Origin of the sequence: Ottowia sp., assembly GCF_046348305.1 — a bacterium.
Classification (GTDB): domain Bacteria; phylum Pseudomonadota; class Gammaproteobacteria; order Burkholderiales; family Burkholderiaceae_C; genus Ottowia.
Genome location: NZ_JAXMEM010000005.1, coordinates 226,364 through 280,770 on the forward strand (window position 1 = coordinate 226,364; position 54,407 = coordinate 280,770).

At 68.5% G+C, this 54,407-nt stretch carries 58 protein-coding genes and 1 pseudogene (2 of these 59 running past the window's edge); 27 read left to right on the forward strand and 32 right to left on the reverse strand.

The window, feature by feature from the left end; translation table 11 throughout:
* From hflK to U1F38_RS07115, 7 genes are all read left to right on the forward strand, one after another.
* Positions 1-473 carry the final stretch of an FtsH protease activity modulator HflK gene (hflK, locus tag U1F38_RS07085; protein WP_409986349.1) on the forward strand. It extends 913 nt beyond the left edge of the window, so only the last 473 of its 1,386 coding nucleotides appear in the window; the start codon falls outside the window, past its left edge; its stop codon occupies positions 471-473.
* A 267-nt stretch (positions 474-740) separates the two neighbouring features.
* Positions 741-1,646 (forward strand): protease modulator HflC, encoded by a 906-nt coding sequence (gene hflC, locus U1F38_RS07090; protein WP_409986350.1) that lies wholly within the window; start codon positions 741-743, stop codon positions 1,644-1,646.
* A 37-nt stretch (positions 1,647-1,683) separates the two neighbouring features.
* Positions 1,684-1,854 carry a DUF2065 domain-containing protein gene (locus U1F38_RS07095; protein WP_409986351.1) on the forward strand — a complete coding sequence of 57 codons (171 nt, stop codon included), beginning with the start codon at positions 1,684-1,686 and terminating at the stop codon, positions 1,852-1,854.
* 262 nt (positions 1,855-2,116) lie between these two features.
* On the forward strand, positions 2,117-3,274 hold the full coding sequence (locus tag U1F38_RS07100) for an ATP phosphoribosyltransferase regulatory subunit (RefSeq protein WP_409986352.1): 1,158 nt from the start codon (positions 2,117-2,119) through the stop codon (positions 3,272-3,274).
* A 205-nt stretch (positions 3,275-3,479) separates the two neighbouring features.
* On the forward strand, positions 3,480-4,811 hold the full coding sequence (locus U1F38_RS07105; protein WP_409986353.1) for an adenylosuccinate synthase: 1,332 nt from the start codon (positions 3,480-3,482) through the stop codon (positions 4,809-4,811).
* A 73-nt stretch (positions 4,812-4,884) separates the two neighbouring features.
* Positions 4,885-5,409, forward strand: a complete 525-nt coding sequence (locus U1F38_RS07110; RefSeq protein ID WP_409986354.1) for a phosphoribosyltransferase — start codon at positions 4,885-4,887, stop codon at positions 5,407-5,409.
* 67 nt (positions 5,410-5,476) lie between these two features.
* Complete coding sequence (locus U1F38_RS07115) at positions 5,477-6,625, forward strand: J domain-containing protein (protein ID WP_409986355.1); 1,149 nt, start codon at positions 5,477-5,479, stop codon at positions 6,623-6,625.
* Positions 6,626-6,749: 124 nt separating this feature from the next.
* Here U1F38_RS07115 and U1F38_RS07120 read toward each other — a convergent pair whose 3' ends face one another.
* Positions 6,750-7,661 carry a LysR family transcriptional regulator gene (locus tag U1F38_RS07120; RefSeq protein ID WP_409986356.1) on the reverse strand — a complete coding sequence of 304 codons (912 nt, stop codon included), beginning with the start codon at positions 7,659-7,661 and terminating at the stop codon, positions 6,750-6,752.
* Positions 7,662-7,837: 176 nt separating this feature from the next.
* Between U1F38_RS07120 and U1F38_RS07125 the strand changes: the two genes are divergently transcribed.
* The 8 genes from U1F38_RS07125 to U1F38_RS07160 all read left to right on the forward strand — a co-directional run bounded on the left by U1F38_RS07125 (position 7,838) and on the right by U1F38_RS07160 (position 16,981).
* A complete protein-coding gene (locus U1F38_RS07125) occupies positions 7,838-9,127 on the forward strand; it encodes a hypothetical protein (RefSeq protein ID WP_409986357.1) in 1,290 nt (429 codons plus the stop codon).
* A 32-nt stretch (positions 9,128-9,159) separates the two neighbouring features.
* Complete coding sequence (locus U1F38_RS07130) at positions 9,160-10,092, forward strand: glutamate/aspartate ABC transporter substrate-binding protein (RefSeq protein WP_409986358.1); 933 nt, start codon at positions 9,160-9,162, stop codon at positions 10,090-10,092.
* On the forward strand, positions 10,089-10,826 hold the full coding sequence (locus tag U1F38_RS07135) for an amino acid ABC transporter permease (RefSeq protein WP_409986359.1): 738 nt from the start codon (positions 10,089-10,091) through the stop codon (positions 10,824-10,826). The genes U1F38_RS07130 and U1F38_RS07135 overlap by 4 nt, the downstream gene beginning before the upstream one ends.
* A gap of 12 nt (positions 10,827-10,838) precedes the next feature.
* Positions 10,839-11,519, forward strand: coding sequence for an ABC transporter permease subunit (locus U1F38_RS07140; protein WP_409986360.1), 681 nt, complete (start codon positions 10,839-10,841; stop codon positions 11,517-11,519).
* A gap of 26 nt (positions 11,520-11,545) precedes the next feature.
* Positions 11,546-12,763 (forward strand): PLP-dependent transferase, encoded by a 1,218-nt coding sequence (locus U1F38_RS07145; protein ID WP_409986361.1) that lies wholly within the window; start codon positions 11,546-11,548, stop codon positions 12,761-12,763.
* 282 nt (positions 12,764-13,045) lie between these two features.
* On the forward strand, positions 13,046-14,113 hold the full coding sequence (locus tag U1F38_RS07150; RefSeq protein WP_409986362.1) for a 2,3-butanediol dehydrogenase: 1,068 nt from the start codon (positions 13,046-13,048) through the stop codon (positions 14,111-14,113).
* Between the two features lie 201 nt (positions 14,114-14,314).
* The gene (locus tag U1F38_RS07155; RefSeq protein WP_409986363.1) at positions 14,315-15,172 is read left to right on the forward strand and encodes a DUF2189 domain-containing protein; all 858 of its coding nucleotides are present in this window, start codon (positions 14,315-14,317) and stop codon (positions 15,170-15,172) included.
* Between the two features lie 51 nt (positions 15,173-15,223).
* Positions 15,224-16,981 carry an FAD-binding protein gene (locus U1F38_RS07160; RefSeq protein ID WP_409986364.1) on the forward strand — a complete coding sequence of 586 codons (1,758 nt, stop codon included), beginning with the start codon at positions 15,224-15,226 and terminating at the stop codon, positions 16,979-16,981.
* Positions 16,982-17,030: 49 nt separating this feature from the next.
* Here U1F38_RS07160 and mnmH read toward each other — a convergent pair whose 3' ends face one another.
* Together mnmH and U1F38_RS07170 are read right to left on the reverse strand one after the other, a co-directional pair.
* Entirely contained in the window at positions 17,031-18,104 is a 1,074-nt protein-coding gene (gene mnmH, locus U1F38_RS07165; protein ID WP_409986365.1) for a tRNA 2-selenouridine(34) synthase MnmH, read from the reverse strand.
* Positions 18,101-18,745 (reverse strand): arylesterase, encoded by a 645-nt coding sequence (locus U1F38_RS07170; protein WP_409986366.1) that lies wholly within the window; start codon positions 18,743-18,745, stop codon positions 18,101-18,103. The genes mnmH and U1F38_RS07170 overlap by 4 nt, the downstream gene beginning before the upstream one ends.
* Here U1F38_RS07170 and U1F38_RS07175 point away from each other — a divergent pair.
* On the forward strand, positions 18,744-19,487 hold the full coding sequence (locus tag U1F38_RS07175) for an ABC transporter ATP-binding protein (RefSeq protein WP_409986367.1): 744 nt from the start codon (positions 18,744-18,746) through the stop codon (positions 19,485-19,487). The two genes, U1F38_RS07170 and U1F38_RS07175, sit on opposite strands and share 2 nt — an antisense overlap.
* A 52-nt stretch (positions 19,488-19,539) precedes the next feature.
* On the opposite strand, the gene U1F38_RS07180 is transcribed toward U1F38_RS07175, so the two are convergent.
* Positions 19,540-20,985 carry a phospholipase D-like domain-containing protein gene (locus U1F38_RS07180; RefSeq protein WP_409986368.1) on the reverse strand — a complete coding sequence of 482 codons (1,446 nt, stop codon included), beginning with the start codon at positions 20,983-20,985 and terminating at the stop codon, positions 19,540-19,542.
* Between the two features lie 116 nt (positions 20,986-21,101).
* Here U1F38_RS07180 and rlmB point away from each other — a divergent pair, with 116 nt between their 5' ends.
* A complete protein-coding gene (rlmB, locus tag U1F38_RS07185; RefSeq protein ID WP_409986369.1) occupies positions 21,102-21,836 on the forward strand; it encodes a 23S rRNA (guanosine(2251)-2'-O)-methyltransferase RlmB in 735 nt (244 codons plus the stop codon).
* Positions 21,837-22,004: 168 nt separating this feature from the next.
* On the opposite strand, the gene U1F38_RS07190 is transcribed toward rlmB, so the two are convergent.
* A complete protein-coding gene (locus tag U1F38_RS07190; RefSeq protein ID WP_409986370.1) occupies positions 22,005-22,544 on the reverse strand; it encodes a DUF4256 domain-containing protein in 540 nt (179 codons plus the stop codon).
* A 342-nt stretch (positions 22,545-22,886) separates the two neighbouring features.
* Between U1F38_RS07190 and U1F38_RS07195 the strand changes: the two genes are divergently transcribed.
* On the forward strand, positions 22,887-23,117 hold the full coding sequence (locus tag U1F38_RS07195; RefSeq protein ID WP_409986371.1) for a glycine zipper 2TM domain-containing protein: 231 nt from the start codon (positions 22,887-22,889) through the stop codon (positions 23,115-23,117).
* Here the strand turns inward: U1F38_RS07195 and U1F38_RS07200 are convergent.
* From U1F38_RS07200 to U1F38_RS07225, 6 genes are all read right to left on the reverse strand, one after another.
* A complete protein-coding gene (locus tag U1F38_RS07200; protein ID WP_409986372.1) occupies positions 23,083-23,478 on the reverse strand; it encodes a DUF899 family protein in 396 nt (131 codons plus the stop codon). The genes U1F38_RS07195 and U1F38_RS07200 overlap by 35 nt on opposite strands.
* A 56-nt stretch (positions 23,479-23,534) precedes the next feature.
* Positions 23,535-24,020, reverse strand: coding sequence for a VOC family protein (locus U1F38_RS07205; RefSeq protein WP_409986373.1), 486 nt, complete (start codon positions 24,018-24,020; stop codon positions 23,535-23,537).
* Positions 24,021-24,092: 72 nt separating this feature from the next.
* On the reverse strand, positions 24,093-24,743 hold the full coding sequence (locus U1F38_RS07210; RefSeq protein WP_409986374.1) for a dihydrofolate reductase family protein: 651 nt from the start codon (positions 24,741-24,743) through the stop codon (positions 24,093-24,095).
* A gap of 132 nt (positions 24,744-24,875) precedes the next feature.
* The gene (locus tag U1F38_RS07215) at positions 24,876-25,217 is read right to left on the reverse strand and encodes a transcription initiation protein (protein ID WP_409986375.1); all 342 of its coding nucleotides are present in this window, start codon (positions 25,215-25,217) and stop codon (positions 24,876-24,878) included.
* Between the two features lie 47 nt (positions 25,218-25,264).
* On the reverse strand, positions 25,265-25,714 hold the full coding sequence (locus tag U1F38_RS07220) for an SRPBCC family protein (protein ID WP_409986376.1): 450 nt from the start codon (positions 25,712-25,714) through the stop codon (positions 25,265-25,267).
* Between the two features lie 30 nt (positions 25,715-25,744).
* Positions 25,745-26,197: a VOC family protein gene (locus U1F38_RS07225; RefSeq protein ID WP_409986377.1), complete on the reverse strand. Its 453-nt coding sequence runs from the start codon at positions 26,195-26,197 to the stop codon at positions 25,745-25,747.
* 113 nt (positions 26,198-26,310) lie between these two features.
* On the opposite strand from U1F38_RS07225, the gene U1F38_RS07230 reads away from it, so the two are divergent.
* From U1F38_RS07230 to U1F38_RS07240, 3 genes are read left to right on the forward strand one after another with little or no spacing between them, the layout of a single operon-like run.
* Positions 26,311-26,985, forward strand: a complete 675-nt coding sequence (locus U1F38_RS07230) for a TetR/AcrR family transcriptional regulator (protein ID WP_409986378.1) — start codon at positions 26,311-26,313, stop codon at positions 26,983-26,985.
* Between the two features lie 39 nt (positions 26,986-27,024).
* Entirely contained in the window at positions 27,025-27,972 is a 948-nt protein-coding gene (locus U1F38_RS07235) for an MBL fold metallo-hydrolase (protein ID WP_409986379.1), read from the forward strand.
* Entirely contained in the window at positions 27,969-28,715 is a 747-nt protein-coding gene (locus tag U1F38_RS07240) for an SIR2 family NAD-dependent protein deacylase (RefSeq protein ID WP_409986380.1), read from the forward strand. The genes U1F38_RS07235 and U1F38_RS07240 overlap by 4 nt, the downstream gene beginning before the upstream one ends.
* A gap of 29 nt (positions 28,716-28,744) precedes the next feature.
* Here the strand turns inward: U1F38_RS07240 and U1F38_RS07245 are convergent, their stop codons facing one another.
* Positions 28,745-30,271 carry a hypothetical protein gene (locus U1F38_RS07245; RefSeq protein ID WP_409986381.1) on the reverse strand — a complete coding sequence of 509 codons (1,527 nt, stop codon included), beginning with the start codon at positions 30,269-30,271 and terminating at the stop codon, positions 28,745-28,747.
* Positions 30,272-30,617: 346 nt separating this feature from the next.
* Here U1F38_RS07245 and U1F38_RS07250 point away from each other — a divergent pair, with 346 nt between their 5' ends.
* The gene (locus U1F38_RS07250) at positions 30,618-31,304 is read left to right on the forward strand and encodes a response regulator (RefSeq protein ID WP_409986382.1); all 687 of its coding nucleotides are present in this window, start codon (positions 30,618-30,620) and stop codon (positions 31,302-31,304) included.
* On the forward strand, positions 31,301-32,710 hold the full coding sequence (locus tag U1F38_RS07255; protein WP_409986383.1) for a sensor histidine kinase N-terminal domain-containing protein: 1,410 nt from the start codon (positions 31,301-31,303) through the stop codon (positions 32,708-32,710). Before U1F38_RS07250 ends, U1F38_RS07255 begins: the two co-directional genes overlap by 4 nt.
* Here U1F38_RS07255 and U1F38_RS07260 read toward each other — a convergent pair.
* The 8 genes from U1F38_RS07260 to U1F38_RS07295 all read right to left on the reverse strand — a co-directional run bounded on the left by U1F38_RS07260 (position 32,643) and on the right by U1F38_RS07295 (position 38,644).
* Positions 32,643-34,205 (reverse strand): tripartite tricarboxylate transporter permease, encoded by a 1,563-nt coding sequence (locus U1F38_RS07260; protein WP_409986384.1) that lies wholly within the window; start codon positions 34,203-34,205, stop codon positions 32,643-32,645. The genes U1F38_RS07255 and U1F38_RS07260 overlap by 68 nt on opposite strands.
* Positions 34,206-34,274: 69 nt before the next feature.
* Positions 34,275-34,706, reverse strand: coding sequence for a tripartite tricarboxylate transporter TctB family protein (locus U1F38_RS07265; protein WP_409986385.1), 432 nt, complete (start codon positions 34,704-34,706; stop codon positions 34,275-34,277).
* Positions 34,707-34,844: 138 nt separating this feature from the next.
* A complete protein-coding gene (locus tag U1F38_RS07270; RefSeq protein WP_409986386.1) occupies positions 34,845-35,441 on the reverse strand; it encodes a chromate transporter in 597 nt (198 codons plus the stop codon).
* Complete coding sequence (locus U1F38_RS07275; protein ID WP_409986387.1) at positions 35,438-36,043, reverse strand: chromate transporter; 606 nt, start codon at positions 36,041-36,043, stop codon at positions 35,438-35,440. The genes U1F38_RS07270 and U1F38_RS07275 overlap by 4 nt, the downstream gene beginning before the upstream one ends.
* Before the next feature lie 2 nt (positions 36,044-36,045).
* Entirely contained in the window at positions 36,046-36,399 is a 354-nt protein-coding gene (gene arsC / locus U1F38_RS07280; RefSeq protein WP_409986388.1) for an arsenate reductase (glutaredoxin), read from the reverse strand.
* A gap of 67 nt (positions 36,400-36,466) precedes the next feature.
* A complete protein-coding gene (locus tag U1F38_RS07285) occupies positions 36,467-37,672 on the reverse strand; it encodes an exo-beta-N-acetylmuramidase NamZ domain-containing protein (protein WP_409986389.1) in 1,206 nt (401 codons plus the stop codon).
* Entirely contained in the window at positions 37,669-38,214 is a 546-nt protein-coding gene (locus U1F38_RS07290; RefSeq protein WP_409986390.1) for a DOMON-like domain-containing protein, read from the reverse strand. Before U1F38_RS07290 ends, U1F38_RS07285 begins: the two co-directional genes overlap by 4 nt.
* A gap of 16 nt (positions 38,215-38,230) precedes the next feature.
* Positions 38,231-38,644 (reverse strand): PaaI family thioesterase, encoded by a 414-nt coding sequence (locus U1F38_RS07295; RefSeq protein ID WP_409986391.1) that lies wholly within the window; start codon positions 38,642-38,644, stop codon positions 38,231-38,233.
* 212 nt (positions 38,645-38,856) lie between these two features.
* On the opposite strand from U1F38_RS07295, the gene U1F38_RS07300 reads away from it, so the two are divergent.
* The gene (locus tag U1F38_RS07300) at positions 38,857-39,489 is read left to right on the forward strand and encodes a CHRD domain-containing protein (RefSeq protein WP_409986392.1); all 633 of its coding nucleotides are present in this window, start codon (positions 38,857-38,859) and stop codon (positions 39,487-39,489) included.
* Positions 39,489-39,974, forward strand: a complete 486-nt coding sequence (locus U1F38_RS07305; protein ID WP_409986393.1) for a CHRD domain-containing protein — start codon at positions 39,489-39,491, stop codon at positions 39,972-39,974. Before U1F38_RS07300 ends, U1F38_RS07305 begins: the two co-directional genes overlap by 1 nt.
* Before the next feature lie 260 nt (positions 39,975-40,234).
* Here the strand turns inward: U1F38_RS07305 and fusA are convergent, their stop codons facing one another.
* The gene (gene fusA / locus U1F38_RS07310) at positions 40,235-42,286 is read right to left on the reverse strand and encodes an elongation factor G (RefSeq protein WP_409986394.1); all 2,052 of its coding nucleotides are present in this window, start codon (positions 42,284-42,286) and stop codon (positions 40,235-40,237) included.
* A 110-nt stretch (positions 42,287-42,396) separates the two neighbouring features.
* Positions 42,397-43,722 carry a serine hydrolase domain-containing protein gene (locus tag U1F38_RS07315; protein WP_409986395.1) on the reverse strand — a complete coding sequence of 442 codons (1,326 nt, stop codon included), beginning with the start codon at positions 43,720-43,722 and terminating at the stop codon, positions 42,397-42,399.
* A gap of 70 nt (positions 43,723-43,792) precedes the next feature.
* Between U1F38_RS07315 and U1F38_RS07320 the strand changes: the two genes are divergently transcribed.
* On the forward strand, positions 43,793-44,410 hold the full coding sequence (locus U1F38_RS07320) for a DUF924 family protein (RefSeq protein WP_409986396.1): 618 nt from the start codon (positions 43,793-43,795) through the stop codon (positions 44,408-44,410).
* A 3-nt stretch (positions 44,411-44,413) separates the two neighbouring features.
* Here U1F38_RS07320 and U1F38_RS07325 read toward each other — a convergent pair whose 3' ends face one another.
* Positions 44,414-44,803 (reverse strand): hypothetical protein, encoded by a 390-nt coding sequence (locus tag U1F38_RS07325; protein ID WP_409986397.1) that lies wholly within the window; start codon positions 44,801-44,803, stop codon positions 44,414-44,416.
* 209 nt (positions 44,804-45,012) lie between these two features.
* On the opposite strand from U1F38_RS07325, the gene U1F38_RS07330 reads away from it, so the two are divergent.
* Complete coding sequence (locus tag U1F38_RS07330) at positions 45,013-45,522, forward strand: plastocyanin/azurin family copper-binding protein (protein ID WP_409986398.1); 510 nt, start codon at positions 45,013-45,015, stop codon at positions 45,520-45,522.
* Positions 45,523-45,601: 79 nt separating this feature from the next.
* Here the strand turns inward: U1F38_RS07330 and U1F38_RS07335 are convergent.
* From U1F38_RS07335 to U1F38_RS07375, 9 genes and pseudogenes are all read right to left on the reverse strand, one after another.
* Positions 45,602-45,835: pseudogene (locus U1F38_RS07335) on the reverse strand (type I restriction enzyme endonuclease domain-containing protein); the annotation flags it as partial.
* Positions 45,836-46,035: 200 nt separating this feature from the next.
* Positions 46,036-47,508, reverse strand: a complete 1,473-nt coding sequence (locus U1F38_RS07340; RefSeq protein WP_409986399.1) for an RNB domain-containing ribonuclease — start codon at positions 47,506-47,508, stop codon at positions 46,036-46,038.
* 33 nt (positions 47,509-47,541) lie between these two features.
* Positions 47,542-48,204, reverse strand: coding sequence for a DUF1294 domain-containing protein (locus U1F38_RS07345; RefSeq protein WP_409986400.1), 663 nt, complete (start codon positions 48,202-48,204; stop codon positions 47,542-47,544).
* A 4-nt stretch (positions 48,205-48,208) separates the two neighbouring features.
* On the reverse strand, positions 48,209-49,114 hold the full coding sequence (locus tag U1F38_RS07350; protein ID WP_409986401.1) for a CoA transferase: 906 nt from the start codon (positions 49,112-49,114) through the stop codon (positions 48,209-48,211).
* Positions 49,115-49,394: 280 nt separating this feature from the next.
* Positions 49,395-50,735, reverse strand: a complete 1,341-nt coding sequence (locus U1F38_RS07355; RefSeq protein WP_409986402.1) for an AAA-associated domain-containing protein — start codon at positions 50,733-50,735, stop codon at positions 49,395-49,397.
* A gap of 192 nt (positions 50,736-50,927) precedes the next feature.
* Complete coding sequence (locus tag U1F38_RS07360; RefSeq protein ID WP_409986484.1) at positions 50,928-52,643, reverse strand: ABC transporter permease; 1,716 nt, start codon at positions 52,641-52,643, stop codon at positions 50,928-50,930.
* 141 nt (positions 52,644-52,784) lie between these two features.
* Positions 52,785-53,594, reverse strand: coding sequence for an ABC transporter ATP-binding protein (locus tag U1F38_RS07365; protein ID WP_409986403.1), 810 nt, complete (start codon positions 53,592-53,594; stop codon positions 52,785-52,787).
* A gap of 3 nt (positions 53,595-53,597) precedes the next feature.
* On the reverse strand, positions 53,598-54,359 hold the full coding sequence (locus U1F38_RS07370) for an ABC transporter ATP-binding protein (RefSeq protein ID WP_409986404.1): 762 nt from the start codon (positions 54,357-54,359) through the stop codon (positions 53,598-53,600).
* Positions 54,352-54,407, reverse strand: partial view of a branched-chain amino acid ABC transporter permease gene (locus U1F38_RS07375; RefSeq protein ID WP_409986405.1) — the end only. 943 nt of this gene lie beyond the right edge of the window; only the last 56 of its 999 coding nucleotides appear in the window; its start codon lies off the right edge, out of view — the gene reads right to left on this strand; its stop codon occupies positions 54,352-54,354. The genes U1F38_RS07370 and U1F38_RS07375 overlap by 8 nt, the downstream gene beginning before the upstream one ends.

Sequence of the window (54,407 nt, forward strand, 5' to 3'; positions counted from 1 at the left end):
TTGACGACGTGCTGAAAGCCACGCAGGAGCGCGAGCGCGTCAAGAACGAGGCCCAGGCCTATGCCAACGACGTGGTGCCGCGTGCCGTGGGCACGGCCGCGCGCCTCAAGCAGGAAGCCGAGGGCTACAAGGCCCGGGTGGTGGCGCAGGCCGAAGGCGATTCGCAGCGCTTTTCGTCCGTGCTGACCGAGTACCGCAAGGCGCCGCAGGTCACGCGCGAGCGCATGTACATCGACACCATGCAGCAGATCTACGGCGGCATCAACAAGATCCTGGTGGACAGCCGTGCCGGCAGCCTGATGTATCTGCCGCTGGACAAGCTGATGCAGGCCAGTGGCAACACGGCGCCAGCGGCCACCGCACCCGCGCCAGCGCCGTCCTCCAGCCCGGCGCCCGCATCGCGCCCGGCGCCGTCCACCAACGATTCACGCAGCCGCGACAACGCGCGCAGCCGCGATGCAGATTTCCGCTAAGAAATGGCACACCCCCAGTCTCCACTCGCTGCGCGATGTTTCGCCTGGTGCTCGCCGCCAGAGGCGGCGGCCCTTCGGTCTGTCCAGACCTGCGCAGGCAGGTCTGGAGCCGCAGACCTCAGCCCCCTTGCAGGGGGCATCGCCAGTGACCGGGGGAACCCCGGCCACGGCGATCGCTGGCGTGGCCTGCTCCGCGGTCGTTCGGCTCTTTGGGCTTCATGCTCCGCGCGTGCTGCGTCGCCCAACTGATTTGGAACGCTTCATCCCATGAATAAATTTGGTTTTATCGGCGTCGCCGTCCTGATTCTTCTGGGCCTGCTCGGCTCCACCCTGTTCGTGGTCGACCAGCGGCAGTTCGGCGTGGTCTATCAGCTCGGCCAGATCAAGGACGTGATCACCCAGCCCGGCCTGAACTTCAAGCTGCCGCCGCCGTTCCAGAACGTCAGCTACATCGACAAGCGCCTGCTCACGCTCGACAGCGCCGACACCGAGCCGCTGCTGACGGCCGAAAAGCAGCGCGTGGTCATCGACTGGTACGTGCGCTGGCGCATCACCGACCCGCAGGCCTATATCCGCAACGTGGGCCTGGACGAGAGCGCTGGCGCCATGCAACTCAACCGCGTGGTGCGCAACGCCTTCCAGGAAGAGATCAACCGCCGCACCGTGGGCGAGCTGATCTCGGCGCAGCGCGATTCGCTGATGAGCGATGTCAAGCGCGAGGTGACCGAAGCCGTCAAGGGTGCCAAGCCCTGGGGCATCGACATCGTGGACGTGCGCCTGACACGCGCCGACTACGTGGCGGCCATCACCGAGTCGGTGTATCGCCGCATGGAGGCCGAGCGCCAGCGCGTGGCCAACGAGCTGCGTTCCACCGGCGCCGCCGAAGCCGAGCAGATTCGTGCCAGCGCCGATCGCCAGCGCGAGGTGACCGTGGCCGACGCTTATCGCGACGCCGAGAAGGTGCGCGGCGCGGGTGACGCGCAGGCCACCGCCATCTATGGCGAGGCCTTTGGCAAGGACCCGCAGTTTGCCGAGTTCTACCGCAGCCTGGACGCCTACAAGGCCAGCATCGGCAAGAAGGGCGACGTGCTGGTGGTCGACCCGGCGGCGACCGATTTTTTCAAGGCGTTGCGCGAGGCGCCCGGCGCCGCGCCCGCTCCCGCGCGCCGTTGAGGGGCAGGGGGCCCAGGTGGTGAACGGCGAGACGCTTTTGACGGCCCTGGGCCTGGTGTTCATCGTCGAGGGCCTGCTACCCCTGCTGGCACCCGCCGCCTGGCGCCGCGCCTTCATGCAGCTGCTGCAATTGCACGACGGACAAATCCGCTTTTTCGGCCTGCTGGCCTTGCTGGCCGGCCTGCTGCTGCTCACCGTGGCGACATGAGTGGGCTGGTGAGCAGCGCACCAGCGTCGGAAGCCTTCAGCGGTTCATGATGCGGGGCGCCGCCGCCAATAAATGACACGAAAAGTTTTGAAGGGCCGCAGAACAGGCCCCGCGAGCGATCGCCAATGGCCGGGGTTTGCCCGGCCATTGGCGATGCCACCGGATTGGGGGGTGGCGCAACAACGCGCAGCGTGTGGAGACTGGGGGCGATCCCTTGCGCCCGGTAGAATCTCGCTTTTAACAGTGCCGCAAAGGCCTTGCCATGTCCGCCTGGCTTCTGCCGGATCACATTGCTGACGTCCTGCCCTCCGAGGCCCGGCACATCGAAGAGCTCCGTCGCGCGCTGCTCGATACCGCACGCGGCTACGGCTATGAGCTGGTGATCCCGCCGCTCATCGAGCACCTCGAATCCCTGCTCACGGGTACCGGCGAGGCGCTGGGACTCCAAACCTTCAAGCTGGTCGATCAACTGTCGGGCCGCACCCTGGGCCTGCGCGCCGACACCACGCCCCAGGTGGCGCGCATCGACGCCCACCTGCTCGGGCGCAGCGCCGTCACCCGCCTTTGCTACTGCGGCCCGGTTCTGCACACGCGCCCCGAGCGCCCGCATGCCACGCGCGAGCCGCTGCAGTTCGGCGCCGAGATCTACGGCTACGCCGGGCGCGAAGCCGACCTGGAGGTGCTGCGCCTGGCGCTGGACTGCCTGCGCGCTGCGGCCGTCGATGGCCTGCACGTGGACCTGGCCGACGCGCGCATCGTGCGCGCCCTGCTGGCCGACGTGCGCGATGAGTCGGTGCGCGCCGAGATCCACCGCGCCCTCGCCAGCAAGGACGGCCATGCGCTGGCCGAAGCCAGCCGGGCGCTGACGCCGGCGGTGCGCCAGAGCCTGCAAGCCCTGGTGCGCCTGTATGGCGGCGCGGCCGTGCTCGATGAAGCTGAAAAAGCCTTGCAGCCCTTGCCCGACGTGCGCGAGGCACTATCGAATTTGAAGTGGCTGGCCGAGCGCCTGGAAGGCGTGCGCGTCAGCTTCGACCTGGCCGACGCCAGCGGCTGGGGCTATTACAGCGGGCCGCGTTTTTCCGTCTACGCCCAGGGTGCGGGCGACGCGCTGCTGCGCGGCGGGCGCTACGACGGCGTGGGGGCGGTGTTCGGCCACAAGCGCGACCGCGATCGGCCGGCGGTGGGCTTCAGCCTGGACCTCAAGCAACTGGTGCGCGCTGCCGCGCCGCGGCCGCTGCGCGCCGCCATTCGCGCGCCCTGGAGTGATGCGCCGGGGCTGGCCGCCGCCGTGGCCGCACTGCGGCAGAGCGGCGAGACCGTGGTGCGCGTGCTGCCGGGCGAGGACGGCGAACTTGACGAATTTCACTGCGACCGCGAACTGGTGCCGCACGGCGAGCGCTGGGCCATCGTCGCACTGTGATGAGACCCCCCAATCTCCACGCGCTGCGCGCTGTTGCGCCTGCCCTCTTGCAGGGGCCATCGCCCGTGGGCGGGCGTTGCCCCTGCACGGCGATTTCCGGCATGGCCGGCGGCGCGGCGGCCTTGGCGCACTTTGGGGGGGTGGATGCTTGTGGGTGCCGTGGGCGCCGTGATGGTTTGAGTATGGTCTTTGGAGTGATGAAGCAATGAGCGTGACAAGCGGACGCAACGTGGTCGTGGTCGGCACCCAGTGGGGCGACGAGGGCAAGGGCAAGCTGGTGGACTGGCTGACCGAAAGCGCGCAGGGCGTGGTGCGCTTTCAGGGCGGGCACAACGCCGGCCACACCCTGGTCATCAACGGCGTCAAGACCGCGCTGCACCTGATCCCCAGCGGCATCATGCGCCCGGGCGTGACCTGCTACATCGGCAATGGCGTGGTGCTGTCGGTGGCCAAGCTGATCGAGGAGATCGAAGGGCTGGAGAAGGCCGGCGTCGAGGTGCGCTCGCGCCTGCGCATTTCCGAGGCCTGCCCGCTGATCCTGCCCTTCCATGCTGCGCTGGACGTGGCGCGCGAGGCCTACCGCGAAAAGGGCGGGCTGGAGAAGATCGGCACCACCGGTCGCGGCATCGGCCCCGCGTACGAGGACAAGATCGCCCGCCGCGCGCTGCGCGTGCAGGATTTGCGCCACCCCGCGCGCTTTGCCGAGAAGCTCAAGGTGCTGCTCGAGCTGCACAACCACGTGCTCACGCAGTTGCTGGGCGCGCCTGCCGTCGATTATCAGGCGGTGTATGACGAGGCCATGCGCCACGCCGAGTTCATCCGCCCCATGATCGCCGATGTGTCGCGCGAGCTGAACGAAGCCCACCAGCGCGGCGCCAACCTGCTGTTTGAGGGCGCTCAGGGCACGCTGCTGGACGTGGACCATGGCACCTACCCCTACGTCACCAGCAGCAACTGCGTGGCCGGCAACGCCGCCGCCGGCGCCGGCGTGGGCCCCGGCCTGCTGCACTACGTTTTGGGCATCACCAAGGCCTATTGCACGCGCGTGGGCGGTGGGCCTTTCCCGACCGAGCTGGACTGGGCCACGCCCGGCACCGTGGGCCATCACCTCTCGACCGTGGGCGCCGAAAAAGGCGTGACCACCGGGCGCAGCCGCCGCTGCGGCTGGTTCGACGCCGCGCTGCTCAAGCGCAGCGCCCAGGTCAACGGCCTGTCGGGCCTGTGCATCACCAAGCTCGACGTGCTGGACGGCCTGAAAGAGCTCAAGCTGTGCACCGGCTACGAGCTGGATGGCCAGCGCATCGACCTGCTGCCCCTGGGCGCCGACGAGATCGAGCGCTGCACCCCCATCTACGAAACCATGGAAGGCTGGAGCGAGAGCACCGTGGGCGTGACCGACTACGACAAGCTGCCGGTGCAGGCGCGCCTGTACCTGCAACGCATCGAGCACGCCACCGGCGTGCCCATCCACCTGATCTCCACCAGCCCGGACCGCGATCACACCATCATGATGCGCCATCCGTTTCTGGCTGACTGAGGCTTTCAAGCCAAATCGGCCCCTGGCCGGCCATGCACTTGCGCAACCAGCTATCAATTGAGGAGTTACCGGGATGTTGACCGAAGACGGCAAGCACTTGTATGTCAGCTACGACGAGTACCACGACCTGATCGAAAAGCTCGCGATCAAGGTGCACCAGTCGGGCTGGAAGTTCGACACCATCCTGTGCCTGGCACGCGGCGGCATGCGGCCGGGCGACGTGCTCTCCCGCATCTTCGACGTGCCGCTGGCCATCATGTCCACCAGCTCCTACCGCGCCGAGGAGGGCACGGTGCAGGGCCACCTGGACATTGCCCACTTCATCACCACGCCGCAGGGCCAGATCGCCGGCAAGGTGCTGCTGGTCGACGACCTGGCCGACACCGGCGTCACGCTGAAGGCGGTGGTCGAGCGCCTGCGCACCAACTATCAGCCCATCACCGAACTGCGCACCGCCGTCATCTGGACCAAGGGCACGTCGAGCTTCCGGGCCGACTACTCGGTCGAGCACCTGCCCACCAACCCGTGGATTCACCAGCCCTTCGAGGGCTACGACGGCCTCTCGCCCGAGAAGCTGCTGGCCAAGTGGAAGGTGTGAGAAGCTGAGTGCCCGAGCGCCACCCGGCCCGGGCGCCAAGGTCACGGCGCCGCACCATCGTCTGGTCATGCCATCGCGTCATCCCGCCCCCGTTCGCATTGCGGCCGCGCACCCGTCCGCGCCGCTGAGCGCGCAGCAAAAAAAATTCAACCGCCAGGTCGAGCGCATCGCCCAGCAGCGCCAGATGCTCGCGGATTGGCAGCAGGCCATGGCCGACTGCCGCGAGCGCCATGCGCGCGAGATGGTTCCGCTGCAACAGGCCACCATCGCGTTGCAGGTCGATCTCGTGCAGTGGCTGGACGCGCAAAGCAGCGACAAGGCGCTGACCAAGGCCGAGCGCCGCACGGTCAGCGAGGCCATCACCGACCGGCTCGCCGACATGCTCGATGCCGTCTCCGACGAGTCCACGCGCGAGCGCCTCAAGGAGGTCTACAACCGCCACAGCGGCAGCGACTACGACGCCGAGGAGGCCGAGGGCAACGAAGCCGCCAAGGAGATGGCGCAGGCCATGGCGCGTGACCTGTTCGGCGTGGATCTGGACTTGCAGGATGCCGACCTGGAATCACCCGAAAACCTGCTGCGCCGCGTTGCCGAGCAGATGCGGGCGCAACAGGCACAGGAGGCGCAGGCCGAGCAGCATCAGGCCCATCGCGCCGCCCGGCCGCGCAAGCCCGGCGCGCGCGAGCGCAAGGCGCAGGAAGAGGCCGCGCAGGCCACACAGTCGGTGCGCGAGATCTATCGCAAGCTGGCCAGCAATCTGCACCCGGACCGCGAGAGCGACCCCGACGAGCGTGAGCGCAAAACCGCCCTGATGCAGCGCGTGAACCAGGCCTATGCCGACAACCGACTGCTCGATTTGCTGCAATTGCAGCTGGAGATCGAGCAGATCGACCCAGCCCACATCGCCGGCCTGAGCGAAGAGCGGCTGAAGCACTACAACCGTGTGCTGGCCGAGCAACTGACCGAGCTGCAGCAGGAGCTGCGCCAGGAGCAAGCCCGTTTCATGATGGAGTTCGGGGTTGACCCCGGCCAATTCACCAAGCCCGCGGGCCTGATGCGCGACTTGCGCGCGCAGCTGCAAGTCCTCGTGTTCGACAACCTGCAACTGCGTCAAGAGCTGAACGCCCTGCGCGGCAATCCGGCCGCGCTCAAGTCGTGGATCAAGACCGAGCGGCGGCGGCAGAAAGAGCAGGACGCGATGGATGACTGGTATTGAGCCTGGAAGCGGCGGGTGGGCTGCCTCGACGCAATGACACCCCTTCACCCCAGAGAAACCACAGGCCAATTCGGGGGCGCGGGTGCCGGTGCTGCGGTTGAAGTGCTGCTTGCTCGTTGGCGGCCTATTTCGATCCACCAACCCGGTCAAGCCACGTTTGGCTCATCAGCATTTCCTCGAAGCGGCTCGCGAGCATGGAGGGCGCCAACGCGGCCGAGCGCATGAGGGTCACTTCGATCGGAATCGGCGGATCGAGACGAAGAACCGCCAATTGATCGGCGAAGGTGTTTGCGACAAAGGGGTTGACAACACCGACCCCGACACCGGCGGCGACCAATGCGCAGATCGTCAACGACGAGTTGGTTTCCACCGCGACGTTTTCGTGTCCCGGCTGAAACGGAAACTTTCCGCGCATGGCAATCATGATGTCGTCGTTCTCGTCCAGCAGGATGAGACGCTGGGCGCGCAGCTGATCGGCCTTGATCGATCGCGACTTGGCCAGCGCATGGTTGCGCGACAGAAGGCAGACGGCGCGGCTTTTCAACAGCGAGTTCGTGATGACGTCGCCGTGTTCGAGGTGTCCCGTGGTCAGGACAAAGTCCAGCAACCCCTGGCTCAAGTACTCCTTGAGCTGCGGGGTTCCGTGCGTTTGCAGATTGATATATGTCTTGGGGTGCTGCTGCATGAATGCGGCAATGACCTGAGGCAGCAAGCCCGCGGCCAGGGTCGGCGTGCTGCCGATTCGCAGCACGCCAGAACCGGATTTTCGGAGCACGCGCGCCGCCGTCTCGATATGCTCCAGACCCTCGAAGTGCTTGCGTACGGATCGGTAGAGTTGTTGACCCTCGCGCGTCGGCCGCAGACGTCCGTTGTGAAGGTCGAACAACTCCAGGCCGGTTGCCTGGCGCAGTTCGGACAGACGCCTGCTGATTGACGGCTGCGTGGTGTTCAGCACCTGCGCGGCGCGCGTGGTCGTGCCCGACTCCATGACGGCCTTGAAGGCCTGGATTTGCTGGAAGTTGAGTGGGCGGGTCATGCGGGCGAAATGGCTGCGGTCGCCGACCGACAACGACGAGCCGCTGAAAATCAATATATCAAAATTGAATAGGCAATGCCACAAATAGAATTATCTTAAATTGATGTCGCTTCCTAGAATCGGCTCGAATCGCTGCCCGCTCGCAGCTGTTTCGACCCTTCATCGATTCGAACGAAATGACCCAAGCGAAAGATCTTGCCAGGCGCTACCCCATCCACCGCCTGGGCCGGGGGCCCTTGCACCACTTCTTCGGCTACTACGACAAGACGGTATGGGATCTGGACGATCGCCTGGTGCTGGCCAACCAGGTCGATTGCATGACGGCCGACTTGACGCCCGACATGCAGGCGCAGGTCGGATATTTCGACACCCGCGACAGCGATCGTTTTCACGTGTGCGGCGTGACGACCGCCTGGAACTGGCAAATGGGATGCCAGCTGCAGTGGCTCGACGGACGGCCCGGCCGCCAGTTCATCTACAACGTGCGCCGCGACGGCCCCGGCGGGCTGTACCCCGGCTTCGGCGCAGCGATCCACAACGTGGACACAGGCGAAACCCGGCACCTTGACAGCCCCATCTACGTGGCGGCGCCCAACAGCCGCTATGCGCTCAGCGTGGACTACAGCCGCCTGTACGTGACGCATGAAACCATCGGCTATTGCGAGCCGGGCGGCAAGCGCCGGAACCTGCCCCTGTATCCGGCCGATGACGGGATCCATCGCATCGATCTGGACACCGGCGCGACCCAGCTGCTGGTGAGCTACGCCGATCTGCACGACTTCCAGCACCGGCCCTCGATGGACAAGGCGCTGCACTGGGTCAGCCACATCGAGATCAACCCATCGTCCTCGCGCGTGCTGTTCCTGCACCGCTGGACCGAGCGTGTCGAGGATGAAACCTGCTTTCTGCATCGCCTCATCACCATGGACCCGGACGGCCGCAACATGCGCCTGCTGGAGTGCTCCGATCATCCGCTGCCCCAGCTGGCCGACGACTTCGATCCGACGGCCGTGGGCACCTACGACTACGAGAAGTCCGAGTACCAGATCTCGCACCCGCTGTGGCGCGACGATGGTCACATCATCGTCTGGGGTCCGCATGCGGGCAGCATCCACTATCACCTGTATGCGGACGCCGATGGCGGCGCCGTGCAGGTCGTCGGCGACGGCATCCTGACCGAGAACGGCCACATGAGCTTCTCGCCGGTCAACCCGCGCTGGCTGCTGACCGACACCTATCCGGACCCGGACACCAACGAGCGCATCCTGATCATGTACGACTGCGAGCGGCAGGTTCGCCACGAACTGGGCAGCTTCTATACCGACCCGGGCCTGCGCAAGGAAAACCGCTGCGACCTGCACCCGCGCTGGAGCCGTGACGGTCGCCAGGTGTGCATCGACTCGGTCCATGAGCACGAACGCCAGATGTATGTCATCGACGTCAGTGCCCTGGTCGATTCCCGTTGAGCTTTTCGATCACCAACCCCAAGGAGACAACCATGATGCCCGTCCTGTCCACCGTTCAGCGCCGCGTCCGCACCGCCGCGGCGGTCGCCCTGATGGCCGCCATCGCCCCATCGATGGCCCTGGCCGCCGACCTGTCGGGAACCCTCAAGAAGGTCAAGGACGACGGCATCGTGGTCGTCGGCTTTCGCGAGGCCTCGATTCCGTTTTCCTACTACAACGACGCCAAGCAGCCGATCGGCTATTCGATCGACTTCACCAACCTGATACTCGATGGCATCCGCAAGCAGGTCAATGCGCCCGACCTGAAGGTGCGCTGGTTGCCGATCACCTCGCAAAACCGCATCTCGCTGCTGCAAAACGGCACCATCGATTTCGAATGCACCACCACCACCCACAACGCCTCGCGCGAGCAGCAGGTGGATTTCTCCAACAGCCTGTTCATCATCGGCACGCGCCTGATGACCAAGAAGGACTCGGGCATCAAGGACTTTGCCGACCTCAAGGGCCAAACCGTGGTGGTCGGGGCGGGCACCACATCCGAAGTGCTGCTGCGCAAGCTCAACGTCGACCAGAAGATGGACATGCGCATCATCAGCGCCAAGGACCATGCCGAGTCCTCGCTCACGCTGTCCACCGGGCGCGCCAAGGCCATGATGATGGACGACGCCCTGCTGGCGGGCGAGCGCGCCAAGCTGAGCGACCCCAAGGACTATGTGATCACCGGAAAGCCCCAGTCGTATGAAGCCTACGGCTGCATGGTGCGCAAGGGCGACGCCGAAATGAAAAAGCTGCTGGACGATGTCATTGCCCAGACCGAAACCTCCGGCAAGGGCGAAGCCATCTACAAGAAGTGGTTCATGAGCCCGATCCCGCCCAAGAACCTCAACCTCGACTTTGCCATGTCGGAGGCCATGCAGCACCTGTTTGCGCATCCCAACGCCAAGATCGACCCTGAGGCGAAATGAACTACCACTGGAATTGGTCGGTCCTGCTGCAGCAGGTCGCAACCGGTGAAAATTCGACCTATCTGGGCTGGATCGCGCATGGCTTTGTGATCACGGCCATGCTCACGCTGGTGGCCTGGCTGCTGGCACTGGCGCTGGGCACGTTTTTCGGCGTGATGCGCACGCTGCCGGGGCGCTGGCCGCGGTTCGTCGGCATGAGCTATGTGTCGATCTTTCGCAACGTGCCCCTGATCGTGCAGTTCTTCATCTGGTACTTCGTCGTGCCCGAGCTCTTGCCCAAGGCGATGGGCGATGCGATCAAGAACCTCGATCCGACCGTCCAGTTCTTCGTCACCTCGGTGTTTGCGCTCGGGGTCTACACTGGCTCGCGCATCTGCGAGCAACTGCGCGCCGGCATTCAGGCGCTGGCCCGCGGCCAGGTGCATGCGGCGCTGGCGCTTGGCTTCACGCGCGCTCAGATGTACCGCCACATCATCTTGCCGCAGGTGTTTCGCCGCATCCTGCCGCCGCTCACGTCCGAATTCCTCATCATTTCCAAGAACTCCGCCGTGGCCTCGACGATCGGCCTGCTCGAACTCAGCGGCCAGGCGCGGCAACTGGTGGACTACACCGCGCAGCCCTACGAGTCGTTCATCATGGTGACGCTGGCCTACGTGGCGCTCAACTTCCTGATCCTGCAGCTGATGAGCGGCGTGCGCCGCCACTTTGCCCGCCCCGGCTTGATGGGCGAATAGGAGCGCACGGCCATGTCCTCATTCGACTTTTCTGCCCTGTGGAGCGCCCGCGCGATCCTTGCCGATGGCGCCTGGATCACGCTCAAGGTCACGCTGGTGGCGATTGCGTGCGGCATTGCCTTTGGCACCTTGCTGGCCGTCTTTGCGGTGGTCAAGGTGCGCGCGCTGAACGTGTTTGCTCGCGCCTACGTCAGTTTGTTTCGCTCGATTCCGCTGGTGATGCTGTTGCTGTGGTTCTTTTTGATCGTGCCGCAGTTGCTCAAGGCGGTGTTCGACCTGTCGCCAAGCGTCGATATCCGGCTGGTCTCGGCCATGGTCGGCTTTTCGATGCTGGAGGCCGCGTTCTTCTCCGAGATCATTCGGGCCGGCATTCTGGGCCTGCCGGTGGGCCAGTTTCAGGCCGCGCATTCGCTGGGCATGACCAACTTGCAGGCGTTTCGCCACATCATCCTGCCGCAGGCCTTTCGCGCCATGCTGCCCATCATGCTGACGCAGTGCATCGTGATCTTTCAGGACACCTCGCTGGTCTACGTCATCGCCTTGGGCGACTTCTTCAGCGACGCCGTGCGCATCGGCGAGCGCGACGGCACCGTCGTGCAGATGCTGCTTTTTGCCGGTTTTGTCTATTGGGTGGTCTGCGTGCTGCTGAGCGGCATCGTCACCCTGCTTCGGGGGCGGCTCAAATCGGCGTAGCCGCGGCGGTGCAATACCATTGCCGCATGACCGACCCGACCACCCACCTCATCCACCACCCCTACCAGGCCCCCGCCGGCTTTGACGCCCCGCTGCCGGCGGTGCACAAGGCTTCCACGGTCTTCTTCCCCAACGTGGCGGCCATGCGCACGCGCGACTGGAAGGACAAGAGCGGCTACACCTACGGCCTGCACGGCACGCCCACCACCTTCACGCTCGAAGAGCGCATCGCCACGCTGGAGCACGGCAAGCACTGCGTGCTGCTGCCCAGCGGCCTGGCGGCGGTGGCTTGCGCGTCCATGGCCTTGCTCAAAGCCGGCGACGAGGTGCTGATCCCTGACAACGCCTACGGCCCCAACAAGGCACTGACCGAAGGCGAACTGGCGGGCTGGGGCATCACGCACCAGTACTACGACCCGATGAACGTGGCCGACCTGGCCGCGCGCATCAGCGAACGCACGCGCCTGGTGTGGCTGGAGGCCGCCGGCTCCATCACGCTGGAGTTTCCCGACCTGATCGAGCAGGTGCGCCTGTGCCGCGCGCGCGGCGTCACCTGCGTGCTGGACAACACCTGGGGCGCGGGCCTGGCCTTCAACCCGTTCGACCTGGACGGGCAGGGCCTGGGCGTGGACGTGTCGGTGCACGCCCTCACCAAATACCCCAGCGGCGGCGGCGACGTGCTGATGGGCAGCGTGGTCACGCGCGATGCGGATTTGCACCGCCGCATCCTGAACACGCATATGCGCCTGGGCTGGGGCGTGAGCGGGGGCGACGCCGAGACCGTGCTGCGTGCCTTGCCCAGCATCGCGCTGCGCTACCGGGCGCAGGACCAGGCGGCGCGCCGCCTGGCGCGCTGGTGCGCCGCGCAAGCCCAGTTTGCGCAGGTGCTGCACCCGGCGCTGCCGGACAGCCCCGGCCACGCGCACTGGCAGCAGGTGTGCGGAGCCGCCGATGCGCATGGCGGCGGCGCGGCCGCGGGCCTGTTCAGCGTGATGGTCGATGCGCGCTATTCGCAAGCGCAGGTCGATGCCTTTTGCGACACCCTGCGTTTGTTCAAGCTGGGCTACAGCTGGGGCGGCCCGATCAGCCTGGTGGTGCCCTACAACCTGGCCGGCATCCGCGCCAACGGCTGGCCCGCGCAGCTGGCGCGCGGCACGGTGGTGCGGTTTTCGACCGGGCTGGAAGACGTGGCCGATTTGCAGGCCGACCTGGCGCAGGCGCTGGACCGGGCGTTGCCGACCTGAGGTCCCTGGCCCGCGGCCGCGCGACGGACGCCTTGCCGGCAAAACCTTGAGTTGAGGCAAGCATTGCCTTCGCTCCCCTGCGCCGCGCATGGACAGGCGCGCCCTGCGACGTGACAATGACCTCACCGCTCTGGCATGCGGCCGCGTGGATCTGCCCGCATCGCTGCGCGTGAAGCGCAGAGCCATTGGCCACAGGCTTTTTCTTGCCCGCGCCCGTGCAGTGCATGGTGCTGCGAACCGCCGGATCGGCCCCAATCCTCCACCCGCAAAGGAGCTTGAACCATGAAAGCAGCACGCTTCCACGCCCGCGGCGACATCCGCATCGAAGACATTCCAGAGCCTACCGTGGCCCCCGGCACCGTCGGCATCGACGTCGCCTGGTGCGGCATCTGCGGCACCGACCTGCACGAGTTCATGGAGGGGCCGATCTTCATTCCGCCCTGCGGCCATCCGCACCCCATCTCGGGCGAGTCCGCGCCCGTTACCATGGGCCATGAGTTCTCGGGCGTGGTCTATGCCGTCGGCGAAGGCGTGACCGACATCCAGGTGGGCCAGCATGTGGTGGTCGAGCCCTACATCATTGCCGACGACGTGCCCACCGGGCCGGGCGAGCGCTACCACCTGTCCAAGAACATGAACTTCATCGGCCTGGGCGGTCGCGGCGGCGGCCTGTCTGAAAAAATTGCCGTCAAGCGCCGCTGGGTGCACCCGATCTCCAACGCCATTCCGCTGGACCAGGCGGCGCTGATCGAGCCCCTGTCGGTGGGCCACCACGCCTACGTGCGCAGCGGCGCCAAGGCCGGCGACGTGGCGCTGGTGGGCGGCGGCGGCCCCATCGGGCTGCTGCTGGCGGCCGTGCTGAAGGCCAAGGGGCTGAAGGTCATCATCACCGAGCTGAGCGCCAAGCGAAAGGAGAAGGCGCGCGAGTCCGGCGTGGCCGATCACATCCTCGACCCGTCCCAGGTGGACGTGGTGGCCGAGGTGATGAAGATCACCGGCGACCAGGGCGCCGACGTGGCCTTTGAATGCACCAGCGTCAACAAGGTGCTCGACCAACTGGTGGCCGCCACCAAGCCGGGCGGCGTGGTGGTGATCGTCTCGATCTGGAGCCATCCGGCCACCATCAACGTGCACAGTGTGGTGATGAAGGAGCTGGACGTGCGCGGCACCATCGCGTACTGCAACGACCATCAGGAAACCATCAAGCTGGTGGAGGAAGGCAAGCTCAACCTGGAGCCCTTCATCACCCAGCGCATCCAGTTGCAGGATTTGATCTCGCAAGGCTTTGAAACGCTGATCCACAACAATGAATCAGCGGTGAAGATCATCGTTCAGCCCCGGCTCAAGTAGGGGCAGCGCCAGGCGGCGGGCGTGCGGCGGGGCGGATCGGCCACGCTGCCAGCTGCCCGCCGCCTCTTGAAAAGGCGTCGGAGGCCGCTTGGCAATCAAGCGAATTTGATAGCACGCGGCGCTTGCTGGTCAAGCGCTGGGCTGTGTTTTGTCTTGAGCTGCGGGCCGCTTATGATGCCGCATTTCACTGGACGCCCCTCCATGACCGACAGCGATCCCGCCATCAAGCCCGAGCCCGAGCCGGCATACCGGCCCTATGTGCCCCCGCCTTCGACGGTGCCGCAAGCCGTCATGCGGCCCCTGGGCCTGCTCGATCCCTTGCGTTGGCTGCGCGCCGGCGCGCGCGACTTTGGGGCCGCGCCCGGCATCGGCCTGTTCTATGGCCTGTGCTTTTGGGCCATGGCCGTGGTGCTGGGGCTGGTGTTTCGCAACAAACCCGAATACGTCATGTCGATTGCCTCGGGCTGCCTGCTGCTGGGGCCGTTTCTGGCCATGGGCCTGTACGAGGTCAGCCGCCGGCGCGAGCAGGGCGCGCGGCCCACGCTGGGCGCATCGGCCACCTGCTGGGAGCCGCACCTGCGCAGCATGGCGCTGCTGGTGCTGGTGCTGATCGTGCTGGAGCTGCTGTGGGGCCGCGCCTCGCTGGTGGTGTTCGCGGTGTTCTTCAACACCGGCATGCCCTCCACCACGGGCGTGATGCAGGCCATCTTCAACCTCGACAACCTCGACTTCATCCTGGTGTATCTGCTGGTGGGCGGCCTGTTTGCGCTGTTGGTGTATTCCACCGCCGTGGTCTCCATCCCGATGATCCTGGACCGCGACACCGACGCCATTTCGGCGGCCATCACCAGCATCCGCGTGGTGGCGGCCAACCCCATCACCATGGGGTGGTGGGGCGCGCTGATCGCGCTCTTGATCATCCTGGCTCTGTTGCCCTGGGGCGCGGGGCTGCTGGTGGTCGGCCCGGTCGTCGGTCATGCCAGCTGGCACGCGTATCGGGGGGCGGTGCGCTGGCAGGAACCGCCTGCCGCGGCGGGCAAGTCCGCGACCAGCCCGTGATGGTGGATGAGCGCACCCGGCAAGGCATGCGGGCGCTTGACTTGGACCAACATGAAGAGACGTGACGTCATCGCCGGAGGTCTTGCCGCGACGGCTGTCAGCGTTTTTCCGTTGGCGAATGCCAGGGCGGCGCCATTTGGGCGCGCGCGGCCGGGCCAGGCGGGCTGGCCCAGCGAGATCCAGTGGGCCGAGCTCGCAAAGGCGACCGGCGGCCGCCTGTCGAAACCCGTCGTGCCGGCGCAGCTTGGCGACGCGCTGATCCAATTCGGCCGCAACCCTTTCTACCGCGGCGATACGCCGGGACTCACCCAAAGCGCAGGCTGGCTTGGCGCGTGGCGCTCCGAGCCGAGCGCCTATATGGTGGCAGCCGAGAGCGCCGCTGACGTCGCCTCAGCCGTGCGCTTTGCCGCTGCCCACAACTTGCGGCTCGTCGTCAAAGGCGGCGGGCACAGCTACTTCGGAACGTCCTCGGCGCCCGATTCGCTGCTGATCTGGACGCACAAGATGAATGCGGTGGTGGTGCACGACGCGTTTCGGCCGCAGGGCGCGTCGGCGCCGGTGGTTCCGGCGATTTCGCTGGGCGCCGGTTGCATCTGGCTGCACGCCTATCAGGCGGCACAGAGCGCCGGGCGCTACGTGCAAGGCGGCGGGTGCACGACGGTCGGTGTCGGCGGACTGATTCTGGGCGGCGGCTTCGGTAACTTTTCCAAGCGCTATGGCCTGGCCGCGGCAAGTCTTATCGAAACCGAGGTTGTCACCGCCGACGGCCAGGTGCGCGTCGTCAACTCCGCTCGCGATCCCGACCTGTTCTGGGCGCTCAAGGGCGGCGGTGGCGGGACATTCGGCGTCGTCACACGCTTCACATTGGCCACGCAAGATCTGCCCGACCGCTTCGGTGCGCTCGACTGGGTTGTGCGTGCGCACTCGGACGACGCGTTCCGGCAGCTGATCGCAAAGTTTCTGGAGCACTACGCGACGACGCTCTTCAATCCGCACTGGGGCGAGCAGGCGCGCGTGACGCCGGAAAGGCAATTGCGCCTCTCGATGGTGTTTCAAGGCAAGACGAGCGCCGAAGCCGAGGCGGCTTTCAAACCACTGGTGGATTACGTTGCCAGCCACCCGGGTGATTTTGAAACGCCCAAGCCGCTGACGGCCGCGTCAATCCGCGCGTCGTGGTTTTGGCGCCCATGGGTCTATCGGATCTTCGCGCGCGATGCCGCCCGATTCGACGACCGCCCGGGCGCGAACTGGGGCGATTTCTGGTGGAAAGGCGACGGCAGCAATGCCGGCACGTTCTGGAGTGCCTACCAGTCGCTCTGGCTGCCCGCCGCGTTGCTCGAGCCTGCGGCCCGCGCCTCGCTCGCCGACGCGCTGTTTGCCTCCAGCCGCAAATGGACGGTTTCGCTGCATTTCAACAAGGGGTTGGCGGGCGCGCCGGCCGAGGTGATCACCGCCGCGCGCGACACGCCCATGAACCCGGACGTCGCCAACGCCTTTGCCCTGGCCATCATCGCAACCTCGACCCCGGACGAGCCCGCCGAAGGCTTGCCCGAAATGGTCCAAGCGCGCGAGCGCGCGCAGCGTGTCGCTGACGCCTTCGAGGCCCTGCGTCTGATTGCGCCGGGGGCGGGGTCATACTTCAATGAGTGCGACTACTTCCTGGAAAACTGGCAGCAGGGGCAGTGGGGTGACCACGATCCGCGGCTCGCCGAAGTCAAGCGCCGATATGGCCCCAAGGGGCTGTTCTTCGTGCACCACGGCGTGGGCAGCGAAGGGTGGAGCGCCGACGGGTTCGTGCGGCAAGCGTGAGGTGGGAGCGGCGCGCTGCGAAGGTCAAACTCGCCTTTGCGCTTGGCGCTCAGCGCAACACCGGCGCTTCGGCCGCCAGAATCTGCGCACTGGCCCGATCGAACGCCGCCTGCGAGCGATCGCTCGGCGCCACCGCCAGCGCGTGTTCGAACTGGCTGAAGTTGCGCCGGGTCGACGTGGCGTAGCCGGGGTCGTAGTGTTTCTCCAGCAGCTCGCGCACGACGGCCTCGGTGTGGCCGGCGGCGATCTGCGTCTTCCAGCCCTCGACGACCGCGCGTCCACGCAGGGTCACCAGAGCGTCCAGGCGCTCGCAAAAAAAGGCCGGGTTGCTGACGAAGAAGGGGTAGTCCTCCAGCAACAGGGCCACGCGCTCGTCCTGGCTCAAGTCCACGCGCAGGCAGGCGCTGGCGCGCATGGCGGCGACCAGCGACTCGGGCAGGGTGAGGTTGCCCACTTTCCTGCTTTCGGCCTCCACATACACCGGCCGCGCGGCATCCAGCGCACGCACGGTGTCCCACACCTGCGTCTCGAAGTGCTTTTGCGAGGGCTGCGACACCCCGGGGATGGCGCCCAGCACCGAGGCGCGGTGCCGCGCCAGCGCCTCCAGGTCCAGCACCTGCGCGCCGGCAGCGGCCAGCGCGTGCAGCAGGCGCGTCTTGCCCGAGCCGGTCGGGCCGCAGATGACGCGAAAGTGCAGCTGCTCGATGCGCGCCGGCAGATCGGCCAGCATGGCGGCGCGAAAGGCCTTGTAGCCGCCTTCCAGCACCTGCACCCGAAACCCGATTTGCCCCAGCACCAGCGCCAGCGCGCCGCTGCGCTGGCCGCCGCGCCAGCAGTACAGCAGCGGCTGCCAGTTCTTGGGCTTGTCCATGCAGTGCCGCTCGATGTGCGCGGCGATGTTGCGCGCCACCAGCGCGGCGCCGCGCTTGCGCGCCTCGAAGGGGCTGACCTGCCGGTACATGGTGCCGACTTCGACCCGCTCGGCGTCATGCAGGCTCGGCCAGTTGTCGGCGCCGGGCAGCTGGTCGATGGCGAATTCGCTTTCGCTGCGCGCGTCGACGATGGTGTCAAAGCGGCCCAGCTGCGCCAGCGCCTGATCGGCAGGAATGCGCTGCACGCTCATTTGAGAAGTCGTCGCAGTTCGGGCCAGACGTTGGCCAGGATCGTGGGGTGCGCCGCCGCCGTGGGATGGATGCGGTCGGGCTGAAAGAGCCTTGCCGCGTCCGGCCCGTCGGCCACGCCCTTGAGCAGAAAGGGCACCAGCGCCGCTTGTCGCGCCTTGGCCACCTGCGCAAACACGGCGGCAAAGCGCCGGCCGTAGTCGGCCCCGTAGTTGGGTGGCACCTCCATGCCGACCAGCAGCACCCGGGCGCCGGCCTGCTGGGCGGCCTGCGTCATGGCGTCCAGGTTGGCCTCGGTCATCGACAGGGGCAGTCCGCGCAGGGCGTCATTGCCGCCCAGTTCGATCACCACCACGGCCGGGCGGTGCTTGTTGAGCAGGGCGGGCAGGCGCGCGCGCCCGCCCGACGTGGTGTCGCCCGAGATGCTGGCGTTGACCACCTGGGCTTTGACCTTCTCGGTCGTGAGCTTCTGCTCCAGCAGCGCCACCCAGCCGCTGCCGCGCGCAATGCCGTATTCGGCGCTCAGCGAGTCGCCCAGCACCAGGATCACCGGCGCTTCGGTGGCTGCCAGGGCCGGTGCGGCGGGGGCTGCCAGCGCCCAGCGGATAAAGTGTCGTCGGTTCAATTCAAATGGCTTTTTCATGACGGTTCAGTCAAGGGGCAATGCGCCCGGCGCTGTTGCAGCGCCCATCATCGCGGTGGAGCATGTCTTCAAGTCGGTGACCGACTCCACCGGCACGCTGGATATTCTGCGCGATATCCATTTCAGCCTTGCGCCGCGCGAAACCGCGGCCATCGTCGGCGCGTCGGGTTCGGGCAAGAGCACGCTGCTGTCCATCATCGCCGGGCTGGACACGCCCACGCGCGGTACCGTGCGGCTGGCGGGCGAAGACCTGTTTGCGGTGGACGAGGACGCGCGCGCGGCACTGCGGGCGCAGAAGATCGGTTTCGTGTTCCAGAGCTTTCAGCTGCTGGGCAACCTGAGCGCGCTGGAGAACGTGATGCTGCCGCTTGAGCTGGCCGGCCGCCGCGACGCGCGGGCACAGGCCAGCGAGATGCTGGCGCGCGTGGGCCTGGGCCAGCGCCTGCGCCACTACCCGCGGGTGCTCTCGGGTGGCGAGCAGCAGCGCGTGGCGCTGGCGCGCGCCTTCGTGGTGCACCCGTCCGTTTTGCTGGCCGACGAGCCCACCGGCAGCCTGGACTTCGCCACCGGCGCCACGGTGATGGACTTGATGTTTGACCTGAACCGCGAACTGGGCACCACGCTGGTGCTGGTCACGCACGACCTGGCGATTGCGGCGCGCTGCCAGCGGCGCCTGAGCATCGACGCCGGGCGCATGGCCGAAGACACCGCGCATCCTGGCCAATTGCTACAACAGGCATAGCTGACTGCGCTTTGCACACGCCGGTAAATGGCTGATTGGGTGCGAAAACCGGCTATAGCTGGAAGCCCACCGTCGCCACGATGCCCTCGCCGATGTCGCGCCACCAGTTGGGCGGACGTGCCGAGGCGGGCGTGCCCTGGTGCGCGGTCTGCGTGATCCACTGCGCCAGCCATTCGATCTCGCGCGGGCCGTAGAAGGCGGCCATGGCCTCGTAGTTGATGAACAGGCTGCGGCTGTCCAGGTTGGCGGACCCGCACAGGGCCAGCACGTCATCGACCACCACGGCCTTGGCGTGCAGCATGGTGGGCACCAGGTGCACGTGCGCGCCGGCGTCCACCAGCTCGCGCACCGCGCGCCCGCGCGCCCAGTCGGCCAGGCGGTGGTTGGACTGGCGCGGCAGGACCAGGGTGATGCGCAGCCCGCGCTTGGCGGCCAGCAGCAGCGCCTCCAGCAGGCCCTCGTCAGGCACGAAGTAGGGCGTGGCCAGCAGCAGGCGCCGCTCGGCATGGAAGGCGCTGGACACCAGCAGCGCGTGCAGGATGTCTTCGTGAAAATCCGGGCCGCTGGGTACCCACTGCGCCAGGGCCAGGTCGGCGGGCCGCGCGGCCGGGTCGGGGTGCGGCAACGGGGCGATGTCGCCAGCGGCCACATGCTGCGCCAGGCGCTCGGCGTAGTCCAGCCGCGTGGCCTTGCGGGCGCCGTGGGCAATGTGCCAGTCGCCCTCGAACAGCGCCAGCGCCTGCGCCGCCAACGCGCCCTCGGCGACAAAGCTCAGGTCCAGCCAGGCCGGCTCGTCCACGCGGCCAATGAAGTATTCGTTGGCCATGTTGCGCCCGCCGGCCCACAGGCGCGTGCCGTCGGCCACCACGATCTTGCGGTGGTTGCGCAAGTTGGCGCGCCCGCGCCCCGGAAGGCCCAGCGCCGGCACGAACAGGCGCGTGTGCACGCCGGCGCTCTTGAGCAGCGCGTCGTGGCTGTGGCCGCTTTTCAGGTTGCCGATGCTGTCGATCAGCAGGCGCACCTGCACGCCGGCGCGCGCGCGCTCGGCCAGCGCCGCGGCCACCATGGCGCCCACCTCGTCGTCGCCCAGCACGTAGGTGCAGATGTCCAGCGTGCGGCGGCTGGCGGCGATCACCCCGCGCAGTTGCTCCAGGGCGGCGTCGCCGTCGGCGGCAAAGCGCACGTCGGCCTGCGGCTGCGCCCCAGCCACGCCCAGTGCCGCCAGCAGGCGCGTGGACCACAGCGGGGCGGCGTGCGCCCAGGGCCCGCTGGGCACGGGCTGACTGCGCGTGGCCGGCCGCAGCAGCTTGCGCGTGCCGAAGATCAGGAACAGCGGCAGCCCCAGATACGGGAACGCCGCGATGCCGAACACCCAGGACATGGCCGCATACGGGTGCCGGCGCTGGCGCCGCACGCGCGTGACGACGATGTAGGTCAGCAGGCCCGCCGCCACGAAGGCGGAGTGTTCCAGGGGAGACAGGTGGGGCAGGGCGATCATGGGCGACTGGCTTGCGATGATGCCTGAGTCGGCGGCGGGTTTGCAGTCGGCAGCAATCGGCGATCACTGCGCTCGACTCCGGATGGCGAACGTGAGCGGGCATTGATAATGGATGAATGTCAGCTCCCAAAGTCCTGTTCGGCTTTCACGCCGTCGGCGTGCGCCTGAAGACCTCGCCCGCGTCCATCGTCGAGCTCTATGTCGATGCCACGCGGCGCGACGCGCGCATGAAGCAGTTTCTGGCCCGTGCATCGGAGGCTGGTGTGCGCGTGATCGAGGCCGATGCAGCGCGCTTGGCCAGGCTGTGCGGCGGCGCGGGGCACCAGGGCGTGGTGGCGCGCGTGCAGCCGATCGAGACCGCGCATTCTCTCGACGACTTGCTGGATGGCCTGAACGAGCCGCCGCTGCTGCTGGTGCTGGACGGCGTGACCGATCCGCACAACCTGGGTGCCTGCCTGCGGGTGGCCGACGGCGCCGGCGCGCATGCCGTCATCGCGCCCAAGGACCACGCCTGCGGCATCAACGCCACCGTGGCCAAGGTCGCCAGTGGGGCGGCCGAGACCGTGCCGTACTTCATGGTCACCAACCTGGCGCGCACGCTGGGTGAGCTGAAGGAGCGCAACATCTGGATCATCGGCACGGCCGGAGAAGCCGTGCAAACCCTGTATCAGGCTGATCTGGCGGCCCCCACCGCTCTGGTGCTGGGCGCCGAGGGGCCGGGCCTGCGCCAGCTCACGCGCAAGACCTGCGATGCGCTGGTGCGCATCCCGATGATGGGCGCGGTCGAGAGCCTGAACGTGTCGGTGGCCAGCGGCGTGTGCCTGTACGAGGCGCGGCGTCAGCGGGGCTGAAGGTGTTGCGGTCAACTCATCCATGCAGCGCGGTGCGGGCGGGTGCCCTCGGCCTCGATCAGGCGCATTGTGCCCATGCGCGGCGATGGAAAACGCGGGCGAAGCACGCCGGCACATTGCCCTGAAGGCGCGCCGCGCGCCTGGGCGCCGTACCACGCGGCGCCGGATTCAGACCCGCACCGCTGCGCGAAAGCCCCGCGCGGCGTAGTACGAATCGGCGCCGTTGTGATAGATGAACACGCGGCCAAAGCGCCGGTCGCCAAACAGCGCGCCGCCGCGGTTTCGCACGTCGGCGGGGGTCAGCAGCCAGCTCGAGGTCCTGGTGTCGAACTCGCCCAACGTCTGCAGGTGGTGGTACTGCGCGTCGGTCAGCAGCTTGACCCCGGCCTCGGCGGCTGCGTCCAGCGCGCTGCCGCCGGGCTTGTTTGCCTTGCGCGCGTCCAGGGCGATGCGGTCATAGCAGAGGCTGCGGCGCCCAGGCGGGCTTTCGAGCGAGCAGTCGCAGAACACGCAGACGCCCGCATCGTGGTCGATGACGTCCGGCTCGCCGCCCGTGGCCTCCATCCAGTGCAGGGCGCGCAGCGCATCGGGCTGGCCCAGCAGACGCTGTTGCACGTCGGTCCACGCGATGCCCGCGTGCCGGTGCATGTGCTTGTCGAAACGGTGTTTCAGGCCGCCGAGGAGTTTCTCGCGTTCTTGCGGAGTCATGGTCGCAGGGGGCTCGCACGAAAGGCGCCGTACGGCGCGTTCCGGTTGGCATGATCTGGCTTTTTCTGCGCGTCGTCCAGTGGTGGTGACCCATCAGTTCGCTTGCGAAGCGCGAGCGAAAGGAGGGCATGGTGAGGTCGTCCATCCACCTTGTGTCTCAAGTCGGCGCGATCGCGGCGATTTCACCACGGGTCTGGCTGACTGTGCGCTCCTGCCCGGTGGCAAACGCGGCGTTGTCCGACAGACGCAGCGGCCGGCCGGCCCTACGCTTGACACAGCGGTGTAAGGTGCCTTACACAGGTGCTGCCGCGATATCGAAATCTTTTCAAGCGAGGTATCAAAATGATGGCACTGACACGAATGGACACTCTGGGCGCTTTCGTGATCGCCGTGGCGCTGCTTGGGCTTGGCGGTTGCAGCGGCATGACCCGGCAGGATCAGAACACCGCCGTCGGCGCGGGCATCGGAGCCGTCGGTGGTGCGGTGTTGACGGGCGGAGATGCGTTGGGCACCGTGGGCGGCGCGGCCGTCGGCGGCGTCATTGGCCACGAGGTCGGCAAGAACAAGCGATAGCCGACACCGGCGTGGTGCAAGAGGCCCCGTGCTGCGTGGCGATGGCTCCAGTCATTGCATCGAATGCAGGCCGATGCCGTTGCCCTCGGTACCCACGACCAGCGCGATGAAGCCGTGCGGCGCGATCGAGAACTTGGGTTTTCACGCCGCGCAGGGCGCTTGCGGCGTCGGTCGTGGAGTACGGCGTGGTCCAGCCCAAGAAATCGCGACCGGCGGCGATGTCGTCCCAGGGCCTCACGCAAAACACGGCGTAGCGGACGTCGCGTGCGGCCAGATCGGCGCGTACGTGCTCGTTCAAGGCCACTTGGGTGTGCGTGCAACCTGGGCTTTGCTTGTCATGCGGCGCACCGTGTTTCCACATGAAGCGACAAGCCGGCCATTGACGTCTCTTGCAACTGGCGGTGCGCGGGCGGTCCTTCAGCCGCGCATCGCCGCCTCGATGGCTGCCACGTCGATCTTTCTCATCGTCATCATGGCGTCGAAAGCCCGCTTGGCGGCGGCCGGGTCGGCGCTGGTGTAGGCCTGCGTCAAGACCACCGGCGTGATTTGCCAGGACAGGCCCCACTTGTCCTTGCACCAGCCGCATTGGCTTTCCTGACCGCCGTTGCCGACGATGGCGTTCCAGTAGCGGTCGGTCTCGGCCTGATCCTGGGTGGCGACCTGGAACGAGAACGCTTCACTGTGCTTGAAGGCGGGGCCGCCGTTGAGGCCCAGGCACGGGATGCCCAGCACGGTGAACTCGACCGTCAGCACGTCGCCCTGCTTGCCGTCGGGGTAGTCGCCCGGCGCGCGATGCACCGCGCCGACCGATGAGTCGGGGAAGACTTGGGCATAGAAGCGCGCGGCCTCTTCGGCTTCGTGGTCGAACCAGAGGCAGATGGTGTTCCTGGCGGGGGTGCTCATCTCGTTGCTCCTTGCTGGAGTGGGTTGGTGAAGGAGGCCGCGTCATGGCGCAAGGGTGGGTGTCGTCCCGTGTCACGAGGCCTTGCGACGAAGCACGAAGTGCGCGGCCTTGGGCGAGCCTGTGTATTGCTCGCAGTCGTAGCCCAGCGCGCGCAGGTCCAGGCCGTCGAACAGCCGCTCGCCGCGGCCCAGAAGCACGGGCGAGACCGCCACGTGCATCTCGTCGATCAGCCGCGCGCGCAGATATTGCTGAATGGTGCTGACGCCCCCGCCGATGCGCACGTCCCGCCCGCCGGCGGCCTGGCGGGCCTGCTGCAGCGCCTCGTGAATGCCGCCGGTGACGAAGTGGAAGGTGGTGCCGCCGGCCATGGGAATGGACGCTCGCGCGTGGTGGGTCAGCACGAACACCGGAACGTGGTACGGCGGGTTGTCGCCCCACCAGCCCTTCCACTCGGCGTCGGGCCACGCACCACGAACCGGGCCGAACATGTTGCGCCCCAAAATCCAGGCACCCACGTCCTTGAAGCCGCGGGCGGCGAAGTCGTCGTCGATGCCGCCCTCGCCACCTTCCTGGCCATGCATCTGCTGCCAGCTGCGCGTACCAAGAAACCACCCATGCAGGGATTCGCCGCCCACGCCCAGCGGGCATTCAAGGCTTTGCTCGGGGCCGGCACCAAAACCGTCCAACGAAATCGTGAAGCTCTCCACGCGAAGTCTGGACATGATGTTTCCTGGTTGCGAGCGATGACGAGAGGGGGTCGATCGCGCCGAAGTCTGCGGATGAGCGGCGGACCAGATGCGGTTTCATTTGACTGCCCGCTCGACAAAGGGTTTGGGCCGCGCACGTTCAGGCGTTCAGGACTGCGGGTCGAACCCGAAAAGGCGCAGTTCCTGGTCGCAGCGGCAGGCTCTTGCGATTCGCGCGGCCCACGCAACAGCCGCCTCGCGCGGGGGCAGTTCGAGCACGGTGAACCCACCGTTGAGCGGCGGTGCCCACGAATAGCCGCCCGCGGCGACGGCGCCATCGGGCGAGACCAACACGGGTGGCACGGCTTCGTCGATCCCGCCGCCGAAGACGTAGACGCCCGCAGCCTTGGCCTGCTCGATCACGGCGTGCGAGTCGTGAACCACCGCGTCCCACTCGCCGTCGGGCACGACCATCGCCGCACTGGGGAACGAAATCAGGTACTTGGACATGGTGCTCGCGCCATGGGCGTTGACGACGGCATGGGGCTGTACTCGGCCTAATCCGGGATGTCCGACCCCACCAACGCAGCCAGTTGCGCCAGCGAGTCCTGCCAGCCCAGATAGCACGCTTCGAGCGGGATGGCGGCCGGGATGCCGCTTTGCGTGATGGCCAGCTCCGTGCCGCAGCTCACCGCGGTCAGCATGACTGTGACCTGCAGATCGCCGGGCAGACTGGTGTCGTCGAACCGGTCGGTGTAGCGAATGCGCTGGTGGGGCACCAGTTCGAGGTATTCGCCGCCAAACGAATGGCTGTGGCCGGTGCTGAAGTTGCGAAACGACATGCGGTGCGCGCCGCCGACACGCGCGTCGAGCTGGTGCACGGTGCAGGTAAAGCCATGCGGCGGCAGCCACTTGGCCGCGGCGTCGGGCTCCAGAAAGGCGCGATACAGCTTTTCGGGCGTGGTGCGCAGCACGCGGTGCAGGCGGATGGTGCGTTCATCTGACATGAAGGCTCCTTGGAGTTGGGTGTCGGGCGATCAGGTCTGCGCGGCCACGTTGACCATCCACGGCGTGCCGAAACGGTCAGTCACCATGCCAAAGCCTTCGGACCAGAAGGTCTTGCCATAGGCCATGGCCACGGCGCCGCCTTGGGCCAGCGCGTCGAACACGCGCCGGCCTTCGGCAGCATCGGCCACCTGGATCGAAACCCACAGGCCCCGGGGTTTTTTGTAAGCACCGCCGCAGGTGTCGGGGTCTTGCCCGGGCGTGGTCGGCATGGCGTCGGACGCCATCAGCGACTGGGCGCCCACTTGCAGGTGCACGTGCATGATCCGATTCTTGGCGCCTTCGGGCAGCGGTGGCATGCCGGGCTGCGGCGGCATTTCGCCGAAGGTGCCCTGGTACACGATGGTGCCTTTGAACAGCTTGGCATAGAAGGCAAACGCCTCGGCGCAATTGCCGTCGAAGTTGAGGTAGGGGGTGAATTGCATGGTCGTGCCCTGGGTGATGAACTCGAACTTGCCCACTGGCGAAATAATTGTGGACGCCGTACACTTATGCTACGTAGGGATTTGGACGGTGTCCACATAAGATCTGTTTCGAAATGTCAGACCTCGCGAAGTCACCTGCCGCACGTCCCACCTATCGCCACGGCGACCTGCGCCGCGCGCTGCTGGAGGCGGGCGTCGAACTGGCGCGTGAAGGCGGCCCCGCTGCCGTCGTGCTGCGCGAGGCCACGCGCCGCGCGGGCGTGGCGCCCAACGCCGCGTATCGGCACTTTGCCAATCACCAGGCCTTGTTCGACGCGGTGCGTGCTGCCGCGCTGGCCCTGTTGGCGCAGGAGATGGAAAACGAGCTGCATGCCACGCGCCGCATGCGCGATGCCGGCCGCCGCGCGCGGGCGGCGCTGCGCGGCGTCGGCGTTGGTTACCTGCGCTTTGCCTGGCAGCAGCCGGGCTTGTTTCGCACCGCGTTTGCCGCGCGGCCGTTCGGCCTGCAGGAGTTCGCCTCCGACGACCCCGCTCCGCGCGGCGCCGGTGGGCGCGATCCGTTCGAGCTGCTGGGCGACGCGCTCGACGCCATGGTGACTGCCGGCCTGCTGCCAGCCAATCGCCGCCCAGGCGCGGAGTTCATGGCTTGGTCGGCGGTGCACGGCATGGCGTTCCTGATGATTGACGGCCCCTTGCGGTTCTTGGATGAGCCGGAGCGCTTGGTGTTGGCCGAGCGGCAGGTCGCGATGGTCGAGCGCGGGTTGCTGGCCGATGCTGTGCCTGTCTGATGGGCCAGAATTGGCCCATCGTCCCAAGCCCATGCCTTCATGACCAATTCCCACGGCATCCACGTCATCGACACCGGCTTCGTGCGCCCGCACCTGGACGCGGCCTACCTGATCGTCGAGAAGGGGCGAGGCGCCTTCATCGACTGCGGCGTCAACCATTCGGTGCCACGCCTGCTGGCGGCCCTGGCCGATGCGGGCCTGGCGCCGGGCGACGTGGACTGGCTGATCCTGACGCACGTGCACCTGGACCACGCCGGCGGCGCGGGCGCGTTGATGCAGCAATTGCCCAATGCCCGTCTGGTGGTGCACCCACGCGGTGCGCGGCACATGATCGACCCCAGCCGGCTGTGGGCCGGCGCCACGGCGGTGTATGGCGAGGCCGAGATGCAGCGCAGCTACGGTCAGCTGGTGCCGGTGGCGGCCGAGCGCGTGGTCGAGGCACCCGACGGCCACGCGGTCGAGCTGGCCGGCCGGCGCCTGGTGTGCCTGGACACGCCCGGCCACGCGCGGCATCACAACGCCATCCACGATCCGGCGTCGGGCTGCGTGTTCAGCGGCGACACCTTCGGCGTGTCCTACCGCGAGTTCGACACCGCGCAGGGCCCGTTCATCGTGCCGGCCACCTCGCCCAGCGAGCTCGATCCGCCGGCGCTGCATCGCTCCATCGACCGGCTGGTGGCGCTGCAGCCCGGCGCCATCTATCCGACGCACTTCGGCCGCCTCGAGCCGGTGCAGCGACTGGCGGCGCAGTTGCACGAGCAGATCGACGCCATGGTGGCGATCGCGGTCGCTGCCGATTGCGCGGCGCGGGACGCCCGCCACGCCGCCCTGCGCGCCGGCCTGCGGCAGCTCTACGTCGGCCGCGCGCTGCGCCACGGCTGGTCCGGCGGCGAGGATGAAGCGGCGCGACTGCTGGCCATCGACATCGAGCTGAACGCCCAGGGCCTGGGCGTGTGGCTGGACCGGCGCGGGCAGCGCCCGTCATGACGGCCACGCCTTCGGCCCATGACGGCCCGGTGCGCGATTGGCTGCGCGCGGCCGCCCGCGTCGCCGTGCTGACCGGCGCCGGCGCCAGCGCCGAGTCGGGCGTGCCCACGTTTCGCGATGCCCTGACCGGCCTGTGGGCACGCTTCCGGCCCGAGGACCTGGCGACCGAAGCGGCGTTCCGGCGCGACCCCGCGCGCGTGTGGGCCTGGTACGCCGAGCGGCGTGAAAAGCTGCAGGACGTGCAGCCCAACGCCGGCCACTTCGCGCTGGCAGCCTTTGCGCAGCGCCACCCGGGCCGCCTGACGCTGATCACGCAAAACGTCGATGGGCTGCACCAGCGCGCCGGCAGCGAAGGGGTGCTGTGCCTGCACGGTGACTTGTTCGAGAACCGCTGGCTCGACTTGCCGCGCGATTGCTGCCGCATCGACGATGCCTGTGCCGGCCTCCCGCCGTATTGCGATCGCTGTGGCAACCTCGTGCGCCCCGGTGTCGTCTGGTTCGGCGAGCCGCTGCCCTTTGCCGCGCTGGACGCGGCGCAACGGGCCGCGCGTGCGTGCGAGGTGATGCTGGTGGTCGGCACTTCGGGCCAGGTTCAGCCGGCGGGTGGACTGGCCACGCTGGCGCGTCAGGCGGGCGCCCGGGTGGTCGTCGTCAACCCCGAGCCGACCGACCTGGACGCGGTGGCGCATGCCATCCTGGCCGGGCCTTCGGCGCGGCTCATCCCGGAGCTGCTGGATTTCTGATGGTCCCGTGCCGCGCGCGACGGCTCGGCTCACTCCGGGGACCGTTCGCGTCGTTCGTCGGCGTGTTTGGCGGGTTCCTTGGGCGCGGGGCGAGCGGCTTGCGGGCGCGGTGCTGCGTGGTGCTCGGCGGCGCCGGGCGCAGCCCGCTCGGCCGGGACCGGGGCGGGTTGGGGCGGGCGCGCCGCGTGCTCGGCCAGGGTGTTGCGCCGGAGTTCCGGCACTTGCGGCGCCCGGGTGTTGGCGGGCAGCACGGCGGGCTCGCGTTCAGGGCGAATCAGCGCCGGCCGGGCTTCGCGCGGCCGCTCGTTGTCGCGCGCCTGGGGCGGGGGCGCCAGCGCAGGCATCTCGGGGCGCGGCGCTGGGCCGTCGATGCGCCGATCCGGCATGTGCTCCGGCGTCGTGCGGGCTTCGGGCGCGCGCTCGAGCGGCGCCGGCGCGGCGGGTGCGCGCTCGGCAGGCAAGCGCGCCTGCGGCAGGCGCTCATCGGGTCGCGGGGGCACACCGGCCAGCGGTTCGCGGCGTTCGAGCGGCATGGCGCCTGTTGCGCGCTCGCTTGGGGGCGCGGGCGGTTGCGCGGCGTGCGCCGGCTGGCCGGGGGCCATCAGCCGCACGGGCTGCGGGGGCGGCAGGCTTGCAGCCTCGCGGCCGGGCGCGGCCGCCAGGTTGAAGCGCTGCTGCGTTTGCGGCAGCGGCGCCTGCCAGTGCGTCATCGGGGCGGCGGCGGCGGCCAGCGCGGCGTGCGCGGGCACGTCGCCACGGAACGCGCGGTGGTCGGCGGTGGCGCTGGCCGGCGCTTCGATGATCACGTTGCGCACGTTGGTGATGCGGTTGTTGACGACCGTGTTGTTCACCACCGTGTTGTTGATCGTCACGCTGTGGTTGTCGGCGATGTGCATGCCGCCGTGAATGATGGCCGGTGCGCCGGTGACCACCGCCGGCGGCGTGCCGATGGGGGCCGGAACGATCAGGCCAAGGGCCGAGCCCGGCGGCGGCGGCACGAACACGCCTTGGGGGCCCAGGGCCAGGGTTCCCACCACGCCGGGCAGTGCCACCGACAGCGTCAGGCGCAGCGTGGGGGGCGGCGGCACAAAGGCCAGGCCGGGCGCGCACCAGAAGCCGTTGACAAACACCACGGCGCTGCCGCGGTGTTCATAGTACGGTTCGACCCAGAAGTATCCGGGGCGCGGTGGCGGCGCCCAGTAGCCGGCCGACCAGACCCAGCGGCCCTGCCACGCCCAGTAGCCACCGATCCACACAGCGTCGGCAAAAGGCGACGGCGGTGGGGCTTGCACCAGCATGGGCGGCGGTGCCCAAGGCACCAGCAGCGGGGCGGGTTGCACCAAGGGCGCTTCGGCGTACACGCTGACGACCGGTGGCGGTTCGCTGGCGACCGCCGGCGCAGCCGCCATGGGCGGCGGGCTGTAGACCACGGGCGTGGGCTGAACCACGGTGCAGGCGCTCAACAGCGCCACCGACGCCAGCGCGGCACACACGCCGGCCAAGTGCAGTGCGGGGCGGGCGCCGCCGTGCGGCAAGGGTAGGGGACGGGATGACATGATCTGGGCCTTTGCACGCGGCGAGCTGTCTTCTGATGGCGTCGCCGGGTGGCGATCATGCGGGGCAACAAACCGTGACCCTGCAACAACGGGCCGGGTTGTTCGGCGGTTGACGCGGTACGGCTTGGTCGGCGCCTGTTCGCGCCTGCGGCATTTCCGCCTTGCCCTGGTACTGCGACCCGAAAGCATCGAAACATGAAATCGCGCCTTCGCACGCATGGCGGCGTTGCAAATCCTCGCAATAACTTCGGCTATTGCTGCGGTTTGCGCCTTGCCCTGCGCGCGAATTCATCGATTTCATCTTGTTCCTCTACTTCCGGGTCGCAGTACTAGACTCAGCGCCGTCATGAACATCCTTCTGGTTGAAGACGACACGACCCTGGCGCAGTCCGTTGCCGAAGCCATTCGCGCGCGGGGCTGGCGTGTCGATGTCAGCCACCGGGGCGAGCCCGTGGCCAAGTCGGTGCAGCAGGACGACTACGACGCACTGGTGCTCGACATCGGCCTGCCGGGCATCGACGGGCTGGAAACGCTCGAGCGGGTGCGGGCGCAGGGCTCGCAGCTGCCGGTGCTGATGCTGACCGCGCGCGACAGCATCGACGACCGGGTGCTCGGCCTGGCCAGCGGGGCGGATGACTATCTCGTCAAGCCCTTTGCCGTGCCCGAGCTGCTGGCGCGGCTGCACGCGCTGGTGCGGCGCCACGAGTTGCGGCGCAGCAAGGTGCTGCAGGTGGCTGCGCTTCGCTTCGACGCGACGACGCGGCGCGCCTACAACGGCCCCCAGGCGCTCAGCCTGACCGCGCGGGAGTCGATCGTCGTCGAATACCTGCTGCTGCATATCGGCGCCATCGTGTCCAGGGATCATCTCGTCGCGCTCATCCCCGACTGGAATGCCGCCACCTCCGACAATGCGATGGAGTTGCTGATGTCGCGGCTGCGCGGCAAGATCGAGCCGGCGGGCGTGCGGCTGCGCACGGTGCGCGGCCTGGGCTACCTGCTCGAACCGTCCACGCCGCTGGACATCGCGCGATGACACGCCGCAGCCTGAGGCGTACGTTTGTGCTGTGGCTCACGCTCTCGCTGGCGGGGCTTATCCCGCTGGCCGCGGCGATGATCTATGGGCTGGTGCTGACGCCGGCGCTTGATTTGCTGGACCGCTCCCTCACCGACACGGCGGTGGCGCTGTCGCAGATCATCGAGGATCAGCAAGGGCAGATCACCCTGCCGCTCAGCGAACAGACGGCCAAGGCCCTGAGCACCGATCTCGTGGATGAAACGGTGTTTTCCGCCGCCGACCCCGCCGGTCATCTGTTGGCGGGGCATGCCGAACTCGCCGCGCTGGCGCCGGCCACCCTCGGGCCCGGCGAGTGGCGCTTTTTCGACGGCAAGCTCATGGGCCGGTCCGTGCGCGTTGCCGCGTATGGCTTTCCTTGCGCCAGCGCCGGGCGGGTGTGCCCCGTGCTGGTGGCCGAGACCCTGGGAAAACGCACGGCGGCCTTGCGCGCCGCGGTGCTGGGCGCAGCGGCCGGCGCGCTGGCCCTGGCCTTGCCCCTGGCCGCGCTGGCGTTGCTGGCCATCAACCGGGTGCTGCATCCCCTGCAGCGCGCGTCGGACGCCATTGGCCGGCTCAGCGTGCAACAGCTGCGCCCCATCGACGCCAGCAGCATGCCCAGCGAAGTGGCCGGCTTCGTGCAAACGCTCAACGGTCTTTTGGCGCGGCTGAGGCAGGCCGCCGGCGCGCAGCAGGCCTTCGTGGCCGATGCCGCGCACCAGTTGCGCACGCCGTGGGCCATCGTGCGCGTGGAGGCGTCGGAGCTGCTCGCCAGCGAGCATCCCGCGGCCCTGCAACCCGCGCTGGAGCGCCTGCATCTGGCCGCCGAACGCGGCAGCCGTCTGGCGCAGCAACTGCTTTCGCTGGCGCGCGCCGAGAGCGCGGCGCTGGAGGCCAGGCCCTTGCTCCAGCGGATCGATCTGCGCGAGCTGGCCGCCGACAGCGCCGACCGCTGGCTGGCCGTGGCCTTGCAGGCCGGGCAGGATCTGGGCTTCGATCTGGAGCCGGCGTCAGTCGATGGCCACCCGGTGTTGCTCGATGAGTTGCTGGGCAACCTGATCCACAACGCCATCGAGCATGCGGGCCGCGGCGCCAAGGTCACGGTTCGCACCCGCACGCTGGGCCCCATCACCGAACTGAGCGTGGAAGACGACGGTCCCGGCGTGTCCACCGAGGAGCGCGAGGCGCTTTGGCAGCGCTTTCATCGGGGCCGGGGTGCCGGTGGCACCGGCAGCGGTTTGGGCTTGGCGATCGTGGCCGACATCGCCAGGCTGCATGGCGCGACGGCGGCAATCGATGAAGCGCCGGCCGGCGCCGGCTTCATTGTGCGGATCCGCTTTGCGACACCTGGTCGGCCAGCGCCGCAGGAACCAGGGGAGACGCCGTGACCGCCGCGTCCCGCTTCTTGGCCCGCGCCTTTCGGGCAAAGGCAACCACCTGCCAGATGATGAACAGGGCAATCAGGCCCAGCAGGGTGCCGCTGATCGGGCGCTCGACGAAGATCCCGAAGCTGCCGCGGCTGAGCAGCAGGGTGCGCCGGAAGTTTTCTTCCAGCATGGGGCCCAGGATGAAGCCCAGCATGAGCGGCGCGGCATCCAGCCCGAAGCGCATGAAGATGTAGCCGATCAGCCCGAAGATCGCCGTGGTGTAGATGTCGTCCAGGTTGTTGTTGATGCTGTAGGTGCCGATGCAGCAGAAGAACAGGATGGCCGGGAACAGCACGTTGTACGGAATCTTGAAAATCGACAGCAGGTAGCGCACCAGCGGCACGTTGAGCACCAGCAGGAACACGTTGCCCACCCACATGCTGGCCACCAGCCCCCAGAACAGCTCGGGGTGGCTGGCGATCATGTTGGGGCCGGGCTGGATGCCCTTGATGATGAAGGCGCCCAGCATCAGCGCCGTCACCGCGTTCTCCGGAATGCCAATGCTCATCAGCGGAATGAAGCTGGTGCGCGCTGCGGCCTCGTCGGCCGCTGCCTGTCCGGCCACGCCCTCGATCGCGCCGGTGCCGATCTCGTCCTTGAACTTGCTGACCTTCTTGTCGAACGCATAGGCGGCAAACTGGGCGATCGCCGCGCCGCCGCCGGGCAGGATGCCGATGAACGAGCCCACCGCGCTGCCGCGCAGCGCACTCGGAAAGATGCGCTTGAACTCGGGCCACGTGGGCATCAGCTTGATCGTTCCGTTGAACGGCGAGCGCTGTTCATGCGAGTCGAGGTTCTTGGTGATCTCGGCAATGCCGAAGCAGCCAAGGGCCAGGCTGACCAGGCTCACGCCGTCGGTCAGGTTGGGCAGATCGAAGGTGTAGCGCGCCATGCCGCTGTTGACGTCGGTGCCCACCATGCCCATCAGCACCCCGATCATGCACATGGCAAAGCCGTTGAGCAGGCTGCCCGTGGTGACGAAGCTGACGCACAGAAAGCCGAACATCATCAGCGCGCAATAGTCGGCCGGCCCGAACTTGAAGGCCACCTCGCCCAGCGTGGGCGCCAGCCAGGCCAGCACCACGATGGCCACCGTGCCGCCGATGAAGCTCGACACGCCGGCGGTGAACAGCGCCAGGCCCGTCTTGCCCTTGAGCGTCATCTGGTAGCCGTCGATGCAGGCCACGATGCTGCTGGCGTGCGGCATCTTCATCGTGATGGCGCTCACGCTGTCGCCGTACTGGGCGCCGTAGTAGATGCCTGCCAGCATGATCAGCGCGCCCGTGGTCGAGATCGAGTAGGTCAGCGGCAGCAGCAGGCTGATGGTGGCCAGCGGCCCCAGGCCGGGCAGCAGGCCCACCAGGGTGCCCACCGAGCAGCCGATGGCGCAGTACAGCAGGTTGTGCAGCGTCAGCGCGTGTTCAAAGCCGAAGGCCAGGTTGTGCAGCGTTTCCATCCGTCGGTTCCAGAAAGTGGGTGTTCTTGCGCGCGGGCCGTGGACCCCACGGCGCGGGTCGAGGCAGGCTCAATGGGGGCCGGGCAGGGGCAGGTTGAGCCCCAGGAGGTATTCGAACGCGTAGGCGACGGCGATCAGGGCGACGGTGATCTTGACGTTGCGCAGCCACGAATAGTTGTCGGCCGCCAGCGATGCGAAGAAGACCATGAACGCGATGCCGAGCACCATGTTGGCGTACTGGGAAACCACCGCAAAGCCGCACAGCGCGATCATGATGATCACGATGTTCCTGATGCTGAAATCCACCGGCACCCGCTGCACGAAGCGCGAGCGAATGATGCTCGCGATGGCGATCACCAGCAGGATGCCGCTGATCACCAGCGGAAACAGGCCAGGCCCCGCGCGAGAGAAATCCCCGATCGGATAGCGCAGTGCGCCCAAGCCGAAAGCAAGGGCCACGGCGGCCAGCAGCAGCCCCTTGAGCAGGTTTTGATCGTTCATGTCGGCAGACCCGTGAAACTTGACGTTTCATTGTTCGCGACGACGACGCGCACCGCCACATCGGCAACTACGTACGACAGCTTTCCGACAGGTGGCGCGAGCGGCCGCCCCGTGCCCTGGGGCGGCTCGCCGGCGGGGCTAAACCCAGCCCAGCGCGCCCAGCAGCGCCCCGGCGCCGATCAGCCACAGCAGGTGGATGCGCGTGCGCCAGACGATCAGCGTGGCCACGGCCGTCAGCAGCCACAGGCGCCAGTCGCGCGCCGGCTGGTCGTGCGCGGCGCTGAGCAGCCAGCCCGTGACCAGCAGCAGGCCGATGACGATGGGCGCCATGCCGGCCTTGAAGGCGCGCACCGAGCGGCGCGTGCGGTTGCGGTGCGCCCAGCGCGTGGCGGTGTAGGTCAGCACGCCCGAAGGCAGCAGCATGCCCAGCATGGTGACGAAGGCCCCCGCACCCGCCAGCACGTAGGCGTGCCAGCCCGTCGTGGGCCCGCCGCCGGCGTTCAGCCCCACGTTCCAGCCCATCAGCGCCACGAACAGCACGTTGGGCCCCGGCGCGGCCTGCGCCAGTGCGATCGAGCCGTTGAACTGCGACTCGGTCAGCCAATGGTGGTCGCTGACCAGGTAGCGGTGCATCTCGGGTGCCGTGCCAATCGCCCCGCCCACCGCCAGCAGCGACAGCGACAGATAGCGTGCGAACAGGTCCAGCCAGTCAGCCGTGCCCAGCGTGATGCTCATGGCCGCGGCGCCTCGTCGGCGGGCGGCAGCGGCCGCAGGCAGTGCCAGGCCCACAGGCAGCCGGCCCCGCCCAGTACCAGGAGCACCACCGCCAGCCGCACCTTGAACACCACCATGGCCAGCACGGTCAGCGCCACCAGCGCCAGGCACACCGCGCGCCCCATCGGGTTGCCGCGCAGCGCCCCGATCAGCTTGATGCCGGTGGCGACGATCAGCGCCGCCGCCACCGCGCCCATGCCACGCAGCGCGCCCTGGGCCAGGGCTGAGTCGGCCACGGTGGCAAAGCCGGCCGCCAGCAGCAGCACCAGCACGCTGGGCAGGGCCAGCATGCCGGCCAGCGCCACCAGCGCGCCGCTCAGGCCGAAGTGCCGGTCGCCGATCATCATCGACAGGTTGACCACGTTGGGCCCGGGCATGATCTGCGCCACCGCCCAGTCCTCGACGAACTGCTCGCGCGTGAGCCAGCGCTTCTTCTCCACCAGCTCGCGCTGCACCACCGCCATCACGCCGCCAAAGCCCTGCAGCGCGATCCCGCTGAAGGACCAGAACAGGTCGGCGCGCGAGCGCGGGGCGCCGACGGCGTCGGTTGGCGCGGGCGCCACGTTCAGTCCAGCACGCCCAGGATTTGCTCCACCGGCCGCCCGAGTCGCGCGCCCTTGGGCGTGACGACGATCGGCCGCTCGATCAGCACCGGCGTGGCGTGCATGGCGGCGGCCAGTTGGTCGTCGGTGAGCGATGGGTTGTCCAGGCCTTGCTCCAGATACTCGGGCTGCTTGGTGCGCAGCAGGGCGCGCAGGGGCTGGCCGGTGGCCCTGGCGATGGCCTTGAGCTCGGCGGCGCTGGGTGGGTGCTTGAGGTATTCGACGATGGTGGGCGCCATGCCGCGCTCGCGCAGCAGGTCCAGCGCCTTGCGCGAGGTGCTGCACTTGGGGTTGTGGTAGATCGTGACGGCGCTCATGACATCTCCTGAAAACTATGATAATGATAGCTGCTTGCGCTTGACGGACAAGCGCTGTAGCCCGATTTCATTCATAAATCAAGTACGGTTGGCGCGCGTGCAGCCAGGCCTGCTCGTCGGCCGTTGCCAGTGCGTGGAGCGCGGCTGGCGGGGCTTTCGGGTCGTCCACCCACTCGCGCAGCAGCGGGCCGCCGTTGATCAGGTCGATGGCCAGGCGCTCGTGCTCGTATTCATACGCAAAGTCGCGCCACAGCGGGTAATCGGGCGCTTGCCGGCGCAGCGCCTTGAAGGCCAGCGCCTGCAGGCGCCAGGGCTTGAAGGCGGCGTGGTCGTAGTGCGTGGGGTCTTCGACGTGAATCTGCACGCCGGCGCACAACTGGCCGGCGTGCTTGTGGAAGGTGGGCTCGAACCAGCATTCGCGCAGGCGGCAGCCGGCAAGCCATTCGGGCGCCATGGCACGCATGTCGGCCAGCAGGCGGTGCGTGTCGATGTCGGGCGCGCCACACAGCTCCAGCGCGCGCGTGGTGCCGCGGCCTTCGGACAGCGTGGTGCCCTCCAGCATCACGGTGCCGGCGTAGGCGCGCGCCATGCCCAAGGACGCGGCGTTGGGGCTGGGGTTGACCCAGGTACGTTCGGTGGGCCAACCAAAGCCGGGCGCGGCATCGGCTTGCCAGCCTTGCATGGCGATCACGCGGTATTCAAGCTGAAGGCCCAGGTGCGCGATGAACCAGTGGCCCAGCTCGCCCAGTGTCAGGCCGTGGCGCATGGGCATGGGGCCGGCGCCGACAAAGCTCTCCCAGCCTTCGCGCAGCGTCAAGCCTTCCACGGGCCGGCCGGCGGGGTTGGGGCGGTCCAGCACCCACACCGCCTTGCCGTGCGCACTGGCGGCCTCCAGCACGTAGCGCAGCGTGGTGATGAAGGTGTAGATGCGGCAGCCCAGGTCCTGCAAGTCCACCAGCAGCACGTCGAAGCTGTCCAGCATGGCGGGCGTCGGGCGGCGCACCGTGCCGTACAGGCTGAACACCGGGATGCCAAGGCGCGGATCGGTGTAGTCGCTCGACTCGACCATGTTGTCCTGCTTGTCGCCGCGCAGGCCGTGCTGGGGGCCGAAGGCGGCCGTGAGGCGCACGTCGGGCAGGGCGGCCAGGGCGTCGAGCGCATGCGTGAGGTCGCGCGTGACCGAGGCCGGGTGGGCCAGCAGCGCCACGCGCCGGCCCTTCAGGGGTGCGCGCAGGGCGGGGTCTTGCAGAAAGCGTTCAAGGCCGAATTTCATGGACGGCGATTGTCGGGCACGCGCGCCGTCCAGCCGGCGCGGTCATGAAAATCGGGCTGCGCGCGCGGGTGCGCCAGCGCCCAGTAGCTGAGCGTGCCGTCGGCGGTTTCGATGACGGCGCTCAGGCCCAGCACGCTGCCAGCTGCGGGCAGCGCGCCCGTGGGCAGCCAGGCATCCAGCTGGAGCGCGTGCGCGTCGTGGGTGCGGGCGATGCGCGGGGCGGGCCCGGTGGGCGTCGCGTCGTCGCGTTGACGCTCGGCAGCGAAGCTGTAGACGGCCCAGTCGCCCGAGGGGGAAAAATTGAATTCGGCATAGCGCGGGCTGTCCGCCGTGCCGACAAAGGCCTCGAAGCAGGTGTGGCGCCACAGGCCGTCGGTGGGGCGCGGACGGTCGGCCGGGGGCGGCAGGCGCAGAGTGGACAGCGCGCCCACCAGCGTGTAGCGCAGGCGCCAGCCGTCGGGCCCGTGCGCCAGGGCTGCGTCCAGCCGCTGGACCGACGCGCAGGGCGTGGCCGGATGGGGCACCAGTGGCCAGCGGATCATGCTTGTGGCCCGTGCGTCAGGCCGGCTTCGGCTCCAGGATCAGCTGGGTCTGCGTGACCACCGCGCACAGCTTGCCGTCGGCATTGGTGACGGTGGTTTGCCACACCTGGGTGCTGCGCCCGCGGTGCAAGGCCACGGCTTCGCCGGTCACCACGGTGCCCACGGCGGCGCCAGCGATGAACTTGGTGCTGGAGTCCGTGGTGGTGGTGCTCTGGCCGGCTTTCAGGTTGAGCACCGTGCCGACCGCGCCCAGGGTGTCGGCAAAGGCCATGAACGAGCCGCCGTGCAGCCGCCCGCCGGCGGTGCACAGGTCGGGGCGCACGGTCATTTCGGCGCGCACGCGCTCGGGCGACACGGCCAGCAGCCGCACGCCCATCAGGCCGGGCAGCAGGGGGTCCAGAAGGCTTTGCAGGGTGCTGAGGTCGAGCATGTCGGTTATCCATGGCGCTGCGCGCCAGCCGCAGCCGATGAAACGCAAGGAGCCCAATGGCCGCGGAGCGTGTGGCAGGGCGTCCCAGCATAGCAGCCCGCATGGGTGCAGCCCGTTACGGTGGCGGTCATGCGCCCTGCCTACAATTGCTTCACAAGAATGCACCCGGGGGCGCCGGTGCAGATGTGCATTGATGCCAAGGAGGTTTGTCCATGTTTCTTTCCAGCTCGATTCGATGGCGCGCGGTGTTGGCTCTTTTGGCTGCCGCGGTGCTGGCCAGTGCCTGCGGCACGGTCGACCTGGGGCCGCGCTACAGCCCGCCGCCGATCCGCATGCCCGAGTCCTTGCCGGCCAACCCGGCAGAGGCGCCGCCCACGGTGCAGCCCATGCCGGTGCCGCCGCCGCAGTCGGTGCCGCAGCCGCTGCCGCCCATCGGCACGCCGGTGCCGGCGCCTCCTGCGGCCTCGCCGTCCGCCAACCCGAACCTGGTGACCCTGACCACGCAGCTGGACGGCGCCAGCGTGATCCCGCCGGCGCGCAGCGGCGCCACGGGCCAGCTCGACGCGCTGTACGACGGCGCCACCCGCGTGCTGCGCTGGAAAGCGTCCTGGAGCGGCCTGGCTGGTGCCATCACGGCGGTGCAGTTTCGCGGCCCGGCCGACGCGACGCAGATCGCCCAACCCGTGCTGCTGTGGCCCGGGCCTTTCGGCGACCGCTACGAGGGGCGCGCCACACTCACGCCGTCGCAGGCCACCGACATGCTCAGCGGCCTGTGGTATGTCAGCGTGTTTACCAGCAGCTATCCGCAAGGCGAGTTGCGCGGCCAGTTGCGGGTGGTCAACTGATGCGGCTCACCCGTGTTGCCGCAAGCGGCCTGCTGGCGGCCGTGCTGGCCGGTTGTGCGTTGGTGCCTGCGCCGGCTCCGCGCGGCGCGCCGCCGCCGCCGGTGTCCGGCCAGATGCCCGAGCTGGCGGCCTTCAGCGCCCATCTGAACGGGCAGCAGGCTGTGCCGGCCAATGACAGCCGCGCGCAGGGCGAGCTGGTGGCGGTGCTCAACCGCAACACCGGTCTGCTGCGCTGGAAGCTCAGCTTCAGCGGCCTGAGCGGCCCGGTGCGGGGGGGCGCGTTCCACAGCCCGGGCATGAGCGGCGAGATCGCGCCGCCCGTGGTCTCGCTGGGACGCACGGTGCAAAGCCCCGCCGAGGGCCGCGCCATGCTGACGGCCCGGCAGCGCGCCGACCTGCTGACCGGGCAGTGGTACGTCAACCTGCCGACGGCGCGCTATCCCGACGGCGAATTGCGCGGGCCGCTGATCGAGCAGCGGCGGTGAAATGAAACACCCCCAGTTTCCACTCGCTGCGCGATGGGTTGCCTGGTGCGCGCCGCCAGAGGCGGCGGCCCTTCGGTCTGTCCAGACCTGCGCAGGCAGGTCTGGAGCCGCAGACCTCAGCCCCCTTGAAGGGGGCATCGCCTGTGAGCGGGCATAGCCCTTCCACGGCGATCGCTGGCACGGCCTGCTCCGCGGCCTTCGGGCTCTTTGGGTTTCACCGGCTGCAAGTCACGCGAAGTGCGGTGGTTCACTGACGTTGACTATTCCTCCGCGGGCTGCTGATACTGACTGACCAGTTGCTGCTGCACCGCCGGCGGCACCGCCGCGTAGTGCGACAGCGCCAGGGCGTAGCTGCCCTGGCCCGCGGTCATGGCGTTGAGCCGGCTCTGGTAGTCCGTCAGCTCGGCCAGCGGCGCCTGGCCGGTGATGGTCAGCTCGCCATGGCGGCCGCTGTCGGTGCCGCTGACGATGCCGCGGCGCGCCGACAGATCGCCCGTGATGGCGCCGGTGGCGCTGTCGGGCGCGGTGATCAACAGGCGCGCGATCGGCTCCAGCACCACCGGCCGCGCCTCGCGCACGGCGGCCTGAAACGCCTTTTTGCCGGCGGTGACGAAGGCCACTTCCTTGCTGTCCACCGGGTGGTGCTTGCCCTCGTGCACGATCACGCGCACGTCCTGCACCGGATAGCCGGCGATGACGCCCTCGGCCAGCGCCTCGCGCACGCCTTTTTCAACGGCCGGCATGAACTGGCCCGGAATGGTGCCGCCCTTGACCTGGTCCACAAACTCGAAGCCGGCGCCGCGCGGCAGCGGCTCCACGCGCAGGTGCACCTCGCCGAACTGGCCGGCGCCGCCGCTCTGCTTTTTGTGGCGGTACTGCGCGGCGGCGTTTTGCGTGATGGTCTCGCGGTAGGCGATGCGCGGCGGGCGGGTGTCCACCTCGAACTTGTGCACGTCGCGCAGGCGCTCCAGCAGCACGCGCAGGTGCAACTCGCCCAGGCCGCGCACGATGGTCTCGTGCGTGCCGGCGGCGCGCTCCAGCCGCAGGCAGGGGTCTTCGGCCACCAGCTTGGCCACCACCTCCCACAGGCGCTGCTCGTCGCCGCGCCGCTTGGGGCTGAGCGCCACGCCATGCACCGGCACTGGAAAGGGCAGAGGCTTCAAGTGCACGTGCTCATGCTCGGCGGCGTCGTGCAGCACGGCGTCGAACTGCAGCTCGTCCACCTTGGCGATGGCGCAGATCGTGCCCGGGCCGGCCGCCGCCAGCTCGGCATGGCTCTTGCCTTGTTGCAGATAGAGGTGGCCCACCTTGAAGGGCTTGCGCCCCTCGCCCACGAACAACTGCGTGCCCGGCGCGATGGTGCCCTGGTGGACGCGCACAAAGCCGAGCTTGCCCACGAAAGGGTCGATGCTGATGCGAAACACGTGCGCCAGCACCGGCGCCGCCGGGTCGGCCTGCGCGTGCAGCAGCTGGGCGGCTTCGCCCTCGCCGTTCAGGAAGTCGGGCGGGTTGCCTTCGGTGGGGTTGGCCAGCAGCCGGGCGATGACGTCCAGTAGCTCGGCCACGCCTGCGCCGCTGCGCGCCGAGACAAAGCACACGGGCACCAGGTGGCCTTCGCGCAGCGCCTGCTCCAGCGGCGCGTGCAGCTCGCTGGCGTCCACGTCGCCCTCGCTCAGGTAGCGGTCCACGAAGGCGGCATCGACCTCGACCACCTGCTCGACCAGGGCGCGGTGCGCGTCGGCCACCGCGCCGAAATCGCTGTGGCCCTCGCGGTTGTAGAAACAATCGACCACCCGGGTGGCCCCCGCATCGGGCAGGTTCAGCGGCAGGCAGGGCTTGCCGAAGCTGGCCTGGATGTCGGCCAGCAGGCCGGCCAGGTCGGCGCCTTCGGCGTCGATCTTGTTGACGATGATCAGACGGTCGAGCTGGCGCTCGGCCGCCTGCGCCATCATGCGCCGCGCCATCGGCTCGATGCCGGCCGCCGCGCTGATGACGATGGCGGCGGTCTCCACCGCCTCCAGCGCCGCCAGGCTCTGGCCGCTGAAGTCGGGCAGGCCGGGGGTGTCGATCAGGTGCACGCGGCAGCCGGCGTGCTCCAGGTGCAGCACCGAGGCCTGCAGCGAGTGCTGGGCCTTGACCTCCATCGGATCGTGGTCGCTCACGGTGCTGCCGCGCTCCACGCTGCCCATCGCCCCGATGGCGCCGCTGGCGTGCAGCAAGGCCTCGGCCAGGGTGGTCTTGCCGCTGCCCGTTGCGCCCACCAGGGCGAGCGTGCGGATCGATTCGACGGATGCGGGGGCGCTGGCTGTCATCGCGGGTCACTCCTCAATCAGGGGCCATCATGCCAGCTCCATTGCTGCGTTGCACCCATCGCTTACCGGAATCGCAATCGCTTGCCGACATGCACGCGCGACGGCGTGTCCTACTGCGGATGAGCCATCAGGTATTTGGCCAACGCGTGATAGGCGGGCAGCGAAGTGGGGTCGTTGCCCGCGTTGGCCGCCACCGGGTGCGAGGCAAAGCGCGCGATCACCATCTCGGCCTTGGGGTCGATGTAGATGGCTTGACCATAGACGCCACGCGCGCCGTATGCGCCGTGCTCGTTGTGCGTGACCCACCACATGTCGCGGTAGCTCCAGCCGGGCAGCAGGTCGTAGCCTGCCTTGGCGAAGGCGTCGCGGTCACCGCCTTTGCGGATGTCCTCAACCACCGAGCGCGGGATGATCTGCTGACCGTTCCATTCGCCGCCGCGGCGCATCATCTCGCCAAAGCGCGCCAGATCGCGCAAGCCCGCGTTGAGGCCGCCGCCGGCGAATTCGGTGCCAACGCTGTCCACTTCAAAGTAGGCGTCTTGCTCCATGCCCATTCGGCTCCAGATGCGTTCAGACAACACCTGCCCCACCGACTGGCCGGTTGCCCGGCGGATGATCCAGCCCAGCACGTCCGAGTTCACCGTCTTGTAGGCGAATGCGCCGCCGTGTTCGCCTTCCTTCTTCACCGTCTGCAGGAATTCGTAAAACGTTTTTGGCCCCGCGTAGTTGGGCGGGCGCGGCAGCACGCCGCCAGCGCGCACGTGGTCCCAGATCTCGGCCTTGGGGTCGGCATATTTCTCGCTGTACCGCAAACCGGTGCGCATGTCCATCACCTGGCGCACGGTAGCGTCGCCGAAGGCGCTGTCTTTCAGCTCCGGCACGTACTGCGTCACCTTGGCGTTCTCGTCGATCTTGCCTTCGGCAACCAGAACTTCACCCAAGGTGCCGAAGAACGACTTGGTGACCGAGTGCGCGAGGTGTTGGCCGGTGGGTGTGAGCGCCCCTGCGTAGCGCTCGTACACCACACGCCCCTTGTGCAGCACCACCACGCCGTCCGTGTAGTTGGCATCGAACGCCTGGCCCCAAGTCATGGGCTCGGTCTTGCCCAGCGGCACAAAGCTGACCGCATCCAGATCGCGTCGCTCGGCGCGTGGCAGCGGCGTGGGCGGCAGCAAGCCGCGCGAGACGTTGGTGGTCGGCACCAATTGGCGGATGTTGGAGAACGTCCAGCGCAACTGGGGAAACTTGAGAAACGATCCATCCGCCCATCTGATGATCTTGTCCGGCGGCGGCGGCGAGCCAAGCATCCAGCCCAGCTTGTCGGGATCGGAATTTTGCGCGCTGGGCGGTGCGGCCGTTTGGGCGACGGCGCCGCCCATCACGCCCACGCCGAGCAGCGCGGAAAGTACCACGCGGATTGCAAGAGGTCGCATCATTCGAGTCTCCCTGGTTGTACTTGCGGGCTCACGCACAGGCATCATAAGCGTGGTTCGCTATGCTGCGGCCATGAACACCAATGACTTCGACATCACGCCGGCCGCCGTGCTGGTCACTTGGTTTGGCGCCCACCCGCTCGATGCCGCCGCCATGCAGCGCGTGCAGGCGCAGTGGTTTCAGAAGGACGAGGCGTTCGACGCCATGCTGCGCCAGCGCTTTGGCGCCACCGTCGAGGCCGCGCGCACCGGGCGGCTGGATGCCTGGGCCGAGAATGCCGAAGGTCGCCTGGCGCTTCTGATCGTGCTCGACCAGTTCAGCCGCAACGTGTTTCGTGGCCGGCCCGAGAGCTTTGCCGCCGACGCCCAGGCCTTGGCCCTTGCGCTGGAGGGCATTGAGCGCGGCCACGACCAGGCCGTGCCGCCCATGGCGCGCATCTTTTGCTACCTGCCGCTGGAGCACGCCGAGGACGCCGCCATGCAGGCGCGCAGCGTGGCGCTGTTCGCGGCGCTGCGCGACGCGGCCGACGCCCAGCCCAAGGCGTTCTTCGACGGCACGCTGGAATACGCCCGCAAGCACCAGGACGTGATCGCGCGCTTTGGGCGCTTTGCGCACCGCAACGCCGTCCTGGGGCGCGCCAGCACGCCCGAGGAGTTGGCCTACCTGGCGCAGCCGGGCGCGGGGTTCTGAGGCTCAGTTGCTGGCGCAGCGCCCCGCGTTGCCTGCCGTGGCGCAGGTGACGTTGGGCGGCTGGGTGATGTGCGTTTCGTTGGTGATGGAGGTCGAGGTGGATTTGCCGAAGTCCAGCGAAATGGTGGGGGCGGACGGCGCCGTGCCCATGCCGTGGTTTCCCATGGCCGCGTTGTTGCCCATGCTGCGCTGGAAATTGGCGGTGCGCTGCGCGTCGATGTGCTGCATGGCGCTTTGCATGCACTGGGCATAGGGCACCGAATCGGGGGCAAAGCCGTATTCGGAGCACTGCGCGCGGCTGCGACGCAGGTCGTCCTCATGCACGGATTGCTGCAGTCCGCAGCCGGTGAGGGTCAGGAGGAACAAAACGGCAACGGGGGCAAAGCGCGTCATGACAGGCCTTTCGATGGAACATGCGTCGCGCAGGGCCGTCGATGGGCGCGCTGCGTCAGGCGCGTTCGCGATTGTAGGAGCGCAGGGCGCGCGGTGCGCGTTGCCGTCCACCAGGCGCCGGCCGCATAAGATCGGCACTCGCGCTGGCGTGCCGGGCCGCATCAAAGGCCGGCGCACCGACGCCAGATCATTTGCTTGAGAGGCCTTGCATGAAACCGAAGCAATCCACCGTGTCCCACCTGCTGGCCGTGCTTGCGCTGGCCGCTTCGGGCGCTGCCCTGGCCAGCGGCACGCACGCGGGCAGCCACAACCATGATGGGGGCGGCGCGACGGCCATCGGCCAGCCCGGCAGCGCCGCCCAGGCCCGGCGCAGCGTCGCCATCGAGATGAGCGACGCCATGCGCTTCACGCCCGCCAGGCTGACGGTCCGGCAGGGCGAGACCGTGCGCCTGCTTGTCCGGAACACGGGCCAGATCAGGCACGAGATCAACCTGGGCACCAGGCAGGAGTTGCTGGAACACCTGGAGCAGATGAGAAAGCACCCGGACATGGCGCACGACGAACCGGGCAAGCTGACCCTGGAGCCGGGCCAGCAGGGCGAGATCGTCTGGCAGTTCACCCGGGCCGGCGTGGTCGACTTCGGCTGTCTGATCCCCGGCCACTACGAGGCCGGCATGAAGGGCGTCATCGTGGTCAGCCGCGATCCGGCGCACCACTGAGCAGGAGCTGAGACGGCGCGCCGCGCACCCCGCCAAGGCGGGGCCGGGGTTTTTGCTTCGGCGCGTGACGCTGCGGCCCTCACGCCACCCAGCTCTCACCCAGCTCTTCGGCCTGCTGCAAGACCAGTTCCACCGCGCCCTCCTGCTGGTCGGGCGGGTACTTGTACTTGCGCAGGATGCGCTTGACCATCAGACGCAGCTTGGCGCGCACGCTGTCGTGGCGGGCCCAGTCCGCGGTGATGTTGCGGCGCAGGCTGTCGGTCAGCTCCTGGGCGATCTTCTTCAGCGTGGCGGCGCTCAGCTCGCGCACCGCCTGCACAAAGGCCACTTGTCGGCGGTGGCCCAGAGGGCTTTCTTGAGGTCGTTGGGCATGGACAGGATTTATAAGCTGAATTGGCCTGTGGCGCCCGTCTGGCAAGCGCAGGTAGCTATCAAAATTGTAGAATTGATTGGCAAGGCGCGGCCCGGCAAGTCGCCCTCAACCCCGCCTGCCGGGTGCCGCGCCGTTCGTGCTCATTCGACCTGCTCGAAGTCGATGAAGCCGCGCGTCACGTTGGTGTCCACCAGCTTGGCGCGCAGCTTGTCGCCCACCTTGACGGCGCGGCTGGGCAGCAGCATGCCGTCGGCGGGCGGCTCGAAGATGCGCAGCCAGGTGTTGCCCTTGGACTGGCCCGTGACGACGCCGTCGAACACCTCGCCGATGCGGCCTTCCAGCAGCATGGCGGCTTCGGACTTGCGCAGCTGGCGCTCGACCTTGTTGGCGGCGTCTTCCTGGCGCGTGCAGTGGTTGGCCAGCATCTCCAGCTCGGTGTTGGAGTAGGGCGCCGGCTCGCTGGCCAGGGCGGCCTTGATCAGGCGGCCGGTGATCAGGTCGGGGTAACGGCGGTTGGGCGCGGTGCTGTGCGAGTAGTCGCGCACGGCCAGGCCAAAGTGGCCGATGGCGGGGCCGCCGGGGTGCTCGAGCACGTATTCGCCGCGGCCCATCAGCTTGACGATGGTGAGCGACAGGTCGGGAAAGCGCTCGGGGTCGCGCCGGCGCTCGGCGGCCAGAAATTGCTCGAGCGCCCGGGAGTCGGGCTCGGGCGGCAGCGTGGTACCACGCTCGGCCGCCACCTCGGCAATGCGGGCCCAGCGCTCGGGCGAGCGCACCACGCGGCGGATGGCAGCGCGGCGCTTGCCGGCCAGGTAGCGCGCGGTCACGCCGTTGGTGGCGACCATGAATTCCTCGATCAGTTGGCGGGCGCGGTTTTGCTCCTGCTGGCGGATGGCCACCACCCGGTCACCGTCGAACTCGGCGCGCGGCTGCAGGGTCTGGAATTCGAGCGAACCCTGCTCGCGCCGGCGCGCGCGCAATTGCTGGGCCACCGAGTCCTGCGTGCGCAACTGCTGGTCCATGCCGGGCACGCGGTCGGCGGCCTCGGGCAGCGGGCCGTCTCCGGTGAGCCAGGCGGACACGGCGTCGTAGGCCAGTTGCGCCTGGTTGCGCACGCGCGCGCGCTGGATGTGGCTGCGCAACAGATCACCGTTGGGGGCGAACACCATCTCGGTGACGTTGGCCACGCGCGTCTGGCTGGGGTTGAGCGAGGTGAGGTCGGTCGAAAGTTTTTCGGGCAGCATCGGAAAGATGCGCGCCGAGGTGTAGACGCTGGTGGTGTTGATTTGCGCGTGGCGGTCGATGGCGCTGTCCTTCTTGATCAGCGCATCGACGTCGGCGATGGCCACCAAAATCTTCACGCTGCCGTCGGCCAGCGTCTCGCTGACGGTGATCTGGTCCAGGTCGCGCGAGTCGTCGTTGTCGATCGAGCACCAGAGCAGGCCGCTCAGGTCGGCAATGTCCGCGCCATCGGCCGTGCCCGGCCCGTCGATGGCGCGCAGCTGTTGCAGCGCCGGGCCCGAAAACTCGGGCTGCAGGCCGCGCTCGCGCATGGCGGCCACGGCCAGCTCGGCCAGTTCTTCTTTTTGGTGGGGGTGCAGCTTGTTGTTCATGATGGCCTCCGGGTGACCATCATAGGCAAGCCATCAGGGCAGCGCGCCCGCCAGCAGACCAGCGCGGCCGAGCACGAACCCCAGCGCCGCGCAATTCAGCACGATGGTGGCCCAGTACACACGCCGAAATTCGGGCTTGCTGGACTTGTGCCGCAGGCGCTGCTGCGCCCACCAGGCGGCGGGCCAGCCGCCCAGCAGGGCCAGCAGATGCAGCTGCTGCTCGGACGTGCGCCAGCCACCGCGCCGGGCTGCGCTTTTGTCGGCGGCGTAGGCGGCATAGGTGACGAGGTTGAGCGCCGCCAGCGCGCCCAGCAGCCACAGCGGCAGGCGCTGCGACCATGCGCCCCAGGCCAGCAGGGCCAGCCAGCCCAGCATCAGCAGCGCGGCCAAGCCGGAGCCGGTGGGGGGCTCGGGCTCGCGCCGCGGCGCCGGGCGCACGCGGGCGTCGGCTGGGCGCGGGCCGTTGCGGCGCGGCGCAGCGGAGGCCGCCGCCTCGGCCAGCGGCCGCACGTCCATGGCGCGTGGGCCCTTGCCGCCGACCTGGATTTCCTCGAAGCTGACGCGCAGGCCTTCGGCGGGCGGGGTGCTGCCGCGAAAGTCGCGGATGTGAAAGAACACGCTGGCGCTGCGCGCGCCCTGGATGAAGCCGAAGCCCTTGGCCGCGTCCCAGCGGCGCACGTTGCCTTGCTCGCGCATCGCGTCAACCTGCCTTGGCCGGTGCCAGCGTGTACAGCGGAATGTCGTGCGCGCGGCCCAACACGCCCAGCTCGCGGCGCGTCTTGCCCAGCGCCCAGGCGGCGATGGCGGCGTGCGTGGCGGGGGCGAAGGGCGCGCGCAAATCGGGCATGGGCAGGCCGGCGGCCTTGAGCAGGGCGGCGGCAAAGTGCGGCTCCAGCGCGGCAAAGGCCACGCGGCCGTCCCTGCAGGGATAGACCTTGTAGCCGGCGTGTGCGCCGCCCACGGCGCCGCTGGGCAGGGTCAGGCCCCAGTCGCGCGGCAGGGCCAGCCACTGGGCGGCGCCCAGCAGGGTGACTTCGCGGTGCACGCCGCGGCCGCTGGCGCGCGCTTGCAGCAAGGCGGCCAGCGTGGCCTCGACGGCCAGTAGCGCACCGGTCATGTCGGCCAGCAGGGTGGGGGGCAGGGCGGTGCCGGTGATCAGGCCCGCCTCGGCCAAATAGGTCAGGTCGTGCCCCGGTTCCTCGGCGCGCTCGCCCGACGCGCCGACGATTTCGACCAGCGACAGTTGCGGATGCGCGCGGCGCAACGCGCTCCACGACAAGCCCAGCTTGGCCAGCGCCGAGGGGCGAAACGAGGTCAGCAGCACGTCGGTGGCGGCCAGCTCGCGCGCCAGGCGCGCGCGGCCGCGCTCGCTCTTGAGGTCGATGGTGAGGGCGCGGATGCCCGCGTGCATCTGGCCGTAGGCGTCGGGGTTGTACTGGCCCATCGGGTCGCCGCTGACGGTGGGCGCCGGGCCGGGCGGCTCGACCTTGAGGCAGCGCGCGCCCAGCGCACGCAGGCGCATCAGCGCCGCCGGGCCGGGCAGGTTGAGCGCCAGGCTGACGATGCGCGTGCCGCGCAGGGGGCGGAAGGAGGTGGATTGGGGCATGAGACGTTGCTCGGGGTTGGGTTCAGTCATTCTTGGCGTTGCGCGCCACTCGCAGGTGTTGAAGCCCAAAGAGCCGAACGGCCGCGGAGCTGGCCAAGCCAGCGATCGCCGTGGCCGGGGTTTCCCCGGTCACTGGCGAGCCTTGCAGGCCGCGGCGGTGCCAGAGGCACCGCCTCTTCGGGCTGTCCAAGCCTGCGCAAGCAGGCTTGGAGCCGCAGCCCTCAGCCCCCTTGGGGGAAGGCGAAACATCGCGCAGCGAGTGAAGACTGGGGGTGTTTCATTACACCGGGTTCTCGAGATTGAACTGCTGGGTCTGTTCATCGTAGCCGAACAGTTCGGCGTAGCGCCCCCAGGTGATGATGGCGCGCATGGTGTCCTCGGCGCGTTCCTCGGACATGTGGTCTTCCAACTGTTCGGAAAAGCGCACGAAGGGCGCGCGGTGGCTGGCGCGCTCGTCCAGCACGCTGCGGATCAGCGCCGCCAGCGGCACGTAGGCCAGCAGGTGCTCGCGAAACAGGCGCTTGCGCGCGTCCACGCCCTGGTCGGCAAAGCGGCGGCCGGCGTCGGTCAACTGCACGTCGCCTTCGGCCATCTCGGCCAGGCGCAGCAGTTGCAGCGTCTCGACGGCGGGGAACAGCTCGTCGGCCTCCATTTGCAGCGCCGCGGCCACGTCGGGCAGGTCGGCCTTGCCGTGGTAGGGTGGCGCGGCCAGCAGCTCGATCAGGCCCGACAGGCGGTTGGTGGACACCTTGGGCAGCGCCAGGCCGATGCCCGTGCCCGGGATGGCATCGATGCCGCGCCTGTCCTGCGCCCGCGCGGCGTCGCGCTGGGTCATCAGGCCGTAGATGTCGTCCACCAGCTCGCGAAAGGCCGGGTCCAGCCGGTTGCGCGGGTGCGGCAGATCGACCCGGATCTCGCGCGCCACGCGCCCGGGGTTGGAGGCGAAGATCAGGACGCGGTCGCACATCAGCACCGCCTCTTCGATGTTGTGGGTGACGATCAGGATCGACTGGATCGGCAGGCGCCCTTCGCTCCACAACGCGATGATGTCGGTGCGCAGGGTCTCGGCGGTCAGCACGTCCAGCGCCGAGAACGGCTCGTCCATCAGCAGCAGGTGCGGGTGCACCACCAGCGCGCGCGCAAAGCCCACGCGCTGGCGCATGCCGCCCGACAGTTCCTTGGGATAGGCGCTCTCGAAACCGTCCAGGCCGATCAGGTCGATCGCCTCCAGCGCGCGGTGGCGCGCCTCGGCGGCCGGCACACCCAGCGCCTCCAGCCCCAGCAGCACGTTTTGCAGCACCGTGAGCCAGGGGAAGAGCGCGAAGCTCTGGAACACCATGGCGATGCCCTCGCACGGCCCCAGCACCGGCGCGCCGCGCCAGCGCACCTGGCCGGCGGTGGGCACCAGCAGGCCCGAGATGATGCGCAGCAGCGTGGATTTGCCCGAGCCCGAGCGGCCGAGCAAACCGACGATTTCGCCCTCGCGCACGGTGAGCGAAACGTCGTCCAGCACCACCAGGTCGGCGTTGTCGCTTTTGTGATAAATCTGGCGTACGCCCTCGATCTGCACCAGAGCGTTCGTATCAGCTCTCTGGGTCAAGGGCTCTTGCGTGCTGTCCATGGTGTCTGCGTCTTTCAGTCAACGCTGGCGCGTGATTGCGCCGGCAGACGATAAACCTCAAAGTGCCCGAGGGCCGCGGAGCAGGCCATGCCAGCGATCGCCGTGGCCGGGGTTCCCCCGGTCACTGGCGATGCCCCCGGACGGGGGAAGGCGCAACAACGCGAAGCGTGTGGAGACTGGGGGTGAGACATTTCAATCAAGCCGCAACCGTCGCGTAGCGAGGTCGTACAGCGGGCGCCACAGCACGCGGTTGAAGGCGATGACCAGGGCCGACATGATCACCACGCCCAGCACCACACGGTGGTCGTCGCCCGCGCTGGTGGCGTCGGCGATGTAGGCGCCCAGACCGTGTGCGTGCAAGGTGGTGTCGCCCCAGCTGGCCACCTCGGCCACGATGGAGGCGTTCCAGGAGCCGCCGCTGGCGGTGATGGCGCCCGTGACGTAGTACGGAAAGATGCCCGGCAAAATGACCTGGCGCCACCAGCGCCAGCCGCGGATGTGAAAGCTGGCGGCGGCTTCCTTCAGGTCATTGGGGAAGGCGCTGGCGCCGGCGATTACATTGAACAGGATGTACCACTGCGTGCCCAGCACCATCAGCGGCGACAGCCACACGTCGGGCGCCAGATGCCAGCGCACGATGGCCACCACCGCGAACGGAAACACCAGGTTGGCCGGGAACGCCGCCAGAAACTGCGCCAGCGGCTGCACCACGCGGGCCACGCGCGGGCGCAGCCCGATCCACACGCCAATGGGCACCCACACCACGGTGGCCAGCGCCATCAGCACGGCCACGCGCAGCAGGGTGATCAAGCCCAGGCCCAGCGCCCGCGCCACCTCGTCGAGCGAGACGCCGGCGGCCAGATACGCCCCGATGTAGCCGGCCGCGGCGAGGACGCCGACGAACACGGCCGCGCGCCACAGCCGGTCGGCGCCGGGGCTGCCTTTGGCATCGCGGGCGGGCGGCGGTGAGCCCTTGCCGATCTGCAGGCGCTGCGTGGACAGGCGGGCCACGGCTGCCGCCGCGGGGGCCAGCAGGCGGCTGGCGATGCGCGTGCGGTGCGCGGCCACCAGCAGCCACGAGCGCGGCGGCGGATCGCCGGCCGACAGCTCGACGCGGAACTTGTCGCTCCAGGCCACCAGCGGGCGAAACAGCAACTGGTCGTACAGCAGGATCACGGCCAGCATGGCGCCCACCGCCAGGCCGATGGCGCCCAGGTCGCGCTGCTCGATGGCCAGCGCCACGTAGGAGCCGATGCCCGGCAAGGCGATCGTGGTGTGGCCCACCGAGATGGCTTCGGAGGCGACCACGAAAAACCAGCCGCCCGACATCGACATCATGGCGTTCCACACCAGCCCGGGCATTGAAAACGGCACCTCCAGCCGCCAGAAGCGCTGCCAGGACGACAGGTGAAAGCTGCGCGCGACTTCGTCCAGGTTGGGTGGAACGGTTTTCAGCGACTGGTAGAAGCTGAAGGTCATGTTCCAGGCCTGGCTGGTGAAGATGGCAAAGATGGCCGCCAGCTCCACCCCCATGACATTGCCCGGAAACAGGGCCATGAAGCCCACCACGGTGAAGGACAAGAACCCCAGAATGGGCACCGATTGCAGGATGTCCAGGAGCGGCACCAGCACCATCTCGGCGCGCCGGCTCTTGGCCGCCAGTGCGCCATAGGCCAGGGTGAACACCAGCGAGGCCGCCATGGCCGCCAGCATGCGCATGGTGGTGCGCAGGGCGTAGTCGGGCAGGGCGGCGGCGTCCAGCGAAATCGGGTGCTGCTGCAGGGCCGTCAGCGGCGCCGAGGTCTCGCGCGCCGTTTGCGCGATCAGAATCAGCGTGCTGATCAACAGGCCGAAGGCCAGCGCGTCCCAGATGTTGGGCGCCCGGCGGCGCAGCGCGCCCACCTCCATGGCCGGATGGTGGGTTCTGGAAGGATTCAGGCGCCAGAGTGCCACGGAAAAGGTGGGGGGGCAAAGGACTGCAAGGACACGCCCCCCATCGCTTGGGCGGCGCCAGTGCAGGAATCGTAGCAGGGCTGGGTGTCTGCCCGGCTACACGCCGAGGTGGCGCGTCAGCAGGTCGGGCTGGGCGCGAATGGCGTCGGACGTGGCCTCGAGTGCCACCGCGCCCTTGACCAGGATCACGTTGCGGTCGGCGATTTCGGTGACGTGGCGCCAGTTCTTGTCGACGATGATGCTGGAGATGCCGCTTTCGCGGATCAGCGCGCAGATGCGCCAGATCTCGCGCGCGACGAGCGGCGCCAGGCCTTCGGTGGCCTCGTCCAGGATCAGCACGTCGGGGTTGGTCATCAGCGCGCGGCCGATGGTCAGCATCTGCTGCTCGCCGCCCGACAGCTGCTGGCCGCCGTGCTGCAGGCGCTCGGCCAGGCGCGGAAAGGTTTGCAGCACGCGCTCATACGTCCAGTCGCGCTGGCCGCGCGTGCCGGCGCGGGCGGCCATCTTCAAATTCTCGGTGACCGAGAGGTTGCCGAAGATGCCGCGCCCCTCGGGCACGTAGGCCACGCCCAGTTGCGCCACCTCGTAGGGTGCGCGCCCGGTCATGGGCCGGCCCATCACCAGCACGCCGCCGGCGCGCGGTTTGACCAGGCCCATGATGGATTTCAGCAGCGTGCTCTTGCCCATGCCGTTGCGGCCCATCAGGCCCACCGTCTCGCCGCGGCGCACGGCAAAGTCGATGCCGCGCAGGATGTGGCTGGCGCCGTAGTAGCTGTGCAGGCCGATGGCGTGGATCAGCAAATCACCATCCGCGCCGGGTTGTGCCGGCACGTCGTCGGCACGCGGGCGCGGCGCCAGCGGGTCGTTGGGATCGTCGGGGAGGTTGGCGTTGGCTTGGGTGGCCATGGGTCAAACGTCCTCGCCGAGATAAGCGGCCTGCACGCCCCGGTCGGCGCGGATGGCGGCCGGCTCGCCGCTGGCGATCACCGTGCCGTTGACCATCACCGTCAGGTGATCGGCCAGGGTGAATATGGCGTCGATGTCGTGCTCGACCACCATCATGGCGTGGCGCGGCTTGATGCGCAGCAGCAGCTCGACCATGCGCTCGGCCTCGGCCGTGCCCATGCCGGCCAGCGGTTCGTCCAGCAGCAGCACGCGCGGCTCGGTGGCCAGGGTCATGGCCACTTCCAGCTGGCGCTGCTCGCCGTGGCTGGCGGCGCCGGCGATGGTCTGGCGCCGCCCGGCCAGGCCCGCCAGCTCCAGCGCGGCTTCGGCGCGTTCGTTGACGGCCGGGTCGGCCTGCGCGCTGGCCAGCCAGCGCAGCGGGTTCCAGGGCTGCTGCGCGGCGCGCGACTGCGCGGCCAGGCGGATGTTTTCCCACACGCTGAAGCTGGGGAAGATGTTGGTCTTCTGGTAGCTGCGGCCCAGCCCCTGGCGCGAGATCTGCTCGGGCGCGGCGCGCGTGATGTCCTGGCCGGCCAGCTCGATGCGTCCAGAGCTGGGTGGCAGGTCACCCGACAGCAGGTTGGTCAGCGTGGACTTGCCGGCGCCGTTGGGGCCGATGACGACGTGGATGCGGTCTTGCCACAGCTCCAGCGACACCTTGTTGACGGCGGCCAGCCCGCCGAAGGTCTTGGTCAGCTCGCGTGCGCGCAGCAGGGCTTCAGGCATCGGGCGCTCCCGGCCGCGCGCCCAGGCGCTGCGCGAGGCCCAGCAGGC

Coding starts and splice junctions, on each gene's coding strand:
- U1F38_RS07110 (WP_409986354.1), top strand. CDS start 4,885: ATGTTGACCGAAGACGGCAAGCACTTGTATGTCAGCTACGACGAGTAC.
- U1F38_RS07180 (WP_409986368.1), bottom strand. CDS start 20,985: ATGATCGCCCTGCCCCACCTGTCTCCCCTGGAACACTCCGCCTTCGTG.
- U1F38_RS07170 (WP_409986366.1), bottom strand. CDS start 18,745: ATGAAAAAGCCATTTGAATTGAACCGACGACACTTTATCCGCTGGGCG.
- arsC (WP_409986388.1), bottom strand. CDS start 36,399: ATGAGCGCCGTCACGATCTACCACAACCCCAAGTGCAGCACCTCGCGC.
- U1F38_RS07175 (WP_409986367.1), top strand. CDS start 18,744: ATGACGGTTCAGTCAAGGGGCAATGCGCCCGGCGCTGTTGCAGCGCCC.
- U1F38_RS07135 (WP_409986359.1), top strand. CDS start 10,089: ATGAACTACCACTGGAATTGGTCGGTCCTGCTGCAGCAGGTCGCAACC.
- mnmH (WP_409986365.1), bottom strand. CDS start 18,104: ATGAGCGTGCAGCGCATTCCTGCCGATCAGGCGCTGGCGCAGCTGGGC.
- U1F38_RS07315 (WP_409986395.1), bottom strand. CDS start 43,722: ATGATGCGACCTCTTGCAATCCGCGTGGTACTTTCCGCGCTGCTCGGC.
- U1F38_RS07295 (WP_409986391.1), bottom strand. CDS start 38,644: ATGCTCGACCTCAGCACCCTGCAAAGCCTTCTGGACCCCCTGCTGCCC.
- U1F38_RS07120 (WP_409986356.1), bottom strand. CDS start 7,661: ATGACCCGCCCACTCAACTTCCAGCAAATCCAGGCCTTCAAGGCCGTC.
- U1F38_RS07205 (WP_409986373.1), bottom strand. CDS start 24,020: ATGAGCACCCCCGCCAGGAACACCATCTGCCTCTGGTTCGACCACGAA.
- U1F38_RS07260 (WP_409986384.1), bottom strand. CDS start 34,205: ATGGAAACGCTGCACAACCTGGCCTTCGGCTTTGAACACGCGCTGACG.
- hflC (WP_409986350.1), top strand. CDS start 741: ATGAATAAATTTGGTTTTATCGGCGTCGCCGTCCTGATTCTTCTGGGC.
- U1F38_RS07300 (WP_409986392.1), top strand. CDS start 38,857: ATGTTTCTTTCCAGCTCGATTCGATGGCGCGCGGTGTTGGCTCTTTTG.
- rlmB (WP_409986369.1), top strand. CDS start 21,102: ATGTCAGCTCCCAAAGTCCTGTTCGGCTTTCACGCCGTCGGCGTGCGC.
- U1F38_RS07350 (WP_409986401.1), bottom strand. CDS start 49,114: ATGCCCCAATCCACCTCCTTCCGCCCCCTGCGCGGCACGCGCATCGTC.
- U1F38_RS07325 (WP_409986397.1), bottom strand. CDS start 44,803: ATGACGCGCTTTGCCCCCGTTGCCGTTTTGTTCCTCCTGACCCTCACC.
- U1F38_RS07340 (WP_409986399.1), bottom strand. CDS start 47,508: ATGAACAACAAGCTGCACCCCCACCAAAAAGAAGAACTGGCCGAGCTG.
- U1F38_RS07140 (WP_409986360.1), top strand. CDS start 10,839: ATGTCCTCATTCGACTTTTCTGCCCTGTGGAGCGCCCGCGCGATCCTT.
- U1F38_RS07370 (WP_409986404.1), bottom strand. CDS start 54,359: ATGCCTGAAGCCCTGCTGCGCGCACGCGAGCTGACCAAGACCTTCGGC.
- U1F38_RS07210 (WP_409986374.1), bottom strand. CDS start 24,743: ATGTCCAGACTTCGCGTGGAGAGCTTCACGATTTCGTTGGACGGTTTT.
- U1F38_RS07125 (WP_409986357.1), top strand. CDS start 7,838: ATGACCCAAGCGAAAGATCTTGCCAGGCGCTACCCCATCCACCGCCTG.
- U1F38_RS07225 (WP_409986377.1), bottom strand. CDS start 26,197: ATGCAATTCACCCCCTACCTCAACTTCGACGGCAATTGCGCCGAGGCG.
- fusA (WP_409986394.1), bottom strand. CDS start 42,286: ATGACAGCCAGCGCCCCCGCATCCGTCGAATCGATCCGCACGCTCGCC.
- U1F38_RS07190 (WP_409986370.1), bottom strand. CDS start 22,544: ATGACTCCGCAAGAACGCGAGAAACTCCTCGGCGGCCTGAAACACCGT.
- U1F38_RS07355 (WP_409986402.1), bottom strand. CDS start 50,735: ATGGACAGCACGCAAGAGCCCTTGACCCAGAGAGCTGATACGAACGCT.
- U1F38_RS07150 (WP_409986362.1), top strand. CDS start 13,046: ATGAAAGCAGCACGCTTCCACGCCCGCGGCGACATCCGCATCGAAGAC.
- U1F38_RS07285 (WP_409986389.1), bottom strand. CDS start 37,672: ATGAAATTCGGCCTTGAACGCTTTCTGCAAGACCCCGCCCTGCGCGCA.
- U1F38_RS07290 (WP_409986390.1), bottom strand. CDS start 38,214: ATGATCCGCTGGCCACTGGTGCCCCATCCGGCCACGCCCTGCGCGTCG.
- U1F38_RS07215 (WP_409986375.1), bottom strand. CDS start 25,217: ATGTCCAAGTACCTGATTTCGTTCCCCAGTGCGGCGATGGTCGTGCCC.
- U1F38_RS07245 (WP_409986381.1), bottom strand. CDS start 30,271: ATGTCATCCCGTCCCCTACCCTTGCCGCACGGCGGCGCCCGCCCCGCA.
- U1F38_RS07130 (WP_409986358.1), top strand. CDS start 9,160: ATGATGCCCGTCCTGTCCACCGTTCAGCGCCGCGTCCGCACCGCCGCG.
- U1F38_RS07220 (WP_409986376.1), bottom strand. CDS start 25,714: ATGTCAGATGAACGCACCATCCGCCTGCACCGCGTGCTGCGCACCACG.
- U1F38_RS07270 (WP_409986386.1), bottom strand. CDS start 35,441: ATGAGCATCACGCTGGGCACGGCTGACTGGCTGGACCTGTTCGCACGC.
- U1F38_RS07200 (WP_409986372.1), bottom strand. CDS start 23,478: ATGTGGAAACACGGTGCGCCGCATGACAAGCAAAGCCCAGGTTGCACG.
- U1F38_RS07115 (WP_409986355.1), top strand. CDS start 5,477: ATGCCATCGCGTCATCCCGCCCCCGTTCGCATTGCGGCCGCGCACCCG.
- U1F38_RS07145 (WP_409986361.1), top strand. CDS start 11,546: ATGACCGACCCGACCACCCACCTCATCCACCACCCCTACCAGGCCCCC.
- U1F38_RS07105 (WP_409986353.1), top strand. CDS start 3,480: ATGAGCGTGACAAGCGGACGCAACGTGGTCGTGGTCGGCACCCAGTGG.
- U1F38_RS07360 (WP_409986484.1), bottom strand. CDS start 52,643: ATGGAGGTGGGCGCGCTGCGCCGCCGGGCGCCCAACATCTGGGACGCG.
- U1F38_RS07345 (WP_409986400.1), bottom strand. CDS start 48,204: ATGCGCGAGCAAGGCAACGTGCGCCGCTGGGACGCGGCCAAGGGCTTC.
- U1F38_RS07365 (WP_409986403.1), bottom strand. CDS start 53,594: ATGGCCACCCAAGCCAACGCCAACCTCCCCGACGATCCCAACGACCCG.
- U1F38_RS07235 (WP_409986379.1), top strand. CDS start 27,025: ATGACCAATTCCCACGGCATCCACGTCATCGACACCGGCTTCGTGCGC.
- U1F38_RS07330 (WP_409986398.1), top strand. CDS start 45,013: ATGAAACCGAAGCAATCCACCGTGTCCCACCTGCTGGCCGTGCTTGCG.
- U1F38_RS07240 (WP_409986380.1), top strand. CDS start 27,969: ATGACGGCCACGCCTTCGGCCCATGACGGCCCGGTGCGCGATTGGCTG.
- U1F38_RS07320 (WP_409986396.1), top strand. CDS start 43,793: ATGAACACCAATGACTTCGACATCACGCCGGCCGCCGTGCTGGTCACT.
- U1F38_RS07230 (WP_409986378.1), top strand. CDS start 26,311: ATGTCAGACCTCGCGAAGTCACCTGCCGCACGTCCCACCTATCGCCAC.
- U1F38_RS07195 (WP_409986371.1), top strand. CDS start 22,887: ATGATGGCACTGACACGAATGGACACTCTGGGCGCTTTCGTGATCGCC.
- U1F38_RS07100 (WP_409986352.1), top strand. CDS start 2,117: ATGTCCGCCTGGCTTCTGCCGGATCACATTGCTGACGTCCTGCCCTCC.
- U1F38_RS07160 (WP_409986364.1), top strand. CDS start 15,224: ATGAAGAGACGTGACGTCATCGCCGGAGGTCTTGCCGCGACGGCTGTC.
- U1F38_RS07250 (WP_409986382.1), top strand. CDS start 30,618: ATGAACATCCTTCTGGTTGAAGACGACACGACCCTGGCGCAGTCCGTT.
- U1F38_RS07305 (WP_409986393.1), top strand. CDS start 39,489: ATGCGGCTCACCCGTGTTGCCGCAAGCGGCCTGCTGGCGGCCGTGCTG.
- U1F38_RS07265 (WP_409986385.1), bottom strand. CDS start 34,706: ATGAACGATCAAAACCTGCTCAAGGGGCTGCTGCTGGCCGCCGTGGCC.
- U1F38_RS07255 (WP_409986383.1), top strand. CDS start 31,301: ATGACACGCCGCAGCCTGAGGCGTACGTTTGTGCTGTGGCTCACGCTC.
- U1F38_RS07155 (WP_409986363.1), top strand. CDS start 14,315: ATGACCGACAGCGATCCCGCCATCAAGCCCGAGCCCGAGCCGGCATAC.